Annotated in this window: 52 protein-coding genes (1 of these 52 only partly in view); 36 read left to right on the top strand and 16 right to left on the bottom strand. The window is 70.5% G+C overall.

Annotation, left to right across the window (positions count from 1 at the left end):
* Nucleotides 1-192: the 5' portion of a hypothetical protein gene (locus tag AB0G04_RS33745; RefSeq protein WP_360991231.1), read on the bottom strand. 126 nt of this gene lie to the left of the window's left edge; only the first 192 of its 318 coding nucleotides appear in the window; its start codon is at nt 190-192; the stop codon falls past the left edge of the window.
* 207 nt (nt 193-399) lie between these two features.
* Between AB0G04_RS33745 and AB0G04_RS33740 the strand changes: the two genes are divergently transcribed.
* The 23 genes from AB0G04_RS33740 to AB0G04_RS33630 all read left to right on the top strand — a co-directional run bounded on the left by AB0G04_RS33740 (nt 400) and on the right by AB0G04_RS33630 (nt 31,464).
* Nucleotides 400-1,575 (top strand): ROK family protein, encoded by a 1,176-nt coding sequence (locus AB0G04_RS33740; RefSeq protein WP_360991228.1) that lies wholly within the window; start codon nt 400-402, stop codon nt 1,573-1,575.
* A gap of 55 nt (nt 1,576-1,630) precedes the next feature.
* On the top strand, nt 1,631-3,181 hold the full coding sequence (locus tag AB0G04_RS33735; protein WP_360991225.1) for a sugar ABC transporter ATP-binding protein: 1,551 nt from the start codon (nt 1,631-1,633) through the stop codon (nt 3,179-3,181).
* Nucleotides 3,178-4,278 (top strand): ABC transporter permease, encoded by a 1,101-nt coding sequence (locus AB0G04_RS33730; protein ID WP_360991222.1) that lies wholly within the window; start codon nt 3,178-3,180, stop codon nt 4,276-4,278. Before AB0G04_RS33735 ends, AB0G04_RS33730 begins: the two co-directional genes overlap by 4 nt.
* A gap of 102 nt (nt 4,279-4,380) precedes the next feature.
* Nucleotides 4,381-5,436: a substrate-binding domain-containing protein gene (locus AB0G04_RS33725; protein WP_360991220.1), complete on the top strand. Its 1,056-nt coding sequence runs from the start codon at nt 4,381-4,383 to the stop codon at nt 5,434-5,436.
* A 22-nt stretch (nt 5,437-5,458) separates the two neighbouring features.
* Nucleotides 5,459-6,673, top strand: coding sequence for a Gfo/Idh/MocA family oxidoreductase (locus tag AB0G04_RS33720; RefSeq protein ID WP_360991217.1), 1,215 nt, complete (start codon nt 5,459-5,461; stop codon nt 6,671-6,673).
* A 248-nt stretch (nt 6,674-6,921) separates the two neighbouring features.
* The gene (locus AB0G04_RS33715) at nt 6,922-8,067 is read left to right on the top strand and encodes an inositol-3-phosphate synthase (protein WP_360991214.1); all 1,146 of its coding nucleotides are present in this window, start codon (nt 6,922-6,924) and stop codon (nt 8,065-8,067) included.
* Nucleotides 8,064-8,198, top strand: coding sequence for a hypothetical protein (locus AB0G04_RS33710; RefSeq protein ID WP_360991212.1), 135 nt, complete (start codon nt 8,064-8,066; stop codon nt 8,196-8,198). The genes AB0G04_RS33715 and AB0G04_RS33710 overlap by 4 nt, the downstream gene beginning before the upstream one ends.
* Nucleotides 8,195-9,037 carry an SCO3242 family prenyltransferase gene (locus AB0G04_RS33705; protein ID WP_360991210.1) on the top strand — a complete coding sequence of 281 codons (843 nt, stop codon included), beginning with the start codon at nt 8,195-8,197 and terminating at the stop codon, nt 9,035-9,037. Before AB0G04_RS33710 ends, AB0G04_RS33705 begins: the two co-directional genes overlap by 4 nt.
* A 127-nt stretch (nt 9,038-9,164) precedes the next feature.
* Nucleotides 9,165-9,998 (top strand): sugar phosphate isomerase/epimerase family protein, encoded by an 834-nt coding sequence (locus AB0G04_RS33700; protein ID WP_360991207.1) that lies wholly within the window; start codon nt 9,165-9,167, stop codon nt 9,996-9,998.
* Nucleotides 9,999-10,009: 11 nt separating this feature from the next.
* A complete protein-coding gene (locus AB0G04_RS33695; RefSeq protein ID WP_360991204.1) occupies nt 10,010-10,531 on the top strand; it encodes an EboA domain-containing protein in 522 nt (173 codons plus the stop codon).
* Between the two features lie 20 nt (nt 10,532-10,551).
* Complete coding sequence (locus AB0G04_RS33690; protein ID WP_360991202.1) at nt 10,552-11,403, top strand: TatD family hydrolase; 852 nt, start codon at nt 10,552-10,554, stop codon at nt 11,401-11,403.
* On the top strand, nt 11,403-12,521 hold the full coding sequence (eboE, locus tag AB0G04_RS33685) for a metabolite traffic protein EboE (protein ID WP_360991199.1): 1,119 nt from the start codon (nt 11,403-11,405) through the stop codon (nt 12,519-12,521). The genes AB0G04_RS33690 and eboE overlap by 1 nt, the downstream gene beginning before the upstream one ends.
* Nucleotides 12,518-13,873, top strand: coding sequence for a nucleotide pyrophosphatase/phosphodiesterase family protein (locus AB0G04_RS33680; RefSeq protein WP_360991196.1), 1,356 nt, complete (start codon nt 12,518-12,520; stop codon nt 13,871-13,873). Before eboE ends, AB0G04_RS33680 begins: the two co-directional genes overlap by 4 nt.
* Nucleotides 13,874-13,883: 10 nt before the next feature.
* Nucleotides 13,884-14,921 carry a polyprenyl synthetase family protein gene (locus AB0G04_RS33675; RefSeq protein ID WP_360991193.1) on the top strand — a complete coding sequence of 346 codons (1,038 nt, stop codon included), beginning with the start codon at nt 13,884-13,886 and terminating at the stop codon, nt 14,919-14,921.
* 136 nt (nt 14,922-15,057) lie between these two features.
* A complete protein-coding gene (locus AB0G04_RS33670) occupies nt 15,058-17,850 on the top strand; it encodes a PQQ-dependent sugar dehydrogenase (protein ID WP_360991190.1) in 2,793 nt (930 codons plus the stop codon).
* An 11-nt stretch (nt 17,851-17,861) separates the two neighbouring features.
* Nucleotides 17,862-19,955 (top strand): ThuA domain-containing protein, encoded by a 2,094-nt coding sequence (locus AB0G04_RS33665; protein WP_360991187.1) that lies wholly within the window; start codon nt 17,862-17,864, stop codon nt 19,953-19,955.
* Nucleotides 19,956-20,153: 198 nt separating this feature from the next.
* The gene (locus AB0G04_RS33660; RefSeq protein WP_360991185.1) at nt 20,154-21,161 is read left to right on the top strand and encodes a sugar phosphate isomerase/epimerase family protein; all 1,008 of its coding nucleotides are present in this window, start codon (nt 20,154-20,156) and stop codon (nt 21,159-21,161) included.
* Nucleotides 21,162-21,397: 236 nt separating this feature from the next.
* Nucleotides 21,398-22,327, top strand: coding sequence for a sugar phosphate isomerase/epimerase (locus tag AB0G04_RS33655; RefSeq protein WP_360991182.1), 930 nt, complete (start codon nt 21,398-21,400; stop codon nt 22,325-22,327).
* 1 nt (nt 22,328) lies between these two features.
* A complete protein-coding gene (locus AB0G04_RS33650; RefSeq protein WP_360991179.1) occupies nt 22,329-24,395 on the top strand; it encodes a PQQ-dependent sugar dehydrogenase in 2,067 nt (688 codons plus the stop codon).
* Between the two features lie 65 nt (nt 24,396-24,460).
* On the top strand, nt 24,461-25,075 hold the full coding sequence (gene lepB, locus AB0G04_RS33645) for a signal peptidase I (protein ID WP_360991176.1): 615 nt from the start codon (nt 24,461-24,463) through the stop codon (nt 25,073-25,075).
* 152 nt (nt 25,076-25,227) lie between these two features.
* Complete coding sequence (locus AB0G04_RS33640) at nt 25,228-27,045, top strand: protein kinase (RefSeq protein WP_360991173.1); 1,818 nt, start codon at nt 25,228-25,230, stop codon at nt 27,043-27,045.
* 181 nt (nt 27,046-27,226) lie between these two features.
* Nucleotides 27,227-28,258, top strand: a complete 1,032-nt coding sequence (locus tag AB0G04_RS33635; protein ID WP_360991171.1) for a cellulase family glycosylhydrolase — start codon at nt 27,227-27,229, stop codon at nt 28,256-28,258.
* Nucleotides 28,259-28,293: 35 nt separating this feature from the next.
* Nucleotides 28,294-31,464: a HEAT repeat domain-containing protein gene (locus AB0G04_RS33630; RefSeq protein WP_360991168.1), complete on the top strand. Its 3,171-nt coding sequence runs from the start codon at nt 28,294-28,296 to the stop codon at nt 31,462-31,464.
* Between the two features lie 12 nt (nt 31,465-31,476).
* Here AB0G04_RS33630 and AB0G04_RS33625 read toward each other — a convergent pair whose 3' ends face one another.
* Nucleotides 31,477-31,974 (bottom strand): hypothetical protein, encoded by a 498-nt coding sequence (locus AB0G04_RS33625; RefSeq protein ID WP_360991165.1) that lies wholly within the window; start codon nt 31,972-31,974, stop codon nt 31,477-31,479.
* Between the two features lie 250 nt (nt 31,975-32,224).
* Complete coding sequence (locus AB0G04_RS33620; protein WP_360991162.1) at nt 32,225-32,836, bottom strand: hypothetical protein; 612 nt, start codon at nt 32,834-32,836, stop codon at nt 32,225-32,227.
* A 60-nt stretch (nt 32,837-32,896) separates the two neighbouring features.
* On the opposite strand from AB0G04_RS33620, the gene AB0G04_RS33615 reads away from it, so the two are divergent.
* On the top strand, nt 32,897-33,367 hold the full coding sequence (locus tag AB0G04_RS33615; protein ID WP_360991159.1) for an SRPBCC family protein: 471 nt from the start codon (nt 32,897-32,899) through the stop codon (nt 33,365-33,367).
* A gap of 241 nt (nt 33,368-33,608) precedes the next feature.
* Here the strand turns inward: AB0G04_RS33615 and AB0G04_RS33610 are convergent, their stop codons facing one another.
* The 5 genes from AB0G04_RS33610 to AB0G04_RS33590 all read right to left on the bottom strand — a co-directional run bounded on the left by AB0G04_RS33610 (nt 33,609) and on the right by AB0G04_RS33590 (nt 38,748).
* Nucleotides 33,609-34,400, bottom strand: coding sequence for a hypothetical protein (locus AB0G04_RS33610; protein ID WP_360991157.1), 792 nt, complete (start codon nt 34,398-34,400; stop codon nt 33,609-33,611).
* Nucleotides 34,397-35,305, bottom strand: a complete 909-nt coding sequence (locus AB0G04_RS33605) for a hypothetical protein (protein ID WP_360991154.1) — start codon at nt 35,303-35,305, stop codon at nt 34,397-34,399. Before AB0G04_RS33605 ends, AB0G04_RS33610 begins: the two co-directional genes overlap by 4 nt.
* Nucleotides 35,306-35,630: 325 nt before the next feature.
* Nucleotides 35,631-36,464 carry a carbohydrate ABC transporter permease gene (locus AB0G04_RS33600; protein WP_360991151.1) on the bottom strand — a complete coding sequence of 278 codons (834 nt, stop codon included), beginning with the start codon at nt 36,462-36,464 and terminating at the stop codon, nt 35,631-35,633.
* A 2-nt stretch (nt 36,465-36,466) separates the two neighbouring features.
* On the bottom strand, nt 36,467-37,447 hold the full coding sequence (locus tag AB0G04_RS33595) for a sugar ABC transporter permease (RefSeq protein ID WP_360991150.1): 981 nt from the start codon (nt 37,445-37,447) through the stop codon (nt 36,467-36,469).
* Nucleotides 37,448-37,455: 8 nt separating this feature from the next.
* On the bottom strand, nt 37,456-38,748 hold the full coding sequence (locus AB0G04_RS33590; protein WP_360991147.1) for an extracellular solute-binding protein: 1,293 nt from the start codon (nt 38,746-38,748) through the stop codon (nt 37,456-37,458).
* A 245-nt stretch (nt 38,749-38,993) separates the two neighbouring features.
* Between AB0G04_RS33590 and AB0G04_RS33585 the strand changes: the two genes are divergently transcribed.
* The 4 genes from AB0G04_RS33585 to AB0G04_RS33570 all read left to right on the top strand — a co-directional run bounded on the left by AB0G04_RS33585 (nt 38,994) and on the right by AB0G04_RS33570 (nt 42,752).
* Nucleotides 38,994-40,214, top strand: coding sequence for an endo-1,4-beta-xylanase (locus tag AB0G04_RS33585; RefSeq protein WP_360991144.1), 1,221 nt, complete (start codon nt 38,994-38,996; stop codon nt 40,212-40,214).
* Between the two features lie 65 nt (nt 40,215-40,279).
* Nucleotides 40,280-40,888 carry a class I SAM-dependent methyltransferase gene (locus AB0G04_RS33580; protein WP_360991141.1) on the top strand — a complete coding sequence of 203 codons (609 nt, stop codon included), beginning with the start codon at nt 40,280-40,282 and terminating at the stop codon, nt 40,886-40,888.
* A 75-nt stretch (nt 40,889-40,963) separates the two neighbouring features.
* Complete coding sequence (locus AB0G04_RS33575) at nt 40,964-42,340, top strand: EAL domain-containing protein (RefSeq protein ID WP_360991138.1); 1,377 nt, start codon at nt 40,964-40,966, stop codon at nt 42,338-42,340.
* 79 nt (nt 42,341-42,419) lie between these two features.
* The gene (locus AB0G04_RS33570; protein ID WP_360991135.1) at nt 42,420-42,752 is read left to right on the top strand and encodes a hypothetical protein; all 333 of its coding nucleotides are present in this window, start codon (nt 42,420-42,422) and stop codon (nt 42,750-42,752) included.
* A 7-nt stretch (nt 42,753-42,759) separates the two neighbouring features.
* Here AB0G04_RS33570 and AB0G04_RS33565 read toward each other — a convergent pair whose 3' ends face one another.
* Complete coding sequence (locus AB0G04_RS33565; protein WP_360991132.1) at nt 42,760-43,722, bottom strand: WYL domain-containing protein; 963 nt, start codon at nt 43,720-43,722, stop codon at nt 42,760-42,762.
* A gap of 98 nt (nt 43,723-43,820) precedes the next feature.
* Here AB0G04_RS33565 and AB0G04_RS33560 point away from each other — a divergent pair, with 98 nt between their 5' ends.
* Entirely contained in the window at nt 43,821-44,216 is a 396-nt protein-coding gene (locus tag AB0G04_RS33560) for a RidA family protein (protein WP_360991377.1), read from the top strand.
* 95 nt (nt 44,217-44,311) lie between these two features.
* Nucleotides 44,312-45,070, top strand: coding sequence for an antibiotic biosynthesis monooxygenase (locus tag AB0G04_RS33555; protein WP_360991130.1), 759 nt, complete (start codon nt 44,312-44,314; stop codon nt 45,068-45,070).
* 19 nt (nt 45,071-45,089) lie between these two features.
* On the opposite strand, the gene AB0G04_RS33550 is transcribed toward AB0G04_RS33555, so the two are convergent.
* Together AB0G04_RS33550 and AB0G04_RS33545 are read right to left on the bottom strand one after the other, a co-directional pair.
* Nucleotides 45,090-45,365 (bottom strand): hypothetical protein, encoded by a 276-nt coding sequence (locus tag AB0G04_RS33550; protein ID WP_360991127.1) that lies wholly within the window; start codon nt 45,363-45,365, stop codon nt 45,090-45,092.
* A 259-nt stretch (nt 45,366-45,624) separates the two neighbouring features.
* Nucleotides 45,625-45,990, bottom strand: a complete 366-nt coding sequence (locus tag AB0G04_RS33545) for a YdeI/OmpD-associated family protein (protein WP_360991125.1) — start codon at nt 45,988-45,990, stop codon at nt 45,625-45,627.
* A gap of 54 nt (nt 45,991-46,044) precedes the next feature.
* Here AB0G04_RS33545 and AB0G04_RS33540 point away from each other — a divergent pair, with 54 nt between their 5' ends.
* A complete protein-coding gene (locus AB0G04_RS33540; protein ID WP_360991122.1) occupies nt 46,045-47,940 on the top strand; it encodes a S9 family peptidase in 1,896 nt (631 codons plus the stop codon).
* 21 nt (nt 47,941-47,961) lie between these two features.
* On the opposite strand, the gene AB0G04_RS33535 is transcribed toward AB0G04_RS33540, so the two are convergent.
* The gene (locus AB0G04_RS33535; RefSeq protein ID WP_360991119.1) at nt 47,962-48,186 is read right to left on the bottom strand and encodes a DNA-binding protein; all 225 of its coding nucleotides are present in this window, start codon (nt 48,184-48,186) and stop codon (nt 47,962-47,964) included.
* A gap of 117 nt (nt 48,187-48,303) precedes the next feature.
* Here AB0G04_RS33535 and AB0G04_RS33530 point away from each other — a divergent pair, with 117 nt between their 5' ends.
* From AB0G04_RS33530 to AB0G04_RS33515, 4 genes are all read left to right on the top strand, one after another.
* Nucleotides 48,304-48,930 (top strand): hypothetical protein, encoded by a 627-nt coding sequence (locus tag AB0G04_RS33530; RefSeq protein ID WP_360991116.1) that lies wholly within the window; start codon nt 48,304-48,306, stop codon nt 48,928-48,930.
* A 58-nt stretch (nt 48,931-48,988) separates the two neighbouring features.
* Complete coding sequence (locus AB0G04_RS33525; protein ID WP_360991114.1) at nt 48,989-49,591, top strand: hypothetical protein; 603 nt, start codon at nt 48,989-48,991, stop codon at nt 49,589-49,591.
* Between the two features lie 177 nt (nt 49,592-49,768).
* The gene (locus AB0G04_RS33520; RefSeq protein ID WP_360991111.1) at nt 49,769-50,296 is read left to right on the top strand and encodes a hypothetical protein; all 528 of its coding nucleotides are present in this window, start codon (nt 49,769-49,771) and stop codon (nt 50,294-50,296) included.
* An 82-nt stretch (nt 50,297-50,378) separates the two neighbouring features.
* Nucleotides 50,379-52,466 (top strand): serine/threonine-protein kinase, encoded by a 2,088-nt coding sequence (locus AB0G04_RS33515; RefSeq protein ID WP_360991109.1) that lies wholly within the window; start codon nt 50,379-50,381, stop codon nt 52,464-52,466.
* Between the two features lie 32 nt (nt 52,467-52,498).
* On the opposite strand, the gene AB0G04_RS33510 is transcribed toward AB0G04_RS33515, so the two are convergent.
* The 4 genes from AB0G04_RS33510 to AB0G04_RS33495 form a co-directional block, all read right to left on the bottom strand.
* Nucleotides 52,499-53,182 carry a hypothetical protein gene (locus AB0G04_RS33510; protein ID WP_360991106.1) on the bottom strand — a complete coding sequence of 228 codons (684 nt, stop codon included), beginning with the start codon at nt 53,180-53,182 and terminating at the stop codon, nt 52,499-52,501.
* Between the two features lie 84 nt (nt 53,183-53,266).
* Complete coding sequence (locus AB0G04_RS33505) at nt 53,267-54,667, bottom strand: serine hydrolase domain-containing protein (protein WP_360991103.1); 1,401 nt, start codon at nt 54,665-54,667, stop codon at nt 53,267-53,269.
* A gap of 113 nt (nt 54,668-54,780) precedes the next feature.
* Nucleotides 54,781-55,509: an anti-sigma factor gene (locus tag AB0G04_RS33500; RefSeq protein WP_360991100.1), complete on the bottom strand. Its 729-nt coding sequence runs from the start codon at nt 55,507-55,509 to the stop codon at nt 54,781-54,783.
* Nucleotides 55,463-56,041 (bottom strand): sigma-70 family RNA polymerase sigma factor, encoded by a 579-nt coding sequence (locus AB0G04_RS33495; protein ID WP_360991098.1) that lies wholly within the window; start codon nt 56,039-56,041, stop codon nt 55,463-55,465. The genes AB0G04_RS33500 and AB0G04_RS33495 overlap by 47 nt, the downstream gene beginning before the upstream one ends.
* A 206-nt stretch (nt 56,042-56,247) precedes the next feature.
* Here AB0G04_RS33495 and AB0G04_RS33490 point away from each other — a divergent pair, with 206 nt between their 5' ends.
* On the top strand, nt 56,248-57,024 hold the full coding sequence (locus AB0G04_RS33490) for a DUF4397 domain-containing protein (protein WP_360991374.1): 777 nt from the start codon (nt 56,248-56,250) through the stop codon (nt 57,022-57,024).
* Nucleotides 57,025-57,117 lie beyond the last annotated feature (93 nt).

Raw genomic sequence — 57,117 nt, 5'->3', positions numbered from 1 at the left:
GGTGACGACGGTCCAGAACACGGCGACGGGAACGCGGTCCCGGTTGCAGCCGGCGGGCGCGGGCAGTGTCATCTGGCAGATGTCATGGCGTGGCAGGGCCAGCCACCAGAACATCAGCCAGGCGGCAAGCGTCAGCATCGCCCCGCCGACGACCAACGCGCGCAAGGTGGTCCGTTCACGCGTCGAAGGCACGGTCGAACGATAGACCAGACCCTTGTAACCAAAACACGCTGTCTTTTGCAGATTTCGGCGAAAGTTTAATGTCGATCTTCAAGAAGCTATGGACAGCTAAACCGATGACTTCTACTGTGGCGCATATAACACATCGACGAAACATGGATGTGACATCAAACGGCCGTGGTGCGCTGCGGTGTGCGGATATGAGGTCGAACCTTGCGTATGACGATCGATCCCCCCTACCTGCGGCTGTTGCGGCTTCTCCGGAACGAGGGCGCCACATCGCGGGCTGAGCTGGCCGATCGCCTGCAACTGCCCAGGCCGCGTCTGCTCGCCGAGGTGGAGCGACTGGTCAGCACGGGCTACGTCGTCGAGGCCGGGATGGCCGCCTCCCGTGGCGGCCGGCGGTCCACGCTGGTGGAGCTGCACCCGCGGCTGCGGTTCGCCGCCGTCGACCTGGGTGCCAGTTCGATCGACGTGGAGGTCACCAACGGCCGCCTGGAGCCGATCGCCTACTACACCGAGGAGGCCGACATCCGGTCCGGCCCCAAGGTGACCCTGCACCGGGTCAACGAACTACTCGCCAAGGCCAGGGTGGACGGCGCCTACGACCGGCTCGACGCCATCGGGATCGGCGTGCCGGGTCCGGTCAGCTTCCGCGACGGTGTCCCGGTCTCGCCCCCGATCATGCCGGGCTGGGACCGGTTCGGGGTTCGTGAGCTGCTGGCCCGCGAGCACGGCTGTCCCGCGGTGGTCGACAACGACGTCAACATCATGGCCATCGGCGAGCAGCACGGCGGTGTGGCGCACAGCGTCCAGGACTTCCTGTTCGTGAAGATCGGCACCGGCATCGGCTGCGGTATCTACCTCAACGACGAGGTCTACCGCGGCACCGACGGCTGCGCCGGCGACATCGGCCACATCCAGGTCGACCCCAACGGCCCGATGTGCTCGTGCGGCAACGTCGGATGCCTCGAGGCGCTGTTCAGCGGTACAGCGCTGGCCCGGGAGGCCCTGGTGGCGGCTCGATCCGGCGCCTCCCAGGCGCTCGCCGACCGGCTTGCCGCGGGCGGTCCGCTGACCGCCCGCGACGTCGCCGAGGGTGCCACCGAGGGTGACGTCGTCTGCATCAAGCTGATCCGTGAGGGCGGCCACCGGATCGGCTCGGTGCTGGCGTCGCTCGTCAGTTTCGCCAACCCGTCCATGATCGTGATCGGGGGAGGACTCGCCCAGCTGGGCCACATCCTCCTCGCCGAGATCCGCAGCGCTGTCTACCGCCGGTCGCTGCCCCTGGCCACCGGCAACCTCCCGATCGTGCTCTCCGAGCTCGGCTCCCGCGCCGGGACCACCGGGGCCGCGGTTCTGGCCAGCGACGTCGCCTTCGAGCAGGCGTCATGACCGGCCGCGACGCCGTGGGCGGGAGCAGCGACGCGATGACCGAGGAGGTACAGCCATGAGCACCCACGCCGAGCCCACCGGGGCCGAACCCGATGTCGTCCTGCGCCTCACCGACGTGGTCAAGACGTTCCCCGGCGTCCGTGCGCTGGACGGCGTGCAACTGGAGGTCCGCGCCGGCGAGGTGCACTGCCTGCTGGGGCAGAACGGCGCCGGCAAGTCCACCCTGATCAAGGTGCTGTCCGGTGTGCACCGGCCGGACGCCGGAACGGTCGAGTGGCTCGGCCAGCCGGTCACCTTCGCCAATCCGCAGGCGGCCATGAAGGCCGGGATCGCGACCATCTACCAGGAACTCGACCTCGTCGACGACCTGTCGGTGGCGGAGAACGTCTTCCTCGGTCACGAACCGCGCCGGCTCGGATTCGTCCGCCGGGGCGCGATGGCCGACCGGACCCGGCAGATCCTCGGCTCGCTCGGGCACGGGGAGATCCCGGCCCGCCGGATGGTGCACGCGCTGGAGCCGGCCGGCAAGCAGGTGGTCAGCATGGCCCGCGCCCTGTCCCAGGAGGCCCGCCTGCTGATCATGGACGAGCCCAGCGCGGTGCTCGCCCACGACGAGGTGGAGAACCTGTTCCGGATCATCCGCCGGCTCACCGCTCAGGGCATCGCGGTCATCTACATCTCGCACCGGCTCGAGGAGATCCGCCAGATCGGCGACCGCGTCACGGTGCTCAAGGACGGCCGCACCACGGCCGAGAACCTCTCCGCCGCCGGTACGCCCACGAGTGAACTGGTCAGCCGGATGACCGGCCGCACGATCGAGTACGTGTTCCCGCCCCGCCCGGAGGAGCCGCCGCAGCGGCAGGAACTGCTACGGGTCACCGGCCTGAGCCGGGCCGGCGAGTTCCGCGACGTGTCGCTCAGTGTCGCCGCCGGGGAGATCGTCGGCATCGCCGGACTGGTCGGCTCCGGCCGTTCCGAACTGCTCGAGACCATCTACGGCGCCCGCCGGGCCGACACCGGCACCGTCGAGCTCGCCGGTCACAAGCTTCGGCCCGGCAACGTCGGTTCGGCCGTACGGGCCGGGATGGGCATGGCCCCCGAGGAGCGCAAGAGCCAGGCGCTGCTGCTCGGCGAGCCGATCTACCGCAACATGACGCTGGCGACCTTCACCGGCCTGGCGCGGCTGGGGTTCACCAACGCCGCCCGCGAACGCGCGGAGTCCGACCGCATCGCGGAATCGCTCGACCTGCGCCCCCTGGACGTACGCCGGCCGGTGGGCACGCTGTCCGGCGGCAACCAGCAGAAGGTGGTGGTCGGGCGCTGGTTGCTCGGCGGTACCCGCCTGCTGCTGCTCGACGAGCCGACCCGCGGTGTCGACGTCGGCGCGCGGGCCGAGCTCTACCGGGTGATCCGCAGGCTCGCCTCGGAAGGCGTGGGCGTACTGCTGGTCTCCAGTGAGGTGCCCGAGGTTCTGGGCCTGTCCGACCGCGTGCTGGTGATGCGGGAGGGCCGGATGGTCCGCGAGGCACCCTCCCACGAAATTGACGAAGACACGGTGCTCGACCTCGTCATGGCGGGGTCGCTCATGGAAGGGACGCCCGCATGACCCTCAGCAAAGGCACCGGTCTGCCGGCGCAGTCGCCACCGGTGGAACCGGCCGGGCACGGCGCCGGCACCGCGGTGGCCAAGGGCGGCCGGAAGCTGCCGTGGGCCGGCGAGTCCGGTGAGCCGATGGCCCGCAACCTGGTGCTGGTCGGTGTGCTCGTCGCACTGATCGTCATCGGCGCGATCACCCAGCCGCAGCTGTACAGCGACTCCACCTGGGTGTGGAACAACATGGTGTCGATCCTGCAGCTGGCGTCCGTCGTCGGCGTGGTCACGGTCGGGATGACGTTCGTCATCATCGGCGGTGGCATCGACCTCTCGGTCGGCGCGATCGTCGCCCTGGCCGGGGTGTGGTGCACGACGCTCGCCACCCAGTCGTTCGGCACCCTGGGCATGATCTTCACAGCGATCGTGGTGGGTGTGGCCGTCGGCCTGGTCAACGGGGTGCTCATCTCGTACGGCCGCCTAGTGCCCTTCATCGCCACCCTGGCGATGCTGGTGGCCGCCCGGGGTCTGGCCGCCGCGATCTCCGGCAAGCAGACGCAGATCTCCCAGGACACGTTCATCAACAGTCTCGCCAGCGACCGGGTCCTGGGTGTCCCGCTGCTGGTCTACATTCTCGCCCTGGTGGCGGTGGCCGGCTGGGTGCTGCTAAACCGCACCACGTTCGGCCGGCGCACGGTGGCCGTCGGTGGTAACCCGGAGGCCGCCCGGCTCGCCGGCATCGACGTCAAACTGCACACCATGCTGCTGTACGGGCTGTCCGGCCTGTGCTGCGGTATCGCGGCCATCATGCTGACGTCGCAGGCGACCTCCGCCCAGGCGGCCATGGGCAACCTGTACGAGCTGGACGCCATCGCCGCCGCGATCATCGGAGGCACCCTGCTCAGCGGGGGACGGGGCACGATCGTCGGCTCCATCCTCGGCGTTCTGATCTTCGCGACGATCACGAATCTGTTCGCCATCAACGGGCTCTCCACCGAGGCCCAGAACATGGTGAAGGGCGGCATCATCGTCGCCGCGGTCCTGGTCCAGCAGTTCCGCTTCAAGTCGCTCACCCGGTTCCTCGCCCGCAACAGGGCGACCACCGCCGGCTGAGCCCGGAATATCACACCAGGTGGCCGTCGATTCGGACGGCCGCCGGGTCTCGCACACCCTGCACACCCCCGTCCTCGTGAGACGAGACATAGGAGAATGGTCATGGCAAAGATCAACCCCGACCTGTCGCGACGCCGACTGCTCTTCAGCGGCGCCGCGGTAGGCGCGGGAGCCCTTCTCACCGCCTGCACCAGCAACGAAGCCGCGCCGACCCCGGCGCAGACCAAGGACTCCGGCGCGGCCGGCGGCAACGCCGCGCCGGGCCAGAAGGTCGTCATCGGTTTCTCCGCACCCGCCGCCGACCACGGGTGGATCGCGGCCATCACCAACAACGCCAAGGCGCAGGCCCAGACCTACTCGGACGTCGAGTTCAAGACGGTCGAGGCGGGCGCCGACGCGGCCGCCCAGCGCGCGGCACTGTCCGCGCTGATCGGGCAGAAGCCGAACGTCATCGTGCTGCTGCCGCACGACGGCAAGGAGCTCAACTCGTTCGGCCTCGAGGCGATGGCCGCGGGGATCCCGGTCGTCAACCTGGACCGTGCCTTCCCGGACGCCCGCGCTTACCGCACCCAGATCAAGGGTGACAACTACGGCATGGGTGTGGCCGCGGCCGACTTCATCATCGCCCAGATGAAGAGCAAGAACGTCAGCGCGCCGATCATCGGTGAGATCGCCGGCATGGACGAGCTGGAGCTGACCCAGGAGCGTTCCAAGGGCTTCACCGAGACGTTGAAAGCCGCCGGGTTCAAGGTCGCCAACCGGCGGGCGGCCCGGTTCACCGTCGACTCGGGTCAGCAGGAGGCCGCGCAGCTGCTGCAGGCGCTGCCGCGGATGGACGCGCTCTGGAACCACGACGACGACCAGGGCGTCGGCGTGATGGCCGCGATCAACCAGGCCGGCCGCAAGGAGTTCATCATGATCGGCGGCGCCGGCTCCAAGCAGGCGATCGAGACGATCCAGGCCGACAACACGCCGCTCAAGGCGACGGTCACCTACAGCCCGTCGATGGCCTCGTCGGCGATCTCCCTGGCCCGGTTGATCGGCCAGAACAAGGGCATGTCGGACCTGGTGGAGCTGCGCGTGCCCAAGGACATCGTGCTGGCCTCGGAGACCATCACGAAGGAGAACGCGAGCGACTACCTGAAGCTCGGGTTCTGACCGTTACGGGGGGAGACCCATCTTGTCCACGCACACCTCGGAACTGCGGGTCGGCATGATCGGCTACGCGTTCATGGGCGCCGCGCACTCACAGGCGTGGCGCACCGTGAACCGCGTCTACGACCTGCCGCTGCACGCCCGGATGACGGCGGTCTGCGGCCGGGACGAGGCGAACGTCGCAGCCGCGGCGGCCCGCCTCGGCTGGCAGGAGCACACCACAGACTGGCGTTCGCTGGTGACCCGTGACGACATCGACCTGATCGACGTCTGCACCCCGGGCGACAGTCACGCCGAGATCGCGATCGCGGCGCTGGCGGCGGGAAAGCACGTCCTGTGCGAGAAGCCGCTTGCCAACACGATCGACGAGGCCCGTGAGATGGCGGCCGCCGCCGTACGGGCCGAGGCGGCGGGCGTCCGGTCGATGTGCGGTTTCAACTATCGCCGGGTGCCGGCGGTCACCCTGATGCGGCAGCTGGTCGCCGACGGGCGGATCGGCGACATCCGGCACATCCGGGCCGTCTACCTGCAGGACTGGATCACCGATCCACAGTTCCCGCTGGTCTGGCGGCTGCAGAAGGACAAGGCGGGCTCCGGTGCGCTCGGCGACATCGGGGCGCACATCATCGACCTCACCCAGTTCGTCACCGGCCAGCGCATCACCGGGGTGACCGCGCTGACCGAGACGTTCGTCAAGGAGCGTCCCCTGCCGCAGGCGTCCAGCGGGCTGAGCGCCGCGGCCGGGGACGGCAACGGGACGGTCGCGACCGGCCGGGTGACCGTCGACGACGCCGCGCTGTTCCTGGCCCGGCTCGACGGCGGTGCGATCGCCACCTACGAGGCCACCCGGTTCGCCACCGGCCGCAAGAACGGGCTGCGGGTGGAGATCAACGGCTCCCGAGGTTCGGTCGCCTTCGACTTCGAGCGGATGAACGAGCTCGAGTTCTACGACGCCACCCGGCCGTCCACCGAGCAGGGTTTCTCCACGATCCTGGTGACCGAGGGCGATCACCCGTACCTGTCGGCGTGGTGGCCGCCCGGTCACGGCATCGGCTACGAGCACTCCTTCACCCACCAGGCTCGCGACCTGCTCGAGGCGATCGCCACCGGTAGCCCCCTCACCCCGTCGTTCACCGACGCGCTGCAGGTCCAGCTGGTGCTGGACGCGGTCAGCCGGTCGGCCGAGCACGGGTCCGGCTGGACCGGCGTGGAGCCGATCCTCACGGAGGTGGCCGCCTGACCACTGCCTGACAGTCCGACAACCGAGCTTCCCCGTCGCCCGCGAGGGTCCGGACACGGTGCGCCCCGTGGCCGGACGGGCGGCGGGGGAGAGGACCGCCACCCGGCACGGCGCGGACGGGATTCCCGCGCCGTACCGGGTGACTCGCGGTACCCCCTGACGGCAGGCGGGGCCGGAACGCCGCACCGGTTCCGCCTGTCTGCACCGCACCGCCCCGCACTGCACGGAAGCAACGAAGCGGAGGATCCATGTCCCTGGGTGTCTGGCTGGTCGGCGGTCGCGGCAGCGTCGCGGTAACCAGCATCGTCGGAGCTCTCGCCCTGCGCGCCGGCCTGGCCGCGCCGACCGGCTGCGTCACCGAACTGCCCGGTCTGCGCAGTCCCGCCCTTCCCGGGTTCGGTGACCTGGTCTTCGGCGGCCACGACCCGTCCACCGTTCCCCTCACCAAGAAGGCCGAGGCACTGGCGGCCGCCGGTGTCCTTCCCGCGTCGCTGCTGGCCGCCGTGCAGTCCGACCTGGCCGCGGCAGACGCCGACATCCGTCCCCTGCCGGAGGCCGCGACCCAGGCCGCGACCGCCGGACTGATCGTCGCCGACCTGGTGGAGTTCCGGGAACGGCACGACCTCGACCGGGTCGTCGTCGTGAACGTCGCCTCCACCGAGCCGGTCCCCGGCGACCATCCCGCCCATGCCCGGCTCGCGCTGCTCGAGGCCGCCCTGCACGAACCCGGGCCGGTGCTGCCGCCGAGCGCGCTGCACGCCTACGCCGCGATGCTCGCCGGCTGCCCGTTCGTCGACTTCACCCCGTCCACCGGCGCGCGACTGCCGGCCCTGGACGAGCTGGCCGTCCGGCAACGCCTGCCGTACGCCGGCCGGGACGGCAAGACCGGCGAGACCCTGCTCAAGTCGGTGCTGGCCCCGATGTTCGCCCAGCGCAACCTGGACGTGCGCACCTGGTCGGGGATCAACCTGCTCGGCGGCGGCGACGGGGCGAACCTCGCCGATCCGGCCGCCAACAGCGCCAAGACCGCGAGCAAGCAACGGGTCCTGGAGGAGACGCTGGGCCAGGAGCCGCAGGGCACGGTCCGGATCGAGTACGTCGAGGACATCGGCAACTTCAAGACCGCCTGGGACCTGATCACGTTCGCCGGGTTCCTGGGCACCCGGATGCGCCTGGAGTTCACCTGGCACGGCTGCGACTCGGCGCTGGCCGCCCCGCTCGTGCTGGACCTGGCCCGGCTGACCGGCGCCGCCCACGCCGCCGGACGGTCCGGCGCCCTGACCGAGCTGGCGTTCTTCTTCAAGGACCCGCCGGGCGACGTCTCGCACGGCCTCGGCGACCAGTTCCGGATGCTGACCGAGTTCGTGGCCGGCCTCGACCAGGCATCGGCATGATCCGCCGCCCGGAGAACCAGGCTCGTCTGGTCCGCCGCCCGGAGAACCCGGCCCGTCTGACCCGCCGCCCGGAGAACCCGGCCCGTCTGGTCCGCCGCACGGAGCGGCGGCCGGGAAGGGCCCGGCCGTGACCGGCTGGCGGGATCTGGCCGAGCTGGTACGCGCACCCGCCGCCCTGTCGGTACCCGGGGACGTGGTGGCCGGGGCCGCCGCCGCGGGCACCCTCCGCCCGCGGACGCTGGCGCTGGCCGGGGCCTCGGTCTGCCTCTACTGGGCCGGGATGGCCGCCAACGACTGGTCGGACCGGCACATCGACGCGCTGGAGCGGCCCGGCCGGCCCATCCCGTCCGGCCGGGTCCGCCCCGGCGCCGCGCTGGGGGTCGCCGCCGGACTGACCGCGGTGGGCCTGACGATCGCCGCGCTCGCCGGGGGCCGCCGGGCCACCGCTGTCGCCGTGCCGCTGGCCGGAGCCGTCTGGGCGTACGACCTCTTCGCCAAGAAGACCGTCGCGGGACCCGCCGTGATGGCGGCCTGCCGCGGGCTCGACGTGCTGCTCGGTGTCGGCCACGGGCGGCATCGGGCGGCACTTCCGGCCGCTGCCACGGTCGCCGCCCACACCTACCTGATCACCCTGCTGTCCCGGCGGGAGACGTCCGGGGCGACCGCGTCGCTGCCCGCCTCGACCCTGGCCGGAACCGCGGTGGTCGCCGGCATCGCCGCCCGCCGGCCGGCGCCGGTCGCCGGGCTGCTCTCGGCCTGGTACGCCACCCGGTTCGGCATGGCCCAGCAACGGGCCGTCACCAGCCCGGACGCGGACACGCTCAAGGGCGCGGTGATCGCCGGGATCACCGCCTTCCCGGCGTTGCAGGGTGCCCTGACCGCGCGAGCCGGCCGTCCGGCTGCCGGAGTGGCGGTGGCCGGTACAGCGGTGCTGGCCGGCCTGCTGGCCCGAAGAGTGAGCCCGACATGAGCGCGGACGACGAGCCGGCCGTGAGGGCGAGAGACGAGTCCGGCATGAGCGCGGACGACGAGCCGGCCGTGAGGGCGAGAGACGAGTCCGGCATGAGCGCGGGGAACGAGCCCGGAGGGGAGCCGAGATGAGCGGCCTGCGGTTCGGATACGGCACCAACGGGTTCGCCAACCACCGGCTCGACGACGCGCTCGCGGTGATCGCCGACCTGGGCTACGCAGGGGTGGCGCTCACTCTCGATCACGACCACCTGGACCCGTTCGCGGGTGAGCTGGCCCGGCGGGTCGACGCGGTGGCCGCGCGGCTGGCGGAACTCGGGCTGTCCGTGGTGATCGAGACGGGTGCCCGGTATCTGCTCGACCCGTGGCGCAAGCACTCGCCGACGCTGCTGGAACACGACCGGGAGCTGCGCCTGGAGTTTCTGCGCCGGGCCGTCGGCATCGGCGCCGACCTGGGCGCCGAGGCGGTGTCGTTCTGGGCCGGGATACGCCCGGCCGACGTCACCGAGGACACCGCCTGGGACCGGCTCGTCGACGGCTGCGCGCAGATCGTCGACGTCGCCCAGCGGCGGGGCGTGACGCTCGGCTTCGAACCGGAACCGGGCATGCTCGTGGCCGACATCGCCGACTGGCGGCGGCTGCACGCCGCTCTCGGCTCGCCGGAGGCACTCGGTATCACGCTCGACATCGGGCACTGCCGCTGCCTGGAGCCGGCACCGATTCCCGACTGCGTCACGGCGGTGGCCGAGCACCTGGTCAACGTCCAGATCGACGACATGCGGCGGGGCGTGCACGAACACCTCGAGTTCGGCACCGGGGAGATCGACTTCCCGCCGGTGCTGGCGGCCCTGTCCGCCGCCGGGTACGCCGGGCTCGTCGCCGTGGAACTGCCCCGGCACTCACACGCCGCACCCACGGTGGCGGCCCGGTCCCTGGAGTTCCTGCGAGCCGCCGAGAAATAGGGGAGGTGCCCATGGAACCGAACGCGTGGCTCACCGAGGCCGTCGCGAAAGTCAGTGACAACCCCGCATCGATCGTGCGCCTGTTCGCCGCGGCGGGCCGCCACCACCGGCCGGCCGATCAGGCGCGGAAACGGCTGCTGCTCGCCCTGCCGCCGGAGGCGGTGCCCCACTGGGCCGACGATCTGTACCGGCACGGCGACGCGGCCGAGAAGCTGGCCGTCCTGGAGGCGCTGCCGGAACTGCCGCTCGGCGCCGAGGCGGTGCCGCTGCTGCACGACGCGTTGCGCACCAACGACACCCGGCTGATCGCGGCCGCGGTCGGGCCGTACGCCCGGCATCTCGATCAGCACGCCTGGCGGCACGCGGTGCTCAAGTGCGTCTTCGTGGGCGTACCGCTGGAGAAAGTCGACAACCTGGACCAACGGGCCGACCGTGAGCTGGCCGCGATGGTCTCCGCTCTTCGCGCGGAGCGTGAGGCGGCCGGACGCCGGCTGCCCGACGACGCGCACCGCCTGCTCGAACGCATCCCCTGACCGTCCCTCTTGGAGGTCCCGTGCGCATCTTCGACCCCCACATCCACATGACCTCACGCACCACCGACGACTACGGACGGATGGCCGAGGCCGGTGTCCGGGCCGTGGTCGAACCGGCGTTCTGGCTGGGCCAGCCCCGGACCAACCCGGGTTCGTTCGCCGACTACTTCGACTCGCTCGTGGGCTGGGAGCCGTTCCGGGCCGCCCAGTTCGGCATCCGCCACCACGCCACCATCGCGCTGAACCCGAAGGAGGCCAACGACCCGCGCTGCCGGCCGGTGCTGGAGCTGATCCCGCGCTACCTCGACAAGGATTCGGTGGTGGCGGTCGGTGAGATCGGGTACGACGCGATGACGCCGGAGGAGGACGAGGCGTTCGCCGTGCAGCTGGCGCTTGCTGTCGAGTACGAGCTGCCGGCGCTGGTGCACACCCCGCACCGGGACAAGGCGCAGGGCGTCAAACGGACCCTGGACGTGGTGCGGGAGAGCGGTATCTCGCCGGGCCGGGTGGTCGTCGACCATCTCAACGAGGTGACCGTCGGCGAGGTGCACGACTCCGGGTGCTGGATGGGTTTCTCGATCTATCCGGACACGAAGATGTCCCCACCGCGGATGGTGGAGATCCTGCGCGAGCACGGTCTGGACCGGATGCTCGTCAACTCGGCCGCCGACTGGGGCCGCTCGGATCCGCTGCTCACCCGGCGCACCGGCGAGGCGATGCTGGCGGCCGGGTTCAGCGACGACGACGTGGACCGGGTGCTGTGGCGTAACCCGGTGGAGTTCTACGGCCAGTCCGGACGCCTCGACGTCAGCGAGACCACCGACACCGGGCCGCTCTTCGAGGGCAGCTCGATCCTGCGAGGGGGCAGCTGATGCGGGTACGCCATCACGACGGCCGGCAGGTTCATCTCAGCTACTGCACGAACGTGCATCCGGCCGAGGACCTGCCCGGCATCATCGGACAGTTCGACACCTACGCCGTCGCGGTCCGGGAACGGCTCGGCGTGGACGTGCTCGGGCTGGGCCTGTGGCTGGCCGCGCCGATGGCCGCCGAACTCGCCGGGGACGGTGACGCCCGGCGGCGGCTGCGTCACGAGCTCGATGTGCGCGGGCTCGAGGTGGTCACCCTCAACGGTTTCCCGTACGAGGCGTTCCAGGCTCCGGTGGTCAAGCACGCCGTCTACCGGCCGGACTGGACCACCCCGGAACGCCTGGACTACACACTGAACCTGGCCCGCATCCTGGTCGACCTGCTGCCCGACGACGCGGAGCGCGGTTCGGTGTCGACGTTGCCGCTGGCCTGGCGGGAGCCGTGGCCACCGGCGCGGCGGGACGCGGCCCGGCAGATGCTCGACCGGCTCGCCCACGGTCTCACCGAGATCGCTTGGGAGACCGGCCGGCTGGTACGGGTGGCGTTCGAACCCGAGCCCGGCTGCGTCGCCGAGAACACCACCCAGGCCGTCGACATGCTGGCCGGCGCGGACACCGACCGGCTCGGTGTCTGCCTCGATCTGGCGCACCTGGCCTGTGCCTGGGAGGATCCGGCCGACGCGGTGAAACGGCTGGCCACGGCCGGGATCCCGGTGGTCAAGGTGCAGGTCTCGGCCGCCCTGGAGGTCGCCGATCCCATTGGCGCCCGGCCGGTGCTGGAGCGTTACGCCGAACCTCGCTTCCTGCACCAGACGAGGACCGCGGCCGGGCACAGCTGCGACGACCTGGACATCGCGCTGGCCGAGAACCCGGCCGGGCCGTGGCGGGTGCACTTCCACGTGCCGGTGCACGCCCCGCCGGAGCCACCGCTGACGGCCACCACCGGATTGCTGCGGGAGGCGCTGGGTGTGGTGTCGTGCGACCACTTCGACGTGGAGACGTACACCTGGGACGTGCTGCCGCCCGGTCACCGGCCGACCTCCCCGGCCGAACTGGCCGACGGCATCGCCGGCGAGCTGGCCTGGACGCGCGACGTGCTGACCGGGCGGGTGAACGCATGAGGAAGCTCGTGGTCCTCGACGTGGTCGGACTGACTCCGAAGCTGCTCGAGCACATGCCGCGGCTGCGCTCGATCGCCGGCACCGGGTTCACCGCCCGGCTCGATCCGGTGCTCCCGGCCGTCACCTGTTCGGTGCAGGCCAGCCTGCTGACCGGCGAGACGCCGGCCGGGCACGGGATCGTCGGCAACGGCTGGTATTTCCGCGACCTGGGCGAGGTTCTGCTCTGGCGGCAGCATCACGCACTGGTCGGCGGGGAGAAGGTCTGGCAGGCCGCCCGCCGCACGGCACCGGACTACACGGTCGCCAACATCTGCTGGTGGTACGCCATGGGCGCGGACGTCAACTGGACGGTCACCCCACGGCCGATCTACTACGCGGACGGGCGCAAGGAGCCGGACTGCTACACCGATCCGCCGGAGCTGCACGACGAGCTGACGGCGAAGCTCGGTACGTTCCCGCTGTTCACCTACTGGGGGCCGGGCGCCGGCCTGGCCTCGTCGAAGTGGATCTGCCGGGCCGCCGAGCAGATCATGGCCGACCACGACCCGGACCTGACCCTCGTCTACGTCCCGCATCTGGACTACGACCTGCAGCGCTTCGGTCCCGACGATCCGCGGGCGGCGTCCGCGGCCGCCGAACTGGACGAGGTGCTGGGACCGCTGCTGGACGCCGCCGCAGGGCGCGGGGCGACGATCGTGGCGCTGTCGGAGTACGGCATCACCCCGGTGCACCGGCCGATCGACGTCAACCGGCTGCTGCGGGAGAAGGGTCTGCTGCGGGTGTACACGCAGGACGGTATGGAGTACCTGGATCCGTGGACGTCCCGGGCGTTCGCGGTCGCCGACCATCAGGTGGCCCACGTGTACGTGCGGGACCCGGCCGACGTGCCGGCCGTCTCGGCGCTGCTCAGGGAGCTGCCGGGGGTGGCCGAGGTGCACGACGGTCTGGGCCACGAACGCTCCGGTGAGCTGGTGCTGGTCGCCGAGCGGGACGCGTGGTTCACCTACTACTACTGGCTCGACGACGACCGCGCCCCGGACTTCGCGAGGCTTGTCGACATCCATCGCAAACCCGGCTACGACCCGGCCGAGCTGTTCTTCGATCCGGCCGGGCCGGCGGCCGCGAAGCGACGGGCCGCGACCGCGCTGGCCCGCAAGAAGCTCGGCATGCGGTACCTGATGCGGGTGGTCGGTCTGGACGCGGGGGCGCGGGCGGTGCGCGGCTCGCACGGGCGCCTGCCCGACGATGCCGCGGACGCGCCGGTGCTGTTGTGTTCCGATGCCACCGGGGCGGTCGACCGGATCGGCGCGACCGAGGTCAAGAGCCTGCTGTTGCGTCTGGCCGAGCGGTAGGGGAGGCAGCGTGACACTGCGGGCCCGATTCGACGCGCGGCTCGCCGACTTCCTGACCGGGCAGGGCCCGCAGTGGCCCGAGGGAGCGCCGCGGGGGCTGTTCAGCACCCTGCAGCGGTTCCTGCTGTCCGGCGGGAAGCGGCTCCGGCCGATGTTCTGCTACTGGGGGTGGCGCAGCGCGGGCGGTGACGACGGTCCGGGCATCGTCACGGCGGCGGCGGCGCTGGAGATCTTCCACGCTTTCGCGTTGATACACGACGACATCATGGACGGCAGTGAACGCCGCCGCGGTGAGCCGTCGGTGCACGCCCTCTTCGCCGACCTGCACACCCGGTCGGCGTGGCGGGGGGACGCGGCCAGTTACGGCCGCAACACCGCACTGCTCTGCGGCGATCTGTGCGCGGCGTGGGCGGACGAGATGTTCCACAGCTGCGGTCTGAGCGACGAGCAGGTCAGTCGCGGCTATGCGGTGTTCGGGACGATGCGCACCGAGGTGATCGCCGGTCAGTATCTGGACCTGGTCTCCGGGGTCGGTGACGGGTCGGCGGCGAGCGCGCTGACCGTCATCCGATTGAAGGCGGCCCGGTACACGGTGACGCGGCCGCTGCAGATCGGCGCGGCGCTGGCCGGTGCCGGCGACGAGCTGCTGGAGGCCTATGCGGCGTTCGGTGATCCGCTCGGCGACGCCTTCCAGTTGCGTGACGACGTGCTCGGGGTGTTCGGTGATCCGGTGGTGACCGGCAAGCCGGTGCTGGACGACCTGCGCGAGGGCAAGCGCACGGTGCTGATGGCCCTGGCCCGGGAGTCGGCCGACCAACGGCAGGCGGCCCGGATCCGGGCGCTGCTGGGCCGTCCGGACCTGGACGACGAGGGCGCGGACGAGTTGCGCCGGATCATCGTCGACACCGGTGCGCTCGACGGCGTCGAGCGGCTGATCAAGCTGCGGGTGGAGTCCGCCCTGTCGGCGCTGGCCGGTGCCCAGATCCCGCCGGAGGTGGCGGCTCGGCTGACCGCCCTGGCACACGAGACCGTAGATCGCGAGCGTTGAAAAGTTCCGCTCGTAGTGACAAAAGTCGATGACGTCTTTAATGTTTCGAGCAAGGCACCAAAGTGTTACGCCGGGGTGAAGTCGGCGGCGCGACCCACCTCGGATCTCCCGTTGTTCTGAAGGGACGGAACTCCCCATGTCCATTTCGTTGCGCCGCCGATGGTGGGCTGTCGCCTCCGTCGCGGCTCTCGTCCTCGCGATCAACCAGGCTCCAGCGCAGGCACACCCCGTCAACGCGGCCGACTTCCAGCAGGTCACGCTGGCCAAGGGGGAGCCCGAGGTCGGTGAGCCGATGAGCCTGGCGGTGCTACCGGACCGCTCGGTGCTGCACACCGCACGCAACGGCACCCTGCGCCGCACCACCGCGTCCGGCGACACCGCCGTGGTCGGCAATCTCGCCGTCTACACCCACGACGAGGAGGGCCTGCAGGGTGTCGGTGTCGACCCCGGGTTCACCACCAACCGGTTCATCTACCTGTACTACGCCCCGCCGCTGAGCACCCCGGCCGGGGACGCGCCGGACACCGGCACCGACTTCTCGGCCTGGAACGGCGTCAACCGGCTGTCCCGGTTCACGCTAACCGCGGACTGGAAGCTGAGCGCCGAGCGGACCATCCTCGACGTGCCGGCCACCCGCGGCATCTGCTGCCACGTCGGCGGCGACATCGACTTCGACGCGGCCGGCAACCTCTACCTGTCCACCGGCGACGACAGCAACCCGTTCCAGTCCGACGGCTACTCACCGCTGGACGAGCGGGCCAACCGCAACCCGGCCTTCGACGCCCAGCGGACCTCCGGTAACACCAACGACCTGCGTGGCAAGATCCTGCGCATCAAGGTCGGCGCGGACGGCACCTACACCTCGCCGAGCGGCAACATGTTCGCCCCCGGCACCGCCGGCACCCGGCCGGAGATCTACGCGATGGGCTTCCGCAACCCGTTCCGGATGACCGTCGACAAGGCCACCGGCGTCGTCTACGTCGGCGACTACGGCCCGGACGCCGGATCGTCGTCCACCCGCGGCCCGAGCGGCCAGGTCGAGTTCAACCGCGTCACGGCACCCGGAAACTACGGCTGGCCGTACTGCACCGGCACCAACACCGCGGCGGAGACGTACGCCGACTTCAACTTCGCGAACGGCACCGTCGGCGCCAAGTACAACTGCGCGGGCGGTCCGGTCAACAACTCGCCCCGCAACACCGGCCTCGGCACTTTGCCTGCGGCGAAGGCGGCCTGGATCCGGTACGGCGGTGACGCCGGCACCCCAGCGGAGTTCGGTGGCGGCTCCGAGTCGCCGATGGGTGGCCCGGTCTACCGGTACAACGCGGCAAGCACCTCCACCACCAAGTTCCCGCAGTCGCTGGACGGGCACTTCTTCGCCGCCGAGTTCGGCCGCGGCTGGATCAAGCCGATCCACGTCGGCACCGACGGCTCGGTGGGTGAGATCTCGACCTTCCCCTGGAACGGCAAGCAGGTGATGGATCTGGCGTTCGGCCCGGACGGTGCGCTGTACGTGCTCGACTACGGCACCGGTTACTTCAGCGGCGACGAGAACTCGGCGCTGTACCGCTACGACTACGTCGGCGGCGGCAACCGGGCCCCGACCGCCGTGGCCGGCGCCGACAAGAAGTCCGGCCAGGCGCCGCTGACCGTCCAGTTCTCCTCGGCCGGCTCCAGCGACCCGGAGGGCGGTGCGCTGACCTACCGCTGGGACTTCGGCGACGGCACCAGTTCGACGGCCGCCAACCCGTCGCACACGTTCACCAGCAACGGCGCCTACGACGTGAAGCTCACCGTCACCGACCCGCAGGGCGCCACCGGCACCGGCAACGTGCGGATCGGCGTCGGCAACACGGCCCCGACCGTACGGATCAACGCGCCCGGCGACGGCCAGGTGTTCAATTTCGGCGACACGATCCCGTACTCGGTGACCGTGACCGACCCGGAGGACGCGAGCATCGACTGCACGAAGGTCAAGATGACCTACGTGCTCGGCCACGACCAGCACGGACACCAGATCACCTCGAAGAACGGCTGCACCGGCTCGGTCACCATCCCGGTCGACGGCGAGCACGACACGGCGGCGAACATCTTCGCGGTCTTCGACGCCGAGTACACCGACGCGGGCGGGCTCACCACCCACACCCAGCACACCCTGCAGCCCGCACACCGGCAGGCCGAGCACTACAAGACCTCCGCCGGGATCGCCGTGATGAACAAGCCCGAGGCCGAGGGCGGCAAGACTGTCGGCGACATCAACAACGGCGACTGGATCGCGTTCCAGCCGTACCAGCTCGGCAACGTCTCCGGCTTCACCGCCCGGGTCTCGTCCGCCGGAACCGGCGGCACGATCCAGGTCCGGGCCGGGTCGGCCACCGGAACCGTCCTCGGCTCGGCCACCGTGCCGGTGACCGGCGGCTGGAACGTCTTCACCGACGTCTCCGGTGCCCTCGCCGGCGCACCGGCCGGCACCACCACGCTGTACCTGACCTTCAGCGGCGGCACCGGCGCGCTCTTCGACGTCGACGCGTTCACCCTCACCACCGCCCGTACCGGCCCGGTCGTCGGCCTCGCCGGCAAGTGCCTGGACATCAGCGGTGGCGGTACGGCCGACGGCACCAAGATCCAGCTGTGGACCTGCAACGGCTCCGCGGCACAGGTCTGGACCGTCAACGGTCAGGTATGGCGCAACCCGCAGTCGGGCAAGTGTCTCGACGTGGCCGGCGGCGCGACCGCCAACGGCACGAAGGCGCAGTTGTGGACCTGCAACGGCACCGGTGCCCAGAACTGGACCGCGCAGGCCGACAAGACGGTACGGAACCCGGTGTCCGGCCGCTGCCTGGACGTGTCGCAGAACAGCTCCGCCGACGGTCAGCAGATCCACATCTGGGACTGCCTGGGCGCCGCCAATCAGCAGTGGAACCTGTGAGGAGCCATTCCATGCGCAGACTCTCGCTAGTGTTCGCCGCAGCGCTGACCACTCTGGCCTGCACTGCGGCGCCGACCCCCGCCAGTGCCGCCGACACGCCGTACGACGTCCTGGTCTTCTCCAAGACCACCGGCTTCCGGCACGACTCGATCGCCGCCGGTGTCCAGGCCATCCGTGACCTCGGTGCGGCCAACAACTTCACGGTCACCGCGACCGAGGACGCGACCGCCTTCAACGCCACCAACCTGGCCCGTTTCGAGACGGTCGTCTTCCTCAACACGACCGGTGACATCCTCGACGCCGGCCAGCAGAGCGCCTTCGAGTCGTACATCCGGGGCGGTGGTGGTTACACCGGTGTCCACTCGGCCGCCGACACCGAGTACGACTGGCCGTTCTACGGACAGCTCGTCGGCGCCTACTTCGCCTCGCACCCGGCGGTCCAGCAGGCGACCGTCAAGGTCGAGGACCGGGCGCACGCGGCCACCGCGCACCTGCCGCAGACCGTGCAGCGCACCGACGAGTGGTACGACTACCGCACCAACGCCCGGGAGACGGCGCACGTGCTGGAGACTCTCGACGAGTCGTCGTACTCGGGCGGGCGGATGGGCGCCGACCACCCGCACGCCTGGTGCAAGACCCTCGACGCCGGCCGGTCGTTCTACACCGGTGGCGGGCACACGCAGTCGGCGTACAGCGAGCCGGCGTTCCGGGCGCACCTGCTCGGCGGCATCCGGTACACGGCCAAGCGCACGCACGCCGACTGCCGTCCGGAGACCGGTTACACCGCCCTCTACAACGGCTCCACGACCGGCTGGTCGCAGGCTGGGCCGGGCGCTTTCACCAGCACCGACGCCACCCTGACGTCCACCGGTGGGATGGGCCTGTACTGGTACTCGGCCAAGCAGTTCAGCAGCTACTCGCTCAAGCTGGACTGGAGGCTGGCCGGGGACGACAACACCGGTGTCTTCATCGGGTTCCCGCCGTCGAACGACCCCTGGTCGGCGGTGAACAACGGCTACGAGATCCAGATCGACGCGACCGACGCCGCCGATCGCACCACGGGTGCGGTCTACACGTTCAAGTCCGCCGACATCGCGGCCCGCGACGCGGCTCTCAACCCGCCGGGGGAGTGGAACACCTACGAGCTCCGGGTCGAGGGGGAGCGCCTGCAGGTCTTCCTCAACGGCGTCAGGGTCAACGACTTCACCAACACCGATCCGGTACGGTCCCTCGCCGGCCACATCGGCATCCAGAACCACGGTGCCGGCGACGACGCGTCGTTCCGCAACATCCGGATCAAGGAGCTGACGCCGGGCGGTGGCGGTTCGACCGTGCAGGCCGAGTCGTTCACCAGCGCCAACGGGGTGCAGGCGTTCACCAAGGCGGGCGCCAACAACGGGCAGACCCTCGGCTACATCGACCCGGGTGACTGGGCGTCCTACGGCGGTGTCGACCTGACCGGTGCCACCTCGCTCAAGGCGCGCGTCGTCTCCGGCGGTCCGGGCGGCACCATCCAGGTCCGCGCGGGCTCGGCCACCGGGACGGTCCTCGGCTCGGTGGCGGTGCCGAACACCGGCAGCTGGAGCACGTACGCCGACGTGACCGGGAACCTGAGCAACGTACCCACCGGGTCTCAGACGTTGTTCCTGACCTTCACCGGCACCGGTACGGGACTCTTCGACCTCGACGACTTCACCCTGACCCGCGGTGGCGGAACCGGTGGAGCCGGGCCGGTCGTCGGCCTGGCCGGCAAGTGCCTCGACGTGAGCGGCGGCGCCTCCGCCGACGGCACGAAGATCCAGTTGTGGACCTGCAACGGCAGCGCCGCACAGAACTGGCAGATCAGCGGCCAGGTCTGGCGTAACCCGCAGTCCGGCAAGTGCCTCGACGTGGCCGGTGGCGCGACCGCCAACGGCACGAAGGCGCAGTTGTGGACCTGCAACGGCAGCGGCGCCCAGAACTGGGCCGCCCAGAGCGGTACGGTACGCAACCCGCAGTCCGGCCGCTGCCTGGACGTGTCGCAGAACAGTTCCGCCGACGGCCAGCAGATCCACATCTGGGACTGCCTGGGCTCGGCGAACCAGCAGTGGCGGCTTCCGGCCTGACGCTTGGCGTCGGAGGTGGTCGCCTAATAGAGTGGAACGCGGTGATCGCGGTCACAAGCGGTGACCGGTGTGGGAGGCGCATCCCACCCGGTCCTCCTGCCGCCCCGTGCTGTCCGGTCACCGCGTTCCGCCTGCTCCTCGCGCAGGCGAATCCCACGCAACGCCTTCTCTGGTTCACTCTGCGAGGAAGTGAAAAACATGGCACGACCGATCACCCTGTTCACCGGTCAGTGGGCCGACCTGCCGTTCGACGAGGTGTGCCGGCTGGCCTCCGGGTGGGGTTACGACGGCCTGGAGATCGCCTGCTGGGGCGACCACTTCGAGGTCGACAAGGCGCTCGCCGACGACGGCTACATCGACCGCAAGCGTGAGACCCTGGCCAAGCACAACCTGCAGGTCTGCGCGATCTCCAACCACCTCGTCGGGCAGGCCGTCTGCGACCACCCGATCGACGAGCGGCACCAGGACATCCTGCCGGCCCGGATCTGGGGCGACGGCGAACCCGAGGGCGTACGGCAGCGGGCCGCCGCGGAGATCAAGGACACCGCCCGCGCGGCCGCCAAGCTCGGCGTGCGTACCGTCGTGGGATTCACCGGATCCTCGATCTGGCACACCCTGGCCATGTTCCCGCCGGTGCCCCCGTCGATGATCGAGCGCGGCTACGCCGACTTCGCCGACCGGTGGAACCCGATCCTCGACGTCTTCGACGAGGTCGGGGTGCGGTTCGCGCACGAGGTGCACCCGAGTGAGATCGCCTACGACTACTGGACGACCAAGCGCACGCTGGAGGCCATCGGGCACCGGCCCGCCTTCGGCCTCAACTGGGACCCGTCGCACTTCGTCTGGCAGGAGCTCGACCCGGTCAACTTCATCTTCGACTTCGCCGACCGCATCTACCACGTGGACTGCAAGGACGCGAAGGTGCGCACCGGCGACGGGCGTCGTGGCCGGCTCAGCTCCCACCTGCCGTGGGCCGACATGCGGCGCGGCTGGGACTTCGTCTCCACCGGTCACGGTGACGTGCCGTGGGAGGACTGCTTCCGGGCGCTGAACGCGATCGGTTACGACGGCCCGATCTCCGTCGAGTGGGAGGACGCCGGCATGGACCGCCTCGTCGGTGCACCGGAGGCTCTCCAGTTCGTGCGCCGCCTGGCGTTCGACGCTCCGACGGCGGCGTTCGACGCGGCCTTCTCGACCAACCAGTAGTCCCGTTCCGCCGGCGTCAGGCCGGGCGCAAATGCGCCCGGCCCAGTCGTCGTGCACTTTTGTCGAATGTAGCAAAACTTATATTGTTACATGCAAATATTTAACTAGAGACACGCGTAAATACGATGTAGCGTCCGGTACGGAAGCCGCTCTGCACAAAAGTTGCCGGCTGCGGGAGCCTCACGTCGCCCCGCATGCCCTTCCGAGTTCACCACTGAAACCGGAGGCACCACCGCATGCACGAGTCACCGTCCCGTCCGTCCTCTCTGAGCCGCCGTAACCTGCTCGGCGCCGCGGCCGCCGGAGCCGCCGCCGTCGGCGCGCCCGGCGTCCTCGCCGCACCCGCCGCGGCCCGCGGCGGTGGATCCCCACGCCGGGTTCCGCGCGATCAGATCAGCGTCCAGCTGTACACGCTGCGCAACCAGCTGGCCGTCGATCTCGAGGGCAGCCTCACCGAACTGGCCGCGATCGGCTACACCCGCGTCGAGCACGCCGGCTTCGTGGGCCGCACCGCGGCCCAGTTCCGGGCCGCCCTCGACAACGCCGGTCTGCGCGCCACCTCCGGGCACGCCGGCATCCCGCAACCGTGGAACGCCGAAACGTGGAAGCGCGCCCTCGAGGACGCCGCGATCGTCGGCAACAAGTTCATCGTCCACCCGTACTTCGGCACCGGACCCAACGGGCCGATCCGCGACGCGGCCGTCTACCGGGCCTTCGCCGCGGACCTCAACAAGGCCGGCGAACTCGCCCGCCGGGCCGGGCTGAGCTTCGGATACCACAACCACCACAACGAGTTCCTGCGCCAGTCCGGCACCGAGATCACCGGGTTCGACATCCTCACCCGGGAGACCGACCCGCGCCTGGTCCACCTCGAGGTCGACATCTACTGGGCGTGGCGCGGTGCCGCCGACCCGGTCGACCTGATCGAGAAGAACCGGCGCCGGATCAAGCAGGTCCACGTCAAGGACATGGACGTCAACAGCAGCTTCGCCGACCCCGGGGACGGCCTGATCGACTTCGAACGGGTCTTCCGGCGGGCCGGCGAGGCCGGGCTCATCGAGTACATCGTGGAACGCGACGACGCGGGCAGTCCGCCACGCACTCCCGCGCAGGCCCTCGACACCGCCCGGGTCGGCTACAACTACCTCACCGGGCTGAGGTACTGACATGCGCCGCACCTTCACCGCAGCCGCCGCGGCCCTGCTCTTCACCACCGCCCTCGCCGGCCTCGGCAGCCCGGCCGGCGCCGCCGCGGCGCCGCCACCGGACTCCGACTTCCAGAAGGTGACGCTCAACGACTTCCCGGGTGAGCCGATCGCCCTGGCCGTCCTGCCGGACCGGCGGGTACTGCACACCGCCCGCAAGGGTCAGGTGCGCATCCACGAACCGAGCACCGGACGTAACGTGCTCGCCGCCACCATCCCGGTGTACCAGCACGACGAGGAGGGCGTGCAGGGCATCGCCGTCGACCCGGACTTCGAGCGCAACCGCTGGGTGTACGTCTACTACTCGCCGGTGCTGAACACGCCCGTCGACGACCCGGCCACGCCCACCGTCAACGAGGGCAACGCCCCCGAGAACGGCACCGCCGCCGACTTCGCCCCGTTCGAGGGGCACCTCCAGCTGTCCCGGTACAAGCTGCGTGGCAACATTCTCGACCTGCGCAGCGAACAGAAGATCCTGCAGGTCCCGGTGGACCGCGGCATCTGCTGCCACGTCGGCGGAAAGATCGACTTCGACCGGCAGGGCAACCTGTACCTGTCCACCGGCGACGACACCAACCCGTTCGCCTCCAGCGGGTACACCCCGATCGACGAACGCCCCGACCGCAACCCCGCGTTCGACGCCCAGCGCAGCTCGGCCAACACCAACGACCTGCGCGGCAAACTGCTGCGGATCACGGTGAAGCCGAACGGCAGCTACAGCATTCCGCGCGGCAACCTGTTCAAGAAGGGCACCGCGAAGACCCGTCCCGAGATCTACGCGATGGGCCTGCGCAACCCGTTCCGCTTCGACGTCGACGAGAAGACCGGCGTGGTCTACCTGGCCGACTACTCGCCCGACGCCAACCAGGCGAACCCGGGCCGCGGTCCCGCCGGGCACGGCCGCTGGATGGCCATCGACAAGCCCGCCAACTACGGCTGGCCGTACTGCGTCACCCCGGAACTGCCCTACGTGGATTTCGACTTCGCCACGAACACCTCCGGGCAGCCGTTCAACTGCGCACAGCCGGTCAACGACTCGCCCCACAACACCGGGCTGCGCAATCTGCCGCCGGTCGAGAAGGCCGAGGTCGTCTACTCGTACGGGGCCAGCGCGCAGTTCCCGCAGCTGGGCACCGGCGGTATCGGCCCGATGGGCGGACCCGCCTACCAGTACGACAAGCGCAGCCGCTCGCCGTTCAAGTGGCCGGCCGACTTCGCCGGCAAGCCGCTGTTCTACGAGTGGACCCGCGACTACGTCAAGGCGTTCACGCTCGGCTCCGGCAACCAGGTGACCGCGATCGAATCGGTCCTCCCGTCGATCATCTTCGACAACCCGATGGACCTCGAGTTCGGCCCGGACGGCGCGCTCTACGTCCTCGAGTACGGTGACGGCTACTTCGCCGAGAACCCGGAGGCCCAGCTCGCCCGGGTCGACTACGCGCCGCGTAACAAGACCCCGATCGTGAAGATCAACGCCACGCCGACGGTCGGCTCGGCACCGTTCACGGTCAACTTCTCCAGCGCCGGGACCACCGACCCCGACGGGGACGCCCTGCGCTACGCCTGGGACTTCGACGCCGACGGTGACGTCGACTCCCGGCAGGCGAACCCGTCCTACACGTACACGGTCAACGGTGACTACCGGGCCACCCTGAAGGTCACCGACTCCACCGGCCGCTCCGCCTCCGCCGAGTTCCTGCTGCACGTCGGCCCGGTCGCACCGGCCGTGTCGTTCGTGACGCCCACGGCGGGTCAGCAGTTCTCGTTCGGCGACACGGTCACCTTCCAGGTCAGCGTGGTCGACGACGTGCCGGTCAACTGCGCGAACGTCCAGGTGTCCTACATCCTCGGCCACGACCAGCACGGCCACCCGCTGTCGACGACGTCGGGTTGCACCGGCTCGATCACCACGTTCGTCGACCCCGGCCACGAGGGTCAGGACAACCTGAGCGCCGTCTTCGTAGCCGAGTACACCGACCCCGACGGCCAGGTCGGTACCGCCCAGGTCGTCCTCGACCCGGTCGACTGACCGCCGGTACGAGCCACCTGCCACCCACGACCGGTGAGTGGCAGGTGGCTTGTACGCTGCGGCGGATGTCCGGACAGACCGAAACCCCCGCAACCACCCGATCCCGCCTCCGCGAGTACGTGATCCTGATCGTCGTGGCGGCGGTCGTCGCGCTCGGGGTCCGGACGTTCCTGGTGCAGACGTTCTACATCCCGTCGCAGTCGATGGAACAGACCCTGCTCCGCGACGACAAGGTGCTCGTCAACAAGACCGCCTACCGGTTCGGGCAGGAGCCCGCCCGGGGACAGATCGTGGTCTTCACCCCGCCGTCCTCCTGGGGTGCCGAGCCGGGCCAGCACTACATCAAGCGCATCATCGGCGTGGCCGGCGACCGGGTCGTCTGCTGCGACAAGGACGGGACGGTCACGGTCAACGGCCGGGCTCTGGCCGAGGACTACCTGTTCCCCGGTGACGTGCCCTCCGAGCTTCCGTTCGAGGTGACGGTTCCGGCGGGCAACGTCTTCCTCCTCGGCGACCACCGTAGCGAGTCCGGCGACTCGCGGATGCACCTGGCCGCCGACGACGGCATGGTCCGGGTGGACCGGCTGATCGGGCGGGCCTTCGCCACGTACTGGCCGCCGTCACGGATGCGGACGCTCGAGGTTCCCGCGACGTTCTCCGACGTACCGATGCGGGACTAACGAGCGGTCTCGTGCACGGGTGACGACTTCCTGACCAGGCTGACGATTCCTGACGGTTCGGACATCGGTGGGTTGCCATCGGATGCCGGTGACGCCACGATCGGCGTCGCTTCGACCCGCTTCGTCCGCCACAGGAAGGATCTGGCAGAACCGTGCAGCCGTCCCTCTCACTCAACGGGTCCGGCTCCGGCCCCGTCGAGCCCGGCACCGTCGACCTCAGCGGCCGGTGCGTCGGCAACTCGTACATCCTCGTCTGCCCGGTGGGGCAGGGCGCCACGGGCACGGTCTGGCGTGGCATCGACCGGTCCACCGGTGAACAGGTCGCCGTGAAACTGCTGCACGAGGGCCTGCTGCGGCAGCCGAAACTGGTCACCCGTTTCGTGCAGGAACGCACCATCCTCATGATGGTCCGTCACCAGAACATCGTCGGCGTCCGTGACCTGTTCAGCGTCGGCGAGTCGATCGGCCTGGTGATGGACTACGTGGCCGGCGGCAGCCTGCGGGACCGGTTGCGCGGGGCCGGCACCCTGCCCCCGGCCGAGGCGGCCCGCCTGCTGGCCCAGGTGGCGGCGGCCCTGGCCGAGACGCATGCGCTGAGCGTGGTGCATCGCGACGTCAAACCCGACAACATCCTTCTCGACGGTACGGGTGAGAGCACCGAGATCAGGCTGACCGACTTCGGTATCGCCCGCGTTCTCGATGCCGCCGGCCTGACCACCCCGCACGCGGTGATCGGCACGCCGTACTACATGGCGCCCGAGACGATCAGCGGAGGCGACGCCGCCCCGCCCGCCGACGTCTACGCGCTCGGGGTGACGCTGTACGAGCTGGTCTGCGGGCACACGCCGTACGTCGGGGAGCCGTTCGCGGTCCTGCACGGCCACCTGGAGGATCCGCCGCCGCGCCCGGACGGCATGCCCGGCGAGGTGTGGCAGGTCATCGAGGAGTGCCTCGACAAGGATCCGGGCCGCCGCCCGCCGGCAGCGGAACTGCACGAGACGTTGCGGGAACTCGCCAGGCGTACCGCCGGAATGCCCGCCCTTGCCGCCCCCGTCGACTCGGTGCCCACCGAACCGCGAGGGCCGGCCACGAGCTCGCTGAGGGCCGATCCCCGCCCGCCTCACCCGGACCGGGTCCGCCCGGCCCGCAAACGGCCCCGCAACGGCCCGCGCAGCTGGCTCTTCGGCCGGCACGGCCTGGTCGTGACCCTGGTCGCGGGCACGCTCGCCGCTTCCAGCTGGGGCGGGTACAGCGCGTGGCAGCTGCGCGACGACCGGGCCGGCGCCGCCGGTGCCACCGGCGTGCAGCCGTCGCACGGCACCGGCACCGGCACCAGCACCGGCGCCGCCATCGGCGGCGGTTCGGTCGGTGGTGTCGTGCCCGGTGCCGCGCCGTCGCTGGAAGCGCTCAAGCCGTCGCCGACGGTCGTACCGGCCGGTCTGGGGATGAGCCCCGGCGCCGTCCCGCCCGCGCCGCCGCCCGCCGGCAAGGAAGCCTCCGGCCGGACCGGAACCCGGGTACCCGCCGAAGCCGGAGCCCAGGCCGGCGCGACAGCCGGCCCCGCGCAGATCGGCGCCACCGCGGGACCGGGCAAGGCCGGCGGCCGGATCGCGGTCGGCCCGTGGCGATGCGGCGAGCAGTACACGTGGGAACTGGGCCATCCGGTGCTGGTCCAGCCGTGCCATGCGCTGGGCTCGACGATCCGCGTCCGCGGCGACATGGAGGCCATGCCCGGCGTCCAGGCCGACATCTCGCTGGCCGTGCACGACGCCGTGACCGACGAGATCGTCGCGGGCCCGCACCACTGCCGGGGCATGATGTTCACCGACTTCATGCTCAAGCACAGCTGCGGACCGGCCGACCTGCAGGCCCCGCACGGCCGCCGCTACGTCATCGTGCAGACGTGGGAGTACACCGGCCGCCCCCTGCTCCCGCGGGGAACGGTCCGGGGCCCGGCATTCTCCTGGTGACCCGCCGCCCACCGCCCGCCGACGGGCGCAGGCCGACCCCTCCCGCGTGGTGACTTGCGGCTCGCCCGCGATGTTCGTCTGTGAGTGTTTCTGTACGAGTCGGCTCGAAGGATCGCATGCCCGGTCGCCTTTGATTACCAAGGTGTTGCTGATGCACATCCCCCGTGCGGAAGGACGAGGCATGAGAAACCATCCCCGATCGTTGCGTCGTGTCATCACCAGCGCCCTGGCCGCGGTGGCGTTGGTCCCGGTCGTCGCCGTCAGCGGCGCGTCCCCCGCAGCCGCGGTCACCAATCAGTTCAAAGGTATGAACTGGGCGGTGCTCGGCGACAACTTCAGCACCGGCCCGCTGGTCGTGCAGGGCCTGAGCCAGTCGGACAGCAATGCCACCGTGCGCGCCAAGGCCAACGCCCTGTACGACGACATGGCGGCGATGGGTGTCAACACGGTACGGCTGCCGATCAACACGCACACCGTCGGCACGACGTGGTGGAACGCCTATCGTGGTGCGATCGACGCGGCCACCGCCCGCGGTTTCAAGGTGATCATCGCCTACTGGGAGGACGGGGCGGCGTCCGGCGGCCGGATCACGAACATCGCCGCGTGGAACACCATGTGGTCCAACGTGACCTACCTGTACGGCGCGAACACGAACGTCTACTTCGAGCCGATGAACGAGCCGCACGGCTACTCCTCGGCGGATTGGCGTAACGTCGCCGCGAACTGGATGAGGTACCACTACTCGGCGGTGCCGAGCCGGACGCTGATCGGCGGCACCGGCTTCAGCCAGGATCTGCGGGACGTCTGCAACGACAGCCGGTTCAGCGGCACGTTGCTCTCCTTCCACCACTACGCGTTCTTCTACGGCGCGATGACGTACGACGCGTTCCGATCCCACATTCAGACGCGTCTCGGTAACTGCGCCTCCCGCGCGGTGGTGACCGAGTACGGGGCGCCGATGTCGACCGGTCTCAACTACGCGAACGCGAGCAGCACCGACAATTTCGTGCGGCACATCCGCGCGGTGACGCAGGTGATGCGGGACAACCAGATGGGTGGCGTCTACTGGCCGGCGGTCGGCGGCAAACCGACCGGCACCTCCGGTTTCGACCACTACTCGATGTTCGCTCTCAGTGGCAGCGGCACCAATCTCAATCTGACGGTGCGCAACACCTCCGGCCGCGATCGCATCCGGTACGGCTGGGGCCTGTAGATCGGCTCGATTCCCGGGTACGGCACAATCCGTTGATGCTTTCCGACCAGCTCGACGCGGTGCCGTACCCGGAAAGGATCCCGGCTCTTCTGGGTCTGCTGCGTGGACAGGCGGATCCGGAGACGCGGACGGCCGAGCTCGCGGCGGGTGGCCCCTACGAGCGTTTTCTGGCGGTCACCGCGGCGGCTGCCCTCGGTTTCCGCCCGGTGGTGGCCGGGGCTCTGACGGACCCGGATCCATCGGTACGGGCGGAGGCCGCGAAACAGGCGCTCCGGCTGGGCTGGACGACGGGCGGGGAACTGCTGGCCGATGCCCCGCCCGTGCTGCGCCACCTGGTTCTGCGGCTGCTGCGCAAGTACCCGGGCTCGGGCGACGAACTGATCGACCCGGTGCGTGAGCGGTACGGCGACCGCGAGGCGGTGGCTCTCCTCCCGGCCTGCACCGCACCGGTGGTCGCCCGCCTGCTGCCGGTGCTGGCGCGTTCGATCGTCTCGTGGAAGGTGCTGGCCCGGCGGCACAGCCCGGCGATTCTGGACTGGGCCGCCGCGGGCCTGGCCGCCGCAGCACCGGAACCGGACTGGACACCGTTCGCCGCCGCCGTCGACGCGTGCACGCGCAGCGAACCGGAGCGGGTGCTGGGCCTGCTGGAGCGCTACACGTCCACCTCGCTTCCGGAGATCGGCCTCACGTCGCTCGCCAAGCGGTTCCCGCAGCGGGTGGCGGCGCTCGTGATCGGCCGGGTCACCTCCTCCGACTTCTACCGGCATCTGAATCCGGGCGTGCTGCGTCCCCTCTTGGTGCTCGGCGCCGACGAGCTGGCCGCACTCAACGCCATCAATCACCAACTGTTCGAGATGCTCCCGCCGGACCGGCGCGTCGAGGTCCACCTTGCGACGCCGCCGTCGGACAACCCCTGGGAAGGGCATGTCGAGCTGCTGCCGGAGCCGGTTCGCAGCCGTGAGGTGCGGCGGATACTGGCGTTGCCGCACATCGCGGCGAACGAACACGCCACCGAGCGGTGGCACCGGTTGCTGCCGGCCGCCGAGGTGCTGGCCCGGCTCGACAAGGCGAGCCATGACGCGGCGGCGTACCGGCGTGAGGAGACGTACCAAGCGTTCCTCGAGGTGGCCCGCCGGGAGCCCGCCGTGGTGCCGGAGGTGCTTCAGCGGCTGCTTCGGGTCCGCAACGAACGGGAAGGCGTGCAGCGGGCGGTGCTGGAGTCGCTGCGCACGTTGATCCCGTACCTCACCGGTTCGGACGCGGTCACGCTGACCGCGATCACCGACGCGACGATCGAGGCCCGGGATCTGTCCCAGCGCACCCGGTACCAGTTGGAGGAGCTCGCCTACGCGGCCCTGACCCGCCGTCCCGCGGGGCCTCCCGAGGACGATGAGCTCACCCGATGGGCGCTCGGCCTGATCGCCCGGCTGCCGGTCATCCGCTACCTGGAGACGCCGCTGCGCCCGGGCCAGGAACACCTGGTCACCATGGCGCTGCGCAGGCGGATCACCGCCGATCCGGCCGCGCTTCTGGACCTTGCCGACCTGCTGGAGACCCGTGCCCGGCACGTGCCCGAGCTGCAGGAACTGCTACGACGGGCGGCGGCACCCTCGTCGCCGCCCCACGTCCGGGAACGGGCGGCACAGCTGTGGCTCGACGACCCCCGGACCAGGGCGGAGCGGGCCGCCGAGCTGCTGCGTGAGGATCCGGCGGCGGTGCGGCTGTCTGCGGTGTGGCGGGAGGTGAGCGGCTGGAGCACCACACTGCTCGACAGGGCGCTGGCCGATCCCGCTCTGGTCGGGCCGCCGTCGTACGTACGCCGGTGGACGCCCCGGCAGCAGTGCGCCTACGCCGGGGCTCTCGCCGCGGTCGCGGCCGACACCGAGGTGGAGCAGCGCACCCGTACGACCGCGTTGAAGAATCTGGCGAGGGTGCCGGTCTCCGGCCGTGAGTTGCTCGCGGGGTTTCTCGACAACCCGGAGGTCCCGATCGCCGAGGCGGCTCTGGGCGCCCTGCCGTGGACCGACCGCCCCGACGAGGCGTTGCCGACGCTGCTCGGTCAGGCCGGCGGCGCCCGTGCCCGGGCGGCGTTGCCGGCGGCCGACCGCGCGGCCCGGTTCGTGAGCGCCGGCACCCTGCTCACGCTGCTGCGGGAGGTCGTGCTGGGGCCGTCGCCGGTCCGGGTGTCCAGCCGCAGGGCCGCGATCCGGCTGCTCGCCCGTTACGGGCCGCCGGAGTCGGCGGATCTGTTCGCCGAGGTGTGGCACACCCCCGGCACCCATCCCGATGTACGGGCCGCGGTCGTCACCGCCGTCCGGGGCGCCGTGCTGTCCCCGGCCGTCTGGCGGATCCTCACCGAGGCGGCCGGTTCCGCCGCGCACGCCGAGGTCCGTGCGCTGCTCGCCGTCGTACCGCAGGATCTGACCGAATCCGATCGTCCCCGGTTCGCCGCGCTGGTCCTGACCGCCTGCGCGAGCCCCGACCGGAAGATCTCGATGGACGCGTTCGAGCATCTCGCACCGTGGGTCCCGTGGGCGCCGGACGGGCTCGGCGTGATCGCCGCCGCGCTCGCCGACCCGGACTTCACCGGACCGGGCGTCTTCTGGCCGCGCGGGGTCCTGCGGTCGCTGACCGAAGCCCTGCTGGAGCACGCCGGCACGCTGGAACCGGTGCTGAGCCGGCTCATTGCCCTCGACCGGCAGGACCCGGACCTCGGCTCGCCGCAACGCGACCGTCCGGCCCGCCGCTGCGTGACGAGGATCGCCGGCGACGTGGCGAAGTGGGTTCAGGCCCGCCCCACCGGTGACCTGCGGCCGGCGCGCGCGGCGGCCCGGATGCTCGCGGCCGAACCGGCGTTCCTGGTCGACGGTGCCGAGCTGCTCGTCGCGCTGGCCGGTTCGCGCGCGGCGCCGCTCGCCGAGGTCGCCGACCTCGTAGCCGGCCGTCCGGCGCTCGCCGTGCGGCTGGCCGGGCGCATCGCCGACAACCGCCCGGACACCGCCCGGCTCGGCGATGTCCCGGCCGAGGCGGAGCGGCTCGCCGGACGGGGTGACCTGGCCGGCGGATTGTTCGCGCTGGCGCTTGTCCAGGCCGCCGGCGGTGCGCAGCGATGGAGCGAGCCCTGGGTGGAGTCGCTGCGCCGGCTGCGGGAGCACCCACAGCCGGAGGTGGCGGACGCGGCCTACCGGCGTGTCATGGTGCGGTGACGGCGGCCGTGATCAGCCGTTGAACAGGCCCGCGCTGATGGCGACGAGGCGGTCCACGGTGGCGCCGTGCGGGTCGCCGCAGTCGTGCACGGTCACCGTCGCCTCCGGAGTGGCCAGTTCGTACTCGAAACCGTCGTCGCACGTCGGCGCGCTCGCCGTGCCCGCCCGGCCGGTGAAGTCGGCGGAGGTGAGCAACCGGCGCAGTTCGTCCATGGTGGCCGCGGGCAGGGACGCCGGCGCGGAGGACCGTTCCCGCGTCGTCACCACCACGGTGCCGTCCGCGTCGATCCGTGCGCGGTCGTCGACGCCGGCGAACCCGCCCCGGCGGTTGACCGTGAACGGGAACGGGGCAGCCGCGGGTGTGGTCGCGTTCTCCGTCGGTCCGGGCGCGGCGGGCAAGGACGCGGCAGGGGCGGATGCTGCGGGGGCGGCCGGCCGGTCGTCGCCGGTGCATCCGGTCAGGCCGGCGAGCAGCAGGACGGCCAGTAGACCGGCTCGGGAGAACGGCACCGGATTCGAACCTCCGTGACGGTGATGGCGGGGCAGAGGACGGCCGGCGCCGATGCGTTGCTCTTCGTCGTCGGAGATCTTCATGGCACCTCCAGAAGTGTTTTGCCTGTTTGCTGCCTTTTCGTCACCGTACCAAGTACCCATGCGCCCGACGTCAGGTGGCTGGTCACCGAGCGAGCCGGGATCGCCGAGCCGTCGAAGCCCCGCGCCACCGTCCTGCCGCCGGCGCGCTGGCAGCCGGCCCCGCCGGTCACGCACGCGGCACCTCGACGGTCGTGGTGATGCGCACGAGTGCCGGGGACGGGGGTGTCGAACCGAAACCGAACCGTACCGGCGGGTCGACGTCGGTGAGCCGGCCGAGGCCGACGCCGTCCAGAGCGGCGTCAGCCGCGGTGATCCGGTGCAGATCGCGGACCGCGTACCACTCCCGGCGCCCGTTTCCGGCGCTGCCACGGGTGCGAACGCCGTGCAGCAGCCGGGCGGGCAGATCGATCAGGCGCACCCACCACAGCTGCCTGGCCAGCACCGCGGGAACCGCGTGCAGCAGGGCGCCCAGCGCGCCGCGTCCGCCGGTGGTGAACCGCAGCTCCAGCGGCCCGGCGGTGATGTGCCAGGCCGCCGGTTCCCGGCGCACCGTGACCGGCACGATCCGGACCTCGTCGAAGGTGTAGGTCTCGGCGACGAACCGGGCCAGCTCGGCGGTCTCGGCGAGCAGCAGCCGGTGACCGGCGGCGTCCTCCACCATGACGTCGGTGACCGGCCCGAACGGGGAGCCGGGCCAGTGCCCGACGACCAGCCGGGTGCCGCCGGCCGTGCCCAGCCCGGCGATCCAGCCGTCGAAGCGCAGTCGCAGATGATCCACACGGGTGCGTTACCCGCCACAGGGCGTGCGGGAACGGCCGATCTTTACGAGGATGTGGGGATGACCAGCTTCACCGTCACCCGGCACGTGCGCGCCACCGCCACCGACACCTGGAACACCCTGGTGGACTGGCCCCGGCACGGCGACTGGGTCCCACTGACCGAGGTCCGGGTCGTCACCGATCGGCCGGACGGGGTCGGTGCCACCTTCGTCGCGCGCACCGGCCTGGGTCCGCTGGGTTTCGACGACCCGATGGAGGTGGTGGCCTGGGAGCCGCCGTCCGGCGACGACCGGGGCGACCGGCCCGGCCGGTGCGAGATCGTCAAGCACGGCCGTGTCGTGCACGGCAGCGCGTGGTTCACGGTGACGCCGCTGCCCGGCCGGCGGTGCCGCGTGGTCTGGGTCGAGGATGTCGAGGTGTCCCCGCGCCGCGTCACCCGGTACGCCGGGCCGCTGCTGTCGCTGTCCGGGCGGGCGATCTTCGGAGCGACGCTGCGCGGGATGGCCCGCTCGCTGGAGAGCGCCGGCTGACACGCGGACGGCGGCGAGATGTCCTCGCCGCCGTGGTGGCCGTGCCGTGGTCAGCCTGCGGAGCCCTCGCCGCCGCGACCGACAAGATGTTTCGGCGTACTCGTCATGTTCGCCCCCATAAAAGAGCGGGCCGCATGTGGGCCCGCGGTCTTCCGTGTCCGGGAATGATCCGGTTTCATGCCATCGGCAAGAATAGCCGGTTACCGGGCGATAATCTCGAGAACCACAATCGTGTACGAGTTCAAGCCGTTCCGCCGGACCAGTCCACCCGAATGTCCCACTCGTAACGGGTGGCCGCGCTAGGCGTGTCCGCGGTCCAGACGGCAGCCCTCTCGGCGTCGGGCTCACCCTTTTCGTAACGCGTCGTGCCGCGGCGATTACGCTCCTGCACCGAAATGGCGTCGGCGTTCGGCCCGAACACGAAACGGATGGAGAACCGGCCGATCGGGAAAGCGCGGGCGTCGTATCTGAATACGTCGAGGCCGACGGATCGGAGCGGATTCCATAGGCCCCCGGGAATGGTGTAGCCGAGTTCCCACTCCAGCGTCTCGCATTTCACCGGCGGCACGAAGCGGACGATCCCGCGGCCGGCGGTGCCGATCGGCACCCAGCTCGCGTCGACCGGCGCGTTCGTCGCGTGCGGGGCCGGCGTGATCGAGACCTTCTCGGTGTCGGTCCCGGCGTACGGGCGGATGAGCGTCAGCTTCCGTTGCTCGAGCCCGTGGGCGGGCCGGGTCCGGCGCCGCTCCAGGATGCGATCGTCCCGCGCGGTGGCACCGACCCAGACGGTGAGTTCCAGGTCCTCGACGAAGCCACCGGGCTGGTCCGGTGGCTCCGGTACGGTGGCGACCTTCCGCGACCGCAGCAGGAGCGTCACGACCAGTCCGAGCAGCAGCAGGCCGACCACCGACAGTGCCACCCGTGCGCCGGCGGCGACTCCGACCACCAGCAGGACGTTGACCAGGGTCACCGCCACCGGCACCACCCACGAGGCGACGCCTCCCGCTCTCGACAACCGCGCCGACGCCGTCATGACTTTCCCTCCCGGGGGATGAGCCGCAGAGGCCACCTGAGCGCGTTGACCGTGGAACCCGTACCGCCCATGAGTGCGGCGACGTCCTCGATCGTGTATTCGTGCGCACCGGTCGGATCGCGCCGGAACGTGACGCCGGCCGGCGGCGGCTCGGGATCGGCGAGTGTGCCGAGCGACAGCGGGACCCGGAACTCGAACGTGACCGAACGTACCGGGCCGCGTCGCTCCGGATCGTCCAGGCTCGGTGCCGGCGGCATCCACTCGAACTGCTGTGAGTGGTCGCGCCGCAGCGGATCCCAGAAGGACGGTGACCGGTAGGCCGCGGTCCACTCCACCTTGGTGGCGGGCGGGGCGAAGAAGATGAGGGCCGGAGCGGTGCTGCCGTGCAGCCGGATCGGGACCGCCCGCTGCGCCTGCGCGCCGTTGACCGCCCGGCGGTTCACGTCGAGATCGAGAACGCTCCAGTCCGGGCTCTGGCCGGGGCCGCGGGTGAGGGGTTCGAGGTGACACCAGTGAACGGTGGCGCCCTCCTGTGGCGCCGTCGTGACATGGTGCTCGTCGATCCGGTCCTCGGCCGGGTTCCCGCCGATGTGGACGACGATCGTGAGCTCGTCCTGGTAGGGCCGGTAGGCGGCGAAGGTGGAGGCCAGCGCGCTGCGGACGACGTTCAGCTCGTTCACGGCCGCCTCATCGGCCCTCCGGCGGCGGATGAAGTTGTAACCGACCAGGACCACGGTCGCCGTCATCACGAAACCGAAAGCCACCAGCCCCTCGGCGGTGACACTGCCGACCGTGACGATCTGGATGATGTTGGCGATGACCCCGGCTATCGCGATGAACGACGGCCCCGCGTCGAGCAGGAAGTCGCGCAGCGCGGGCGCTGACCGGCCGGCGGCGTCGGTCATCGGGGCGGACCCGTGGCGGTGGGGCGGTGAGCTTTTCGGACATCGCCCGGCCCTCCGGAGATCACGACGCCAAGCGAAACACTTTCAGAACGTGACATCAGTATGAAGTCTACGAAGATGCGGAACCAGACGCATATGTCGGAAATGGTGATGTGCGACGATGCGGGCGTCGCCTGCCGGGCTGTCCGGGCTCCTCGATCGGGGGATTCGCCGCTGGTGGTTCCGCATTCCCCGGACCGCGTCCGCAGCTTCCGGGGAATGCGGGTCATCCGTGTGGGGGATTACGTGGAGCAGTGGAATTCCACTCCTCCGGAGGGCCCCCGGTTCACCCTTTGACCGCTCCGGTCAGGCCGCCGACGATGCGGCGCTCGAAGAGGCTGAAGAACACCAGCGCCGGGATCATCGACAGTGAGGTGAAGGCGAGCACCTTCGCGGTGTCGACGGAGTACTGCGAGGCGAACGCCTGCACCCCCAGGGGGAGCGTGAAGGCCTCCTGGTCGTTCAGGATGAACAGCGGCAGCAGGTAACTGTTCCAGCTGTTGACGAACGCCAGGATGCCGACAGTGATCAGGCCCGGGACCGAGAGCGGCAGCACCATCCGCCAGAAGAAGCCGAGCCGGCTGCAACGGTCGATGAATGCGGCCTCCTCGAGCTCCCTCGGGATCGCCCGCAGGAACGGCACCAGGATGATGATCGTCGTCGGCAGGCTGAAGGCGATCTGCGGCAGGATGATGCCGGGCAGCGTGTTCACCAGGCCCAGGTTCTTGATCAGGACGTACAGCGGGGTGATCGCGACAGTCGGGGGGAACATGAGACCGGCCGCGAACAGCGCGTACATCGCACCGCGCCCCCGGAAGTGATAGCGCGCCAGCACATAACTTGCCATCACTCCCAGGGTGACCACGCCGGCCGTGGTGACCACGGCCGCGATCGTCGAGTTGGTGACCTGGGTCCAGAAGGTGCTACCGGTCAGGACGTCGGCGTAGTTGCCGAACTGCCACGGGTCCGGGAGACCTGCCGGGTCGGTGGTGATCTGCGAGTTCGTCCGGAAGCCCCCGATGATGATGTAGATGACCGGACCGAGCATGACACCGACCAGGGCGAGGGCGGCGACGTAGACGACCGGATTGCCGCGCTTGGCGTGGGTGGCCGTGGCCATTTCTACCGTCCTCCGGTGAGCGCGCCCTCAGTGTCCCGGCGCAGCACGAAACGCTGGTACACAAGCGCGATGATCATCGAGATGATGAAGAGCACGACCGCCACCGCGTTGCCGTACCCGTAGTTCCCGGCGTTGCGGCCCTCGGAGACCATGTACGTGGCCATGGTCGAGGTGCCGGCGGTCGAGGCGACGTACTGGCCCCAGATGATGTAGACCAGATCGAACAGCTGCAGCGCGCCGATGACCGACAGGAATCCCCAGATCCGGATGGTGGGACCGAGCAGCGGCAGGGTGATGCGCCACTGGGTCTGCCAGTACGAGGCGCCGTCCATGGCGGCGGCCTCGGCCAGCTCCTCCGGGATGTTCTGCATACCGGCCAGGAACAGGATCACCGCGAACCCGACGTACTTCCAGGTCAGGATGAGCATCAGCGTCCAGAGGGCCAGGCTCGGATTCGCCAGCCAGTCCTCGGCGAGTCCACCCAGGCCGATCGAACGCAGGACGCCGTTGACCGCGCCCTGGGACTGCAGCAGCAGGGCCCACGCCGTCCCGACGATGACCTCGGAGATCACGTACGGGACGAAGATCAGTACCCGGACGAGCGACTGGCCACGCATCTTCTGGTTGAGCAGCAGCGCGAGACCCACCGCGATCGGGCCCTGGAGGACGAGCGAGAGCACGAGGATCTGGGCGTTGTGCCACAGCGCCTCGTGGAACAGGTCGTCCTGCAGGATGGTGACGTAGTTGTCGAGGCCCACGAAGTTCGTCGGCGGGCCGAACCCCTTCCACCGGTAGAAGCCGTAGTAGCCGGCCAGCAGGACCGGGGTGATCACGAAGCCGAGGAACATGAGGATCGCCGGGCCGGACAGCGCCGCGATCTCCAGGCGCATGCGCCAGCCGATACCGCGCCGGCGGCGCCGGGCCGGAGGCGGCGCCGCGACGCCACCTCCGTCCCGGACACGCGTGCCGGGTGTCAGAGCCACCAACCTACTCAGCCCTTCTTGGCCGCGTCGTTGACAGCCTGGATGATCCCGGCGACGTCGCCCTTGCCGGCGAGCAGGTTGACCACGCCGACGTTCAGGGCGTTACCGACGTTCTGGCCGTAGATCGTGTCGAGCCACTGCGAGACGTACGGCGCCTTGTTGTAGGCGTCGAGAACCGCCTTCAGGTAGTCCTCGGTGACCGCACCCTGGGCCTCCTTGCTGACCGGCAGCGCGTTGAAGGCCTTGTAGTAGCCCTCCTGCACGTCCTTGGTGAGGATGAAGTTGAGGAAGTCGGCGCATTCCTTCGGGGCGTCGGCCGCACACGAGTAGCCGTCCGCGCCGCCCATGATCGCCGCCGGGTCGCCCTGGCCGCCGGGAACCGCCGGGAACGGGAAGTAACCCAGGTCGGGCAGCGGCTTGGTGTCCTTGGTCAGGGAGGCGATGACGCCCGGGTCCCAGGCACCCATCAGCTCCATGCTGGCCTTGTAGTTGGCCACCAGACCGGCCGAGCTGCCGGCGCCCTGCTGGGCCGACGTGGTCAGGAAGCCCTCGTTGAACGGTTTGGTGTCGGCGAACGCCTTGAGATCCTCGCCGGCCTTGGTCCAGCACGCGTCGGTGAAGCTCTTGTCCTTGGCGGCCGCGTCGAGTGCGGCCGGGCTGCACGCCCGCAGGGCGAAGAAGTAGTACCAGTGGGCGGCGGGCCAGGCGTCCTTGGCGCCGAGGGCGATCGGCGTGCCGTTGGCCTTGAGCTTCGTGACGGCGGTGTTGAGCTCGTCGATGGTGGTCGGCGGCGTCGTCACGCCCGCCTTCGCGAACAGGTCCTTGCTGTACCAGAGGCCGCCGGGCAGGATCGAGACCGGTACGGAGTACGCCTTGCCGTCCACCTGCCCGGTCTTGAGGGCCGCCTCGCCGACCGCCTGCTTGGTGGCGTCGCTGATGTCCGCGGTGATGTCCTTGAGCTGGCCCGCCTCCACCATCGCGGCCATCTTGCCGCCGCCGCGCTGCAGGAAGATGTCGGGCGCGGAACCGGAGTTCAGCGCCGTCTGCAGCTTGCCGTCCAGGTCCTCGTTCTGCACCTGCTGAATCTTGATCTTGACGTTGGGGTGCGCGGTCTGGAAATCGGCGACCGTCTTGTCCCAGAACGCCTTGCCGGGCCCGGTCGTGGCGTTGTGCCAGAAGTCCATCGTGACGTTGCCGCCGCCCCCGGCGCCCCCGTCATCGTCCCCGCCGGTGCAGGCCGTCAGCCCGATGGCGCTCAACGCCACCACGGCAGCCACTGCCAGGTTCATTTTCGGTGCCATGAAAGCCCACCTCTTCGGTAGCGAAAGTTTCGGAGTGTTTCGGAAAGATGGCGCTCAAACTATGAAGTGGTCAACGAGGATGTCAAGATAATCACCGAAGCGAAAATGGACGCTATGCGTAACACAAGCGGCGCTGAGTGTTAGCTGTACCAGGAGAATCCATCGGTTGCCCGGTCGCGCTGGGTGACGGAAAGTTGTCGCAACTACCAGCTGTATCCGAAACTTACGGAGTCAGAGGTGTCCTGATGACCGAACGACCGCAGCACCGCTACGGCAAGGCGCTGCTCACCGTGCTCGATCCCGACGGCCAGCCGCTCGCCGACCGCGAGGTGATCGCGGAACAGCGATCCCACGCGTTCGCTTTCGGCAACATCGGCTTCGAGTTCATGACCGTGGCCGACGGCGCGGGACCGCCCGGCCACGCCGGCCTGTGGCTCGACGTCTTCAACACCGCCACCCTGCCGTTCTACTGGGCGGACTTCGAAACGCAGGAAGGCCGCCCCGACACCGAACGGCTGCACCGGACCGCGCAGTGGTTCGCCGGCCACGGCTGCCGCGTCAAAGGACATCCGCTGGTATGGCACACCCTGGCCCCCGGCTGGCTGCGGGAGAGACCGATCGACGAGATCGAGGCGACGGTCCGTGCCCGCATCCGGCGCGAGGTGTCCGGCCTGGCCGGCCTCATCGACTCGTGGGACGTGATCAACGAAGTGGTGATCATGCCGGTGTTCCGCAACGAGCCGCACCCCAACGCCATCACCCGCCTGGCGCGCGCCCGAGGCCGGATCGCGACCGTCCGCCTCGCCTTCGAGGAAGCCCGCGCGGCCGGGCCCGGCGCCACGTTGCTGCTCAACGACTTCGACATGTCCACGGCGTACGAATGCCTGATCGAAGGTGTTCTGGAGGCCGGGATCCGGGTCGACGCGCTGGGCCTGCAGAGTCACATGCATCAGGGCTACTGGGGCGAGGAACGGACACGGGAGACGCTCGACCGGTTCGCCCGGTACGGCCTGCCGATCCACATGACCGAGACCACCCTGGTCTCCGGTGACCCGATGCCCCCGGAGATCGACGACCTCAACGACTTCCAGGTCCCGTCGTGGCCGTCCACCCCGGACGGCGAACAGCGGCAGGCCGACGAGATCGTGCGGCACTACCGGACCCTGCTCGCTCACCCGTCGGTCGATGCGGTCACCTACTGGGGCCTGTCCGACGCCGACGCGTGGCTCGGAGCCCCCGCCGGTCTCGTCCGCGCCGACGGCACACCGAAACCGGCGTACGACGCCCTGCGAAGCCTGATCAAGGGGGAGTGGTGGCTCCCCGCGACCGTCCGGCGGACCGACGAGGCGGGGCGTCTCGAGGTGTCCGGCTTCCTCGGCGACTACCAGCTCAGCCACGCCGGTCGCACGGCCGGCTTCACCATCGCCGCACCGGGCACGGCCACGGCGACGCTCCGGCTCGGCTAGCCGCCGGACGCCGGGCCCACCCGGTGACGGCTGGGCGCCACCTGGTCGCGGACTATGGTCGTGCGGTGAGTGTGGAGCGGATCCGGGATGCGTACGCCTCCGTCGCCGGCCTTTACATCGACATGTTCGGGACGAGTGACAAGGTGCCCGCCGGTGACCTGGCCATGATCGTGCGGCACCTGCGTTCACCCGGCGGCACCGTCCTCGACGTGGGGTGCGGGCCCGGTCACCTCACCGCCCACCTCCGGTCGCTCGGCGTGGACGCGATCGGCATCGACCTGGTCCCGGCGTTCATCGCGCACGCGAAGGCGGCCCACCCGGACGGGGACTACCGGCTCGGGTCGATGACGGGCCTCGGCGTGCCGGACGGGTCGGCCGCCGGGATCCTGTCCTACTACTCGCTGATCCACCTTCCGCCGCCGGACCTCGACGATGTGCTCTCCGAGTTCCGGCGGGTGACCGCGCCCGGTGCCACGCTGGTGGCCGGCTTCTTCGACGGCGGCGACGAGTTCGCCGCTTTCGACCACAAAGTCGTGACGGCGTACCGCTGGCCCGTCGACGAGTTCGCCGGGCACCTGGCCCGCGCCGGTTTCACCGAGGTCGAACGCCGGCGGCAGCCCGCCGACGCCACCACGCGTGCCCTCGCCACGATCGCCGCGGCCCGCCACCGGTAACACGAACATCGCGCCCGGCCTTAGGGGGACCGGGTCGCAGCCGATTACCCCGGTGTGTCAGTGGAACCGGACCCGATGGGTGTGCGAAGCGCGGCCGCCACGCGGAGGCTGATCGCGGCCGTCATCGTCGTCCTCGGTCCGAGCATGCTGCTCACCCTGCTCTCCTCGGTGTGGGAGTGGGAGGACGTCGTCGTCGCCGGCGAAGCACCGGAAGCCGACGAATGGCTGGCCGTGGCCGCGATCTGCTGGCTGCCGGCCATCCTCTGGATCATGGTCCGGCTGATCGGGCTCCACCGGCGGATGCAGGCCACCACGCGGGACGCCGTCGAAGCCTTCCGCAGCACCATGCAGACCGTGACCGGCTGGGTGTGGCGCCTCGACGCGGGGCTCCGGTTCACGTTCTCCAACGAGAGTGTCGAGGCGGTGCTCGGCAGGACCTCCGACGAGATCCTCGGTGCCGGGATCGATGCCGTGATGAGCCCGTGCGACGACCAGCCGGTGGCGCTGGACGAGCTGGTGGCGACGGCCGGCTCGGAGTGGCGGAGCAGTGTGCGGCACGCCGACGGCACGGTGCGGTATCTGCGCAACAGCGCCACCCCGGTGTACGGCGAGCACAGCGAGATCAAGGCCTATCACGGGTTCAGCACCGACATCACCGAGCAGGTGCTCGCGGAAGCCGAGGAGCGCGACCGGTACGAGCGGCAGGAGGCCGCCCGCGCCCGCATCACGGATCTGCTGTCCGGGGGAGAGGGCCTCCGGATCGTGCTGCAGCCGATCGTCGACCTCGCCACCCAACGGGCCGTCGGCGCCGAGGCGCTGTCCCGGTTCGCCGACCGGCCGTACCGTCCGCCGAACGAATGGTTCGACGAGGCCTGGCAGGCCGGTCTCGGCCCCGATCTCGAGCTGTACGCGCTGGACGCGGCCCTGGCTCGGCTGGCCGACGTGCCCGGCGACGCCTACCTGTCGGTCAACGTGGCGCCGGAGACGATGCTCGACCCGCGTTTCCTGCAGCGGCTCGACCGGCTCGGGCCGTCGGCCGCCCGGATCACCGTCGAGATCACCGAACACGCGGTCGTGACCGACTACGACGCCCTCGTCGGTGTGGTCGACGAGATCCATCGGCGCGGTGCCCGGCTCGCCGTCGACGACGCGGGCGCCGGTTACGCCTCCATGCAGCACATTCTGCGGCTCCGCCCGGACGTGATCAAACTGGACCGCAGCATCGTCGACCGCGCCGACCGGGACCCGGCCCGGCGGGCGCTGATGGCCGCGATGGCCGCCTTCGCCGCGTCCCTGGGCACCACGGTCGTAGCCGAGGGTGTCGAGACGGAGGAGGAGGTCGGCGTCCTGCGCGACGCCGGAATTCAGCTGGGTCAGGGCTACCACCTGGGCCGTCCGCACGAGGACTGGCCCGCCGGGCAGCAGCTCGCCGGCCTGATGGCCGGCCGGTGACATCTCCCGGGTGCCCGGGAATGTGCCGCGTCCCCGCCGGGCTCTATGGCGATCACCTCCGGTGGGGCAGACTGCGGGGGTGCAAATTCAGTCCGGCTGGTTCTCGGTCCGCTGTGTGTTCCGCCTCGACGCCGAGGACCCGGCGACGTACGAGGAGCGGGTGACCGTCTGGAAGGCCGCCTCGTTCGCCGAGGCGGTCGCGCTGGCCGAGGCCGACGCGGTCGACTATGCCACCGATGTGGACGGCGAGTATCTGGGTTTGGCGCAGGCCTACGCCATGGCTGATGAGCTCGGTCACGGGGCCGAGGTCTTCTCCCTGCTCCGGGACAGTTCTCTGGAGCCGGACGACTACATGGACGCCTTCTTCGACACCGGCAGCGAGCGGGCCGCCAGCACTCTCGGGACCTCGTGACCGCGTCTCAGGCCGGATCGCGGTAACGGGCGGCGATCGCGGCGGCGCGTTCCCGTAGCGCGGTGCGTAACGACGGCGGGGCCAGCGCTTCGGCGTGCATGCCGAGCTGCCACAGTGCCCATTCGGCGTGCCACGAGTCCTGGTACGTCACCTCCAGCCGGGGCCAGCCGTCCGGGCCCGGCTCCTCGGCGCGTACGGCCACCGCGGTGTTCAGCAGGTCGTCGCGGCGGGCGGGGCTGACCCGTACCAGCACCGTGAGGTGACCGTCGGCCAGGAAGCGGGCGCGGCGTTCGTTCCAGGCGCGGGCCAGGTCGACCCGGTCGGGCCGTTGCGCCGGCTCGGGGAGTTCCTCGGCCGCCAGGATCCGGGACAGCCGGTACGTACGGTCCTCGCCCGATCTGGTGGCCAGCAGATAGCCGCGCTCGCGCACGGTGACCAGGCCGATCGGGTCGACGGTGCGCCACCGGGGCGGCTCGTCCCGGGCGGCGTAGTGGATGCGCAGCTTGTGCCCGGCAAGCACGGCACGTCGTACCTCGATCATCGTGCTCTCCGGCACCTGCTCGCCGTCCTGCCGGCGCGACAGCAGGTCGGTCTCCGGTTCGACGAGGATCCGCCGGGCCGCGTCGCTCGCGGTGGCCCGATGGCGCTCGGGCAGGGCGTCGACGACCTTGCGCCGGGCCGAGGCGAACGCCGCGCCGAGACCGAACGTCTGCCCGGATCCGGTGGTCAGCAGGGCCAGGGCCTCGTCGTGATTGAGACCGGTGAGCTCGGTCCGGAAGCCGGGCAGGAGGGCGAAGCCACCGTGCCGGCCACGTTCGGCGTAGACCGGCACTCCGGCCACGGACAGCGCCTCGATGTCACGCAGCACCGTCCGGACGGACACCTCCAGTTCCCGGGCCAGTGTCTCCGCGGTCAACCGGCCACGTTGCCGCAGCAGCAGGACGAGCGAGACCAGTCGATCGGCGCGCATCCGCGAACACTAGCGGAATACATGACAGAGGATGTCGTGATTTCCCGGCAGGCTCCGATCCGTACGACGCAAATCGATCGAATGGAGCTGAAGTGGCAGTGCAACGAGCGGCGGTCAACCCGTGGGCGTGGTCGGCGGAGCTGGGGTTCAACCAGGGCGAGGTCGTCTCCGGACACACCCGGACCCTGTACTGCTCCGGTCAGACCGCGATGGACGGTGACGGCAAACCGCAGCACGACGGCGACATGGCCGCGCAGCTGGCGCTGAGTCTCGACAATCTCGAGGCGGTGCTCGCCGGAACCGGGATGTCGCTGGGCGATCTGGTTCGGCTCAACGTCTACACCACCGACGTGGACGGGCTGTTCCCGCATTACGGTGTGCTGGCGGCCAGGCTCGGTGCGGCCGGCGTGGCACCGGCCACCACGATGCTCGGCGTGACCCGCCTGGCCGTTCCCGGGCAGATGGTCGAACTCGAGGCGACGGCGGTCGAGTGACCCACCGGGCGGGTGACCGCGACGTCCGGCGTCCGGTCACCCGCCTTCAGAAACGATTACATGATTACAGCCTTACGTAGCCTACTGTGGACGGTATGACTGTCGAGTACATCCGGTACCGCGTCCCCGGCGACACGACGGAGTTCGAGAAGGCCTACGGTCGCGCGGAGCGATTCCTGGCCCTCGCCCCGCAGTGCGTCGACTACGAGTTGAGCCGCTGCGCCGAAGCGCCCGGCACCTACATCCTGCGCATCGTCTGGACCTCCGCGGACGACCATCTCAAAGGCTTCCGGGAAGGCGATCTGTTCCCCGGGTTCATGGCCGAGATCCGCCCCTACGTCACCGCGATCGAGGAGATGCGCCACTACGAGCCGACCGCGGTCCGTGGCACCGGCCGTGCTGTTCCCAGCCTGTACGACTGGGCCGGCGGCGCCGAGGCGTTCGAGCGGCTGACCGAACGGTTCTATGCCAAGGTCACCGCCGACGACCTGGTCGGGCCGCTGTTCGCGCACATGGATCCGGCCCACCCCAAGTTCGTGGCCATGTGGCTTGCCGAGGTGTTCGGTGGCCCGTCCCGCTACACCGACGAGCGCGGCGGCTATGCCCACATGCTCGCCCACCACCTCGGCAAGGCGATCACCGAACCGCAGCGGCGCCGCTGGGTGAACCTGCTCGCCGACGCCGCCGACGAGGTCGGGCTGCCCGGCGATCCGGAGTTCCGGGCCGCGTTCATGGGTTACCTCGAGTGGGGCACCCGGCTTGCGATGGCCAACTCCCAGCCGGGCGCGACCCCACCGCGCGAGGCCCCGGTGCCGCACTGGGGCTGGGGCGTCGCACCGCCGTATCTCGGCTGACCCCTGCGGTCCGGTCCGGTCAGTGCGGCACGTCCACGCCGAGTTCCCGCAGCTGAGCGACCGCCCGGGACAGGCACTGCCCGGCGGTGGCCCCGTCGGCGCGCATGGGCATGCTCAGCGGGTCACCGCTCGCCGCGAACGTCCAGGCCGGCCGCCGTTCGCTGAGACGCAGGGCGTCGACCCGCAGCATGGCGTCGATGCCCTGCTCGGCGAGCCATTCGAGGATGAGCAGCGCGATCGCCTCGATCCCGTCGGAGTCCGCGCTCTTCGGCCATCGGCTTTTCGGCGTCGTCACCGTACGACCCTATCGATGGCGCCATCCCCGGCTGTGTGGCACAGCCGTCGCGGCCCTGCCCGCCGATCTCCCTCTGCCGCGCCGCCTGCAACTGGCCGCCATCCCGGCTTCACCGGCGTACTGGAGTCCGTCATGACGCGCCCGCTCGGTCAGCGGCGGTGATCATCGCCGCCGTGCGGTCCGCCGGGCGCGGCGCCTGTCAGGCTGATGCGGTGAGGTTCTGAGCCCGCCCGCGCCCGTGACGATGCCTCCCTCGGAGTCAGTCGCGGTACGGGGTCTTGCCCTTCAGCAGGTCGGCGATGGTCCGCTCGATGCGCCGGGCCCGGGTCGCCGGCCGTTTCGCCTCCTCGATGTGCAGGATGACGGCGTGGTGGTTCGTGCGGCTGACCGTGGCGAAGAACGCCGCCGCGGCCGGCTCGGCGTCGAGGGCACGCTGCAGATCCTCGGGCGGTGCGGGCAGCGGGAAGGCGGCGTCGAAGCGCTCCACCTCGGCCGTGAGCACGTCCTGCACGAGCCGTTCGACGGTCCGGTGTGACAGCTCGGCGGCGCCCGCCAGCTTCTCCACCAGATCGGCTGGCAGCTCCAGAACGAGTTCTCGGGTGCGGGGAGAGGGCTCGGCGACCATGGCGGCGAGTTTAATGGCGGGAAGCTCGCGGACGATGTTGGCAGACTGGCCCGCATGACGGAGCTCAGCGCCGAACTCGTGGTCGACGGACGTGTCCCGCGGACGCCGGTGATCTCCCCGGACGGGAGCCGTCTCTGCCATGTCGTCACACCCGGCTGCCTGACCGGTGACCATCTCGACACCGAACTCTGGCTCACCGGCCTCGACGGTGATGGTGTGCCGGTCCGGGTGCCGAACGGGCCGGCGACCGTCTCCGATCCGCGCTGGTCGGGCGACTCCGGCACGCTGTTCTTCCTTTCCGACCGGGCCGAGCGCGGTGTCCCGCAACTGCACCGGCTCGACGGCGGCGAGGTGACGGCGCTGACCGGCTGGCGGGCCGGCATCACCGGCCATCTGCCGCTCGCCGATCCCGGCCTGGTGGCGCTGCTCGCCGGGGACGAGCCCACCGAGGAGGACGAGCGCCGGGCCCGTGAACGTGACGATGCCGTGGTCGCCGGCGAGCACGAGGCCCACGACCGGCTGCGGCTGCTCGACCTGCGTACTGGCCGGATCGCCACTCCCGGCGTGTTCGCCGGCCGGCACGTCGTGGAAGTGCGGCAACGGCCCGATGGTGGTCCGCTGGCCGTGCTGACGCGGGCCGCGGCCGACAGCGACTACGGCCCTCGGACCGGGCGGCTCCACCTGTTCGACCCGGTCACCGGGACTGCCGAGGATCTCGGACCGGTCGGCGCCGAGGCGTACTCCCTCGCCTGGTGGCTGTCCGCCGACGGCTGGCACCTCGGCTGGATCGCGCTCACCCCACCGCTGTTGCAGGCCGGTACGGCGGTGTTCGACCTGGCCCTGAGCAGCGGAGCCCGCAGCAATCGCACCGCGGACCTGCCGATGTGCCCGACGGAGCTGTGCCCGACCGGCGCGGCGCCGCTCGTCGTGTTCGCTGACGGGCTGGACACGACCGTGGCCAGCCTCGACGCCACGGGTCTCACCGTTCTGGCGCGGCATCCGGGGCATCTCGGCGACGTCACCTCCAGCCTCGACGGCAAGCGGATCGCGGCGCTCACCGGCACCCGCCACGAACCCGTGAACGTCCACGCCGGAGCGCCCACCGGACCGTTGCGGAAGGTCACCGACACCCGGCCGCAACTCAAGGGCATCACTCTCGGTACGCAACAGCCGCTGACCTATCGTGCCGCTGATGGCCTCGAACTCGACGGCCTGCTGGTCCTGCCGCCCGGCCGGACCGCGTCGGATGGCCCGTTCCCGCTGGTCACGATCGTGCACGGCGGTCCGTACGCCCGCTACGCCGACACGTGCCAGCTGTTCTGGTGGCCCAGTGCACAGTGGCTGGCCACCGCCGGCTACGCGGTGTTCCTGCCCAACCCGCGCGGCGGGCAGGGCCACGGTCACGAGTTCGCCGCCGCGGTCGCCGGCCGGGTCGGGCAGGAGGAGTGGACCGACATCCTGACCGGCGTCGACCTGCTCGTCGCCGGCGGTGTCGCCGATCCCGGCCGGCTGGGCATCGCCGGCTGGAGCCACGGCGGGTACATGTCCGCCTGGGCGGTCAGCCAGAGCGACCGCTTCCGGGCCGCGCTGGTCGGCGCGGGCGTCGCCGACTGGGGCATGCTGGCCGCCGACGGCGAGAACGGCCAGTTCGAGGCCGCGCTCGGCGGCAGCGTCGGCTGGTCCGGGATCGGCCCGCACCCGCACGACGCGGTCAGCCCGATCTCGTACGCCGGCCGTATCCGCACCCCGGTGCTGATCCTGCACGGCGCCGAGGACACCAACGTGCCGTACGGCCAGGCCGTCTATCTGCACCGGGCGTTGCGGCACTTCGGTGTCGAGCACGAGTTCGTCACGTACCCGCGGGAGGGCCACTCGTTCCGGGAACGCAACCACCAGCTCGATGTGATGCGCAGGACCCGCGCCTGGTTCGACCGCTGGCTGCAGCCGTAAAGCGTCCGGGGGTGGTGCCGGTCATGAGGCCGGGTCGGTGCGGTGCGCGGTGCGCCGGGGGCGGCGGCGGGTCGCCACCCATTCCTCGACGTCCGCGGCCAGCCACACCTTGCCCTGGGAGAGGTCTGCCACCGGCTCGGGAAAGGTTGGCCTGCTGGTCAGCTGGTAGACGCGCTGACGGGTGATGCCGCCCAGCAGTATGCGGATCTCGTGAGCGCCCATCAGGCGGAGGCGGGTAGAGGCCATACGCAAGACAATAGTCATATAGCTACTGGTCGCACGACCCCCCAAAGCGGGGGTCGCTCTTCCGGGGCACTCGCATCCGTGATCACCGGTCTTGATGGGCCCCGGTAGCGTGCACGCATGCGTCCGCGGTCCGATCTTGTGCCTGCACTTGCCTACCTGAGCATCTTCCTCCTCTCCGCGGTCCTGATCCTGCCGGCGGCCACCACCTGGGTCCGGTCCGACGTGGACCCGATCATCGGCACCCTCGTCCTGTCGGGGCAGTGCCTGCTGGTCTACTTCGTCGCCACGCAGACCGCGCGCCGGCCCCGGGTCGTACCGATCGTCGCCGCCTGCCTTCTCAACGGGTTTCTGATGGCCGTCATCGGGATGTCCGTGCCGCTGAAGGTGCTGGCCGACGACGGCGAGCAGATCCGTGCCACGGTGGTCGAGGTCTACGACGGCGGCAGCAACGAGGCCACCTACGACCTCGCCGCCGACGGCATCGCGCTCCCGGGGCGGCTGGGCGGCTGGCCGGGCGGCGGCACCGGGGCCGTCGACGACGAGGTGCTCGTGGTGCAGGACCCGGACGGCCTGGCCGATCCGCGCCTCCCGGACGAGTTGGCGCAGGCCCAGGCGGACGACCCCGGAGTGCTGATCCTCCCGCTCGTCGCCATCGTGGCCGCCCTCTGCCTGGCGGCGGTGTGGCCGAGCCGTCGCCGTGCCGTCTCAGCTGCGGAAACAGGCGTGTCACGATATCGTTTCTAGCCTCGTACCGGTTACGCTGCGGCGGCTTGATCCGCCGCCGGGACGGGAGACACGGGCGATGCGTAACTCGTACATGCGGCGCCTCGGGGGAGTCCTGGCGGTAGCCGGCGTACTTCTCGTCATCGCGGGTGGCCCGGCCCTGGCCGCGGACACCGTCTCGGCCGCCTTCCCGGACATCGAGGTGCCGGCGGGTGGCACCGCCGTCGATCCGCTCGGGCCGAGCCTCTGGTCCACGATCGGCCCGACGAGGCTGACCGGTGTGAAGGTCACGTACGAACTGAGCGGCGTCGACGGGGTCCGGATCGCGCCGAGCGGGATCGGTGGCGGCGAGTGCGGCACGTCCTCGTCGACCCGGGTGGTCTGCACCGATCCTCGGGGGCTGTCGTTCGAGGGCGAGACGGTCGAGCAGTACCTGCCCGTGGTCGTGACGGCCACCGGGACCGCCGTTGCCGGTGACGCCGGGACGGTGACCATCACGTTCTCCGCCGACGGGCTGACACCGATCGCCGGGGACAGTGAGGTGCGCGTCGCCGGTGACCGGCCGAACCTGCCGATCACCGGCCCGCCGGCCCCGCTGACCGGTGCGTTCGGCCTGCTGCTGGTCGCCGCTGGAGCGGCCACGGTGCTGGCCACGCGCCGCCCCGTGCGGGCCGGAGCTTGAGCTGACGACGGTCCGGTTCGGGGATCGCGCCCGGTTCAGCGTGGAGATCGGCGAGAGGGCGCCGCCGGCGGACGAGTTCGCGAGCATCCTCGAGCAGGCGGCCGATGAGCTCGACCCGCCGGCAGCGACCTGACGTCGATACTCGTCGATTGCTTGGTGAATGACTATCGTGCCGTGGTGATCACACGAAGCGAGGCGTTGTTCATCGGCGGGCGTGCCGGGGTGGGCAAGACCAGTGTCGGCTACGAGATCCACGAGCAGTTGTCCGCGGCGGGCATCCAGCACTGCCTGATCGAAGGCGACAATCTCGACCAGGCGTATCCACCGCCGTGGGAGCACGGGCTCGCCGAACGCAACCTGGCCGCCATGTGGGCCAACTACCGGGCGCTGGGCTACCGGCGGCTGATCTACACGAACACCGTGAGTGTGCGGTTCACCGGCGAACTGACCGCGGCGATGGGCGACGACCCGAACGTCACCGCGGTCCTGCTGACGGCTGACGACGCGACGGCGCGGCAGCGGCTGGCCGGGCGCGAGATCGGCACGGCACTGGAACGGCATGTCGAGCGGAGCGACCTGATGGCCCGTGAACTGGAGCGGACCGTACCGAGCAAGGTCCACCGGCTCCGCACCGACGGGCGCCCCGTGGCCGACATCGCCGCCGAGGTCATCGCACTGACCGGCTGGATCTGGCTGAGGCCATGATCGGTGACCCGCCGCCCCGGTCCGGCACGTGGATGCGTACTGTATGCCGGTCCCTGTTCCCCGACCTCGATGGGTGACCCGGATGAAGAGCCCGCTGCGTCCCGGTGACCCGCGGTCGCTGGGCGGCTACGAGCTGATCGCCCGGCTCGGCGAGGGCGGCATGGGCGCGGTGTTCCTCGGGCGGCGTGACGACGGGCTGCTGGTCGCTGTCAAGATCATCAAACCGGAGTACGCCCACGAGGAGGAGTTCCGGGGCCGGTTCCGCAGCGAGGTCAAACGGGCCCGGCAGGTGCCGCCGTTCTGCACGGCCGCCGTGCTCGACGCCGATCCGGAGCATCCCACTCCGTACCTGGTCGTGGAATATGTCGACGGCCCGAGCTTGGACGAGGTGGTGGTACGCGAAGGGCCGCTGACCGACAGCCGGCTGCACGGTGTCGCCGTCGGAGTGGCCACCGCATTGACCGCGATCCACGGAGCCGGCGTGATCCACCGCGACCTCAAACCGCGCAACGTGCTGTTCGCTCTGGGCGCGCCGAAGGTCATCGACTTCGGGATCGCCCGCGCGCTGGAGGTGACCAGCCAGCACACCCATCCCGACCAGATGGTGGGGACCGTCGCGTACATGGCTCCGGAACGCTTCGACGGCGTGCACCGTGACATCACCCCGGCCGCTGACGTGTTCGCGTGGGGCGCGGTCATCGCGTACGCCGGCACCGGGCGCACCCCGTTCCGGGCCGACTCACCGGTGGCCACCGCCGCCCGGATCCTCACCCAGCCGCCGGACCTGAGCGGGCTGACCGGGCACCTGGCCGATCTGGTGGCGCTCGCCCTCGCCAAGGATCCGGAGGAGCGGCCCACCTCGCACGAACTGCTCAACCTGTTGCTCGCGCAGAACACCGACCCGCACGCGATCAGCCGGCCGCACACCCTCGACCCGCGGCTGCGCGAGGCCGCCGAGGCCGCGCAGCTGTCCGGGCGGCACGTGTCCGGCGGTGGCGCACGGCTCCGCCTGCCGGTCGCCGAGGCGCCGCCGGTCCGGAGGCGCCGCGGCCGTGCCGGGGTCGTCGCGTTCACGGCGGTCGCCACGGTGCTCGCGACCGTTGCCGGCCTGTACGGCGGAGACGGAGACGGAGGCGGACCGGATCAGGCGGGGCAGCGGATCGAACCGGTCGTGGAGGCTGCCATGCCGGTGCCCGGCGCGGTGCGCGGACCGTGGGTGGTGGACGCCCTCGACCGCCGGGGCCAGTGGAAGACCCTCACCGATGCCGACGGCGGACGTTGCTCCTTCAAGGACGGCCTGGTCATGACCACACCCTCATTCACCATGGTGTGCCCGGGGCCGGCCGAGACGTTCGCCGGGGACCAGTCGATCACCGCGGACGTCACGATCGACAGCATCGGATCGTGTGCCGAGGTGCAGTTCCGATCGGCCGGGGACAGCTCCTACTGGCTCGACCTGTGCCCGCAGACCGTCCGGATCCGGCATGAGGGTGCCCTGCAGACCACCACGCTCGGCTCGGAGGAATCCGGCCTGTTCGCACCCGGCGTACGGCGCCATGTCGTGCTGGAACTGACCGGCGAGGAGGCCTCGGTGACGGTCGACGACGAGGTCGTCCTCGAGGCGACTCTCACCGATCCCAGCCTGCTGGCCGGCAAGGTGGCCTTCGGTGTCGGACCGGCCGACCCGTCGAAGAACGACGAGGTGCTCTCCGGTGCGGTCGTGCGCAACGCCGAGATCCGGCCGATCGGTGACGTCACCGCCCCGTCACAGCTCACCTTCACCGATGTACGCGAGGGCAGCACCAGATCGATCGTCAAGGTTCTTGGCTACTACCCGAAGAACAGGTCGATCGTGGTGGAGCCGGTGCTGTTCATGACCGGCGACGAGTACTGCACCACCTTCAAGGTGGAACCGTCGTCGCAAGCACCCTGCGAACGCGCCTGGGTGACCGAGGACAGCCGCATGATCGTGACTCTGCCCGCCTCGGCGAACCCGAAGCTGACCGGCACGAACGACGATCCCCAGCGCTGCGCCGGTGACGTGGTGACCGTCGGGACCTGCAAGATCAGCGCCGAACGTCTGGTCGAACGGCTCGGCGACGCTGGCCTCGCCGAGATCACCACCACCGACGGTACGGTCACCGCGATCGCCGAGGTCTACCTGCCCTGACGTCAGTGCGTGAACGGTTCCGGGCAGCGGTCTCAGACCCGCTCGGTGTCCGGGCGGCCGAGCATCACGTCGATGTTCCCGACGCCGGCTAGTTCGCCGAGGCCTTCGACGTACCGCAGGAGGCCGGCGCGCATGTTCTCCAGCTCGGCGCGGCATGTCGCGTTGTCCGGCCACTGTGACTCCGGCGTGTCCGGGTTGGCCTGTTCCCATTCGGTCAGTCGCGGGTGCCACCTCGACAGGAACGGCCGCAGCTGCCCGTTCAGCATGCCCATGGCCAGGTGCTCGACTGTCTTCGTGGTGCCCGCGCCGGCCGTCGGACCGGCCTCGAGCAGGATCTCGCGTACCGACTGGAACAGGCTGTACAGCGAGTCGAGGGTCTCCCGGAGCACACCGGACCCCGGGTCGAGCGACTGGGTGGCGATGCGGGTGCTCGACTCGACGAAGAGCCGCCACGCCACACCCTCGTTCGTCGGAGTGATCGCGAACGTCAGGTCGGTCAGGTTGGGAATCGACACGGTCAGTTCGGTGAGGCGTACCGTCCGCCAGTAGGTGAAGATCACCAGGGCGGCGACCCCGCCGGCCACCGCGCCGCAGAGCGTGTAAAGGGCCACGCCGGTCAGCTTGCTTCCCCAGTAGACGGCGAGGCCGACGACGGCGCCGATCACCAGCCCGGCGAGCAGGGCGAACCAGCGTCTGAAAAGCCATCGTTGCCGCATGCGCCTCATCGTCTCCTCACCTCGAACGGATCGCCCTCTGAGTTCTACCCGACGGTGTCGAGAGTGGAACAGCCCATGCCTGACTCAGGCGACGTCGGGGCGGGTCATCAGCGGCGATCGCAGATGCAGCTCCAGGCTCGGGGTGGTCAGGGGCTCGATGTTCCACGTCGCCGTCGCCGTCCCGGTGCCGGCGTCGACCTCCAGCCGTACCCGATGGGGTGTGGTGATGACGTAGACGTCGGCGACGAACGTGTCGCCCTGCCAGGCGCCGGCCGCCACGACCGGACGGCCCAGCGGGCTGCTCTCGCGCCACTCGCCGTGACCGGCCGCGACCTCCATGAGCGGGCCGAGACGCAGCAGCCATCCGCCGTCCACCGGGTCGACGGTCACCGGGGTTCCGGCGGGCAGGGCCGTACCCCCGGCGGTCGCCTTCACCGAGCGCTGCGGCTCGGCCGAACCCGGCACCGGTGCAAGGGACAGCCGTCGCAGCCGCCCGGCGAGGATCTCGTCGCCGCCGTCCGCCCGGCCCATGCCGGGCAGCAGACACTCCCGGATCGCGTCGTGGATCACCTGCGCCTGCGAGTTGGCGCCGGTCACGGCCACGACGAGGTCGTGTGACGGGACCACCACGCACATCTGGCCGAACGAGCCGTTGCCGTGGAAGCCGTAGCGCGACATCCAGAACTGGTAGCCGTACCCGCCGAGGAAGTCGGCATCGCCGGGAGGCCGGGTGCCGATGTGCCGCGTGGTGGCGAGTTCCACCCATTCGCGCGGCACCAGCTGACGCTCGCCCCAGCGGCCGCCACGCAGCAGCAGCTCACCGAACGCGGCGACGGCCTCGGTCGTCAGGTGCAGCCCGTGGAACCCGAACACGGCGCCGCCGGCCACCCGGTCCCAGTCGGCGTGCTCCACACCCATCGGCTCGAACAGGCGCTCGTCGAGGAACTCCGCCAGTCCGCGCCCGGTGACCCGTTCGACCAGCCGCGCCAGGACGTAGGTGGTCGCGTTGTCGTAGGTGTGCCGCGTGCCCTCGGGATGCGTGAACGGAACCCGCAGGAAACCCTTCACCAGGTCGTACGGCTCCAGCTCCCAGGCTTCGGTGAGGGTGTCCACGTCGTGTCCGGCGGTCATCGACAGCAGGTGGTGCACGGTGATCCGGCGGGCCTGCTCGCCGATGCCGTCCGGAACCCGGTCGGGCAGCACGTCCACCACCCGGTCGTCAAGCGACAGCAGCCCGTCGGCGATCGCCAGTCCCACCGCCACCGAGGTGAACGATTTGGTCAGCGAGTAGAGCAGATGCGGACGGGCGGCCGTGAAGGGTGCCCACCAGCCCTCGGCGACGACGTGACCGCCCCGGACGACCATGATCGAGTGGCACTCGACGGAGTGCTCCTCGAGCCGGTCCAGCAGCGCGGCGATCGATCCGGACGACACGTGCGCGGCGGCGGGTGACGACCGGGGGAGAAGGGGACGCCTGGCGGACATCGGTACGGCTCCACACTGGTGGGAAATGGTGCCGACAATGTACAGCCGCCCACTGCGAACAGCGGCCGGGCGGCGGGCGGGGACCGAAGTGTCCCTGCCCGCCGCCCGGGACGTCAGGACGTGAGGGTTCCGCGCAGCAGACTGGTACCGGAATGGGTGGCGTCGCCGTCGTGCGGCTCGTCACTCACGTCCACCAGCCGGAACCGGTTCAGATCGGTGCCGGGCGGGACCGGCAGCACGTCCTCGCGGGCACCGGACAGGTTGCCGATCGCGATCATCTTCGTCGGATCGCCCGGGTCGAGCAGCCACACCTCGTGGAAGCCGGTGGTCAGCGGCAGGTTCCGCACGTCGATCTCGAGGGCGCCGTCGGCCAGCACCCGCACCTTGCCGCTCGCGTCGGCCGAAACGGTCGGCAGCGGGCTGAGCGTGGCCTGTGCGGTCACCGGCTGCTCGGCACGTTGTCCGGCGAACCGGTCGACGGCCACGGTTCCGGCCACGGCCAGGACCGCCGCGGCCGCGGCGGCGAGCATCGGCGCCCATCGGCTGGGCCGGCGGCGCGAGGCCCGGCCACGGCGTTCGGCGAGGTCGGTGACGGGCGTCGCGGTCACGACAGAGGTGCCGGTACGGGCCACACCCGCCTCGATCGCATGCCAGATGCGCTCCGGCGGGGCGGGAAGATCACGCATGTCCTGGCTCTCCGCGCCCAGATCGGCGACCCCACGCAACGACGCGAGGTCGTACCGGCAGCCGGCACAGTGGGCCAAATGATCCGACTCGGTCAGCTCCTCCGACTCCTCAGAGAGCGCGAGAAGGACCAGCCGATCGGGTTCCAAATGTTGCACCGTCCACCTCCCAACGACGTCGCAGGCTGGCCATTCCACGGCGGATATGGCTCTTGACCGTACCGAGCGGCAGCCCGGTCACGGCGGCTATCTGTGGATGCGTGAGGTCGTCGTAGAACGCCAGCTCGAGGGACCGGCGCTGCTCGTCGGGCAGCCGGCCCAGCTCGTCCGCGACGATCAGCCGGTCCAGGATCCGCTCCGGCGTCTCCGGCGCGGCGTCCGGGGCGAGCTGTGCCCGCACCGTCTCGGTCACCCGCTCGTCGCGTGCCGCCGACCGCAGCCGGTCCACGACCTTGCGCCGCGCGATGCCGAGCAGCCAGCTCAGGATCGTGCCGCGTTGCGGGTCGTAGCCGTCACGCCCGGTCCACGCCGCCACGAACGTCAACTGCGTCACGTCCTCCGCGTCGGCACGGTTGCCCAGCAGGCGCTGTGCCAGATAGAGCACGGACGCGCCGTGCCGTTCGTAGGCCGTACGCAAAGCCTTCTCGTCGCCGGAGCGTAAACGCTCGGCGAGCTCGTCGTCGGAGCTCATCGACCTCCCTTCCGCGCATGGTTCTCCACGGTTGTTCGCTCGGCGGCCCGCCGGTGGATGCACCGGAATTTTCTTTTTTGCAACCGCATCCATTCCGGCCCGCCGCAACGAAGGACCGGTCGTACTGATTCCCCGACGAAGAAGTCTGGAGAGAACCGATGAGCAAGCTGCACCTTCGCCGCGCGGTCACCGCCGGCGCCGCCACCATGGTTGCGCTCGGCGCGGCCGGCTCGTTCGCTTCCCTGCCCGCCCACGCCGCTGCGAACTCTCAGGTGTCGGTCGTGCACGGCATCCCGGCGCAGCCGGTGGACGTCTACGTGAACGGCAAGAAGACCATCCCGGACTTCCAGCCGGGCAAGGTCGCCGGTCCGCTGAGCCTGGCGGCCGGCCAGTACGACATCGCGCTGACCAAGCCCGGCGAGGCGATCGGCCAGGCGCTGCTGACCGTCGACGACGCCGAGGTACCCGGCGGCGCGAACATCAGCCTCGTCGCCCACCTCGGCACCGACGGCAAGCCGACCCTGACCCCGTTCGTCAACGACACCGGCAAGCTGGCCGCCGGCAAGGCCCGTCTGATCGTGCGGCACACCGCGGCGGCGCCGGCCGTGGACGTCCGCGCCGGTGGGCAACCGGTGTTCGAGGACCTGACCAACCCGAACGAGGCCAAGGCCGACGTCGACGCCGGAACCGTCGCGGCCGACGTGGTGCTCGCCGGAACCGACACGCGGGTGCTCGGCCCGGCCGACCTCGACCTGAAGGAAGGCACCGCCACCATCGTGTACGCGATCGGCTCGGCCGACGACAAGACGCTCGACATCGCGGCGCAGACCGTCGACGGGCTGCACTCGGCGCCCGGCGGCGTGCCCGGCGGTAACGGTGGCCGCGCCGACCAGGGACCCTCGCTGCCCTGGTACGGACTCGGCGGCATCGGCATCCTGCTGGCCCTGTTCGGGCTGGCCCGGCTGGCGGTCGCCCGGCGATGAAGAAACGGCGGCTCGCCATCCTGGCGCTGGCCGCCGGTGCCGGGGGGACCCCGGCGAGAGAGGTGGGGCTGGTGTTGGCCCGCCCCGCCCGCG

The organism is Actinoplanes sp. NPDC023801, assembly GCF_040639655.1.
In the GTDB taxonomy this organism is placed as follows: Bacteria; Actinomycetota; Actinomycetes; order Mycobacteriales; family Micromonosporaceae; genus Actinoplanes.
Note: the sequence above shows the minus strand (reverse complement) of the source record. Positions and strands in the feature narration are given on the sequence as shown.

What these genes read in the sequence shown, in the direction of transcription:
- AB0G04_RS33740 (WP_360991228.1), top strand. Translation starts at nt 400, where the DNA reads ATGACGATCGATCCCCCCTACCTGCGGCTGTTGCGGCTTCTCCGGAAC.
- AB0G04_RS33735 (WP_360991225.1), top strand. Translation starts at nt 1,631, where the DNA reads ATGAGCACCCACGCCGAGCCCACCGGGGCCGAACCCGATGTCGTCCTG.
- AB0G04_RS33730 (WP_360991222.1), top strand. Translation starts at nt 3,178, where the DNA reads ATGACCCTCAGCAAAGGCACCGGTCTGCCGGCGCAGTCGCCACCGGTG.
- AB0G04_RS33725 (WP_360991220.1), top strand. Translation starts at nt 4,381, where the DNA reads ATGGCAAAGATCAACCCCGACCTGTCGCGACGCCGACTGCTCTTCAGC.
- AB0G04_RS33715 (WP_360991214.1), top strand. Translation starts at nt 6,922, where the DNA reads ATGTCCCTGGGTGTCTGGCTGGTCGGCGGTCGCGGCAGCGTCGCGGTA.
- AB0G04_RS33710 (WP_360991212.1), top strand. Translation starts at nt 8,064, where the DNA reads ATGATCCGCCGCCCGGAGAACCAGGCTCGTCTGGTCCGCCGCCCGGAG.
- AB0G04_RS33700 (WP_360991207.1), top strand. Translation starts at nt 9,165, where the DNA reads ATGAGCGGCCTGCGGTTCGGATACGGCACCAACGGGTTCGCCAACCAC.
- AB0G04_RS33695 (WP_360991204.1), top strand. Translation starts at nt 10,010, where the DNA reads ATGGAACCGAACGCGTGGCTCACCGAGGCCGTCGCGAAAGTCAGTGAC.
- eboE (WP_360991199.1), top strand. Translation starts at nt 11,403, where the DNA reads ATGCGGGTACGCCATCACGACGGCCGGCAGGTTCATCTCAGCTACTGC.
- AB0G04_RS33680 (WP_360991196.1), top strand. Translation starts at nt 12,518, where the DNA reads ATGAGGAAGCTCGTGGTCCTCGACGTGGTCGGACTGACTCCGAAGCTG.
- AB0G04_RS33670 (WP_360991190.1), top strand. Translation starts at nt 15,058, where the DNA reads ATGTCCATTTCGTTGCGCCGCCGATGGTGGGCTGTCGCCTCCGTCGCG.
- AB0G04_RS33665 (WP_360991187.1), top strand. Translation starts at nt 17,862, where the DNA reads ATGCGCAGACTCTCGCTAGTGTTCGCCGCAGCGCTGACCACTCTGGCC.
- AB0G04_RS33660 (WP_360991185.1), top strand. Translation starts at nt 20,154, where the DNA reads ATGGCACGACCGATCACCCTGTTCACCGGTCAGTGGGCCGACCTGCCG.
- AB0G04_RS33655 (WP_360991182.1), top strand. Translation starts at nt 21,398, where the DNA reads ATGCACGAGTCACCGTCCCGTCCGTCCTCTCTGAGCCGCCGTAACCTG.
- AB0G04_RS33650 (WP_360991179.1), top strand. Translation starts at nt 22,329, where the DNA reads ATGCGCCGCACCTTCACCGCAGCCGCCGCGGCCCTGCTCTTCACCACC.
- lepB (WP_360991176.1), top strand. Translation starts at nt 24,461, where the DNA reads ATGTCCGGACAGACCGAAACCCCCGCAACCACCCGATCCCGCCTCCGC.
- AB0G04_RS33635 (WP_360991171.1), top strand. Translation starts at nt 27,227, where the DNA reads ATGAGAAACCATCCCCGATCGTTGCGTCGTGTCATCACCAGCGCCCTG.
- AB0G04_RS33630 (WP_360991168.1), top strand. Translation starts at nt 28,294, where the DNA reads ATGCTTTCCGACCAGCTCGACGCGGTGCCGTACCCGGAAAGGATCCCG.
- AB0G04_RS33615 (WP_360991159.1), top strand. Translation starts at nt 32,897, where the DNA reads ATGACCAGCTTCACCGTCACCCGGCACGTGCGCGCCACCGCCACCGAC.
- AB0G04_RS33610 (WP_360991157.1), bottom strand. Translation starts at nt 34,400, where the DNA reads ATGACGGCGTCGGCGCGGTTGTCGAGAGCGGGAGGCGTCGCCTCGTGG.
- AB0G04_RS33605 (WP_360991154.1), bottom strand. Translation starts at nt 35,305, where the DNA reads ATGACCGACGCCGCCGGCCGGTCAGCGCCCGCGCTGCGCGACTTCCTG.
- AB0G04_RS33600 (WP_360991151.1), bottom strand. Translation starts at nt 36,464, where the DNA reads ATGGCCACGGCCACCCACGCCAAGCGCGGCAATCCGGTCGTCTACGTC.
- AB0G04_RS33590 (WP_360991147.1), bottom strand. Translation starts at nt 38,748, where the DNA reads ATGGCACCGAAAATGAACCTGGCAGTGGCTGCCGTGGTGGCGTTGAGC.
- AB0G04_RS33585 (WP_360991144.1), top strand. Translation starts at nt 38,994, where the DNA reads ATGACCGAACGACCGCAGCACCGCTACGGCAAGGCGCTGCTCACCGTG.
- AB0G04_RS33575 (WP_360991138.1), top strand. Translation starts at nt 40,964, where the DNA reads ATGGGTGTGCGAAGCGCGGCCGCCACGCGGAGGCTGATCGCGGCCGTC.
- AB0G04_RS33565 (WP_360991132.1), bottom strand. Translation starts at nt 43,722, where the DNA reads ATGCGCGCCGATCGACTGGTCTCGCTCGTCCTGCTGCTGCGGCAACGT.
- AB0G04_RS33555 (WP_360991130.1), top strand. Translation starts at nt 44,312, where the DNA reads ATGACTGTCGAGTACATCCGGTACCGCGTCCCCGGCGACACGACGGAG.
- AB0G04_RS33545 (WP_360991125.1), bottom strand. Translation starts at nt 45,990, where the DNA reads ATGGTCGCCGAGCCCTCTCCCCGCACCCGAGAACTCGTTCTGGAGCTG.
- AB0G04_RS33540 (WP_360991122.1), top strand. Translation starts at nt 46,045, where the DNA reads ATGACGGAGCTCAGCGCCGAACTCGTGGTCGACGGACGTGTCCCGCGG.
- AB0G04_RS33535 (WP_360991119.1), bottom strand. Translation starts at nt 48,186, where the DNA reads ATGGCCTCTACCCGCCTCCGCCTGATGGGCGCTCACGAGATCCGCATA.
- AB0G04_RS33530 (WP_360991116.1), top strand. Translation starts at nt 48,304, where the DNA reads ATGCGTCCGCGGTCCGATCTTGTGCCTGCACTTGCCTACCTGAGCATC.
- AB0G04_RS33525 (WP_360991114.1), top strand. Translation starts at nt 48,989, where the DNA reads ATGCGTAACTCGTACATGCGGCGCCTCGGGGGAGTCCTGGCGGTAGCC.
- AB0G04_RS33515 (WP_360991109.1), top strand. Translation starts at nt 50,379, where the DNA reads ATGAAGAGCCCGCTGCGTCCCGGTGACCCGCGGTCGCTGGGCGGCTAC.
- AB0G04_RS33510 (WP_360991106.1), bottom strand. Translation starts at nt 53,182, where the DNA reads ATGCGGCAACGATGGCTTTTCAGACGCTGGTTCGCCCTGCTCGCCGGG.
- AB0G04_RS33505 (WP_360991103.1), bottom strand. Translation starts at nt 54,667, where the DNA reads ATGTCCGCCAGGCGTCCCCTTCTCCCCCGGTCGTCACCCGCCGCCGCG.
- AB0G04_RS33495 (WP_360991098.1), bottom strand. Translation starts at nt 56,041, where the DNA reads ATGAGCTCCGACGACGAGCTCGCCGAGCGTTTACGCTCCGGCGACGAG.
- AB0G04_RS33490 (WP_360991374.1), top strand. Translation starts at nt 56,248, where the DNA reads ATGGTTGCGCTCGGCGCGGCCGGCTCGTTCGCTTCCCTGCCCGCCCAC.